We start from the raw sequence: 55782 nt of genomic DNA, 5'->3' as shown, positions 1-55782 counted from the left end.
CCGGCTGGCCCTGGCCGACGCGGGCCTCGCGCCGGCCGATGTGGACCTGATGGAGGCGCACGGCACGGGCACGCCGCTGGGCGACCGCATCGAGGCGGAGGCCCTGCTGTCCTCCTACGGCCGGGGCAGGGACGCGGAACGGCCGCTGTGGCTGGGCTCGCTCAAGTCGAACATCGGCCACACGCAGGCCGCGGCGGGGGTCGCCGGCGTCATCAAGGCCGTCCTGGCACTGCGACACGCACAGATGCCGCGGTCCCTGCACGCCGAGGAGCCGACCCCGCACGTGAACTGGGCCGCGGGCGGCGTACGGCTGCTCGACGCGCCCCGGCCGTGGCCCCGGCCCGCGGACGGCGGCCGGCGTGCGGTGGGCGTCTCGGCGTTCGGGATCAGCGGCACCAACGCGCACGTGATCGTGCAGGATCCGCCGGCCGAGGACACGGCGGCGGCCGACCCGACGGCGACCCCGGCCCCGGCACCGGATCCCGCGGCGGCCGGAGCAGCGGTGCCGTGGGTCCTCGCCGCGAAGGGCCGGCCCGCGCTGCGCGATCTGGCCACCCGCCTCGGGCAGGCGGCCCGTGGGGCCGATCCGGCGCGGCTGGGCCACGCCCTGGCCGTGCACCGCGCCCCGAACGACCCGGCTTTCCGGCGGCGTGCCGTCGTCGTGGCGGACGGGGCGGACCGGGCGGCACGGCTGCGCAACGGGCTGGCGGACCTGGCGGCCGGCCGGGAGAACCCCGACCTCGTCACCGGGGTGCCGCCGGCCGGGGAGAACGGCCGGACGGTGTTCGTCTTCCCGGGCCAGGGCTCCCAGTGGGACGCCATGGGTGCGGAACTGCTGCGCGAGTCCCCCGTCTTCGCCGAGGCCGCGGCGGCCTGCGACGAGGCCTTCGCCCCGTACCTGGACTGGTCCGTCCTGGCAGTGCTGCGCGGCGACGCCGGTGCCCCGCCGTTGGCCCGGGTCGACGTCGCGCAGACGGCCCTGTTCACGATGATGGTGTCGCTGACGGCGCTGTGGCGTTCGTACGGGGTCGAACCGGACGCGGTGCTCGGCCACTCGCAGGGCGAGATCGCCGCGGCATACGTGTCGGGCGCGCTGACGCTTCCGCAGGCCGCCCGGATCGTTGCCCTGCGCGTCCGCGCGGTGCGCGGGCTGCCCGCCGGGGCGATGGCCGCCGTGTCCCTGCCCGCGCCGGAGCTGGCGGCCCGGCTGACCGGGCGGACCGGGCCGCCGCTGTCCGTCGCCGCGGAGAACGCCCCGCGCGCGTCGGTGGTCGCCGGGGACCCCGGGGCGGTCGACGCGCTGCTGGCGGAGCTGGCCGCGGAGGGGGTGCGGGCCCGCAGGGTGGCCGTGGACTACGCCTCGCACTGCGCGGCCGTGGAGCCCCTGGAGGCCGTACTGGCCGAGGACCTGGCCGGGACCGTGCCGGATGCGGTGTCGACACCGTTCCTGTCCACCGTCGACGGGTCCTGGCTCACCGGGCAGGAGCTGACGTCGGAGTACTGGTACCGCAACCTGCGCAACCCGGTGGCCTTCGCGCCCGCCGTGGCCACGATGCTGGAGGCGGGCTTCAGGACCTTCGTGGAGGTCAGCCCGCACCCCGTCCTCACGTACGCGGTCCAGGAGACGGCGGAGCAGGTGGGCGTGCCCGCCCTGGCCACCGGCAGCCTGCGGCGCGGCGAGGGAGGCCTGCGGCGCCTGCTGCTGTCGGCCGCCGAGGCCTGGGTACAGGGAGTCGGGGTCGACTGGGCGGCCGTGTCCGCGGGGTCACGGCCGGTCCCGGCCGAGGCGCTGCCGACCACTCCCTTCCAACGACGGCGGTACTGGCTCTCCGTCCGGCCCTCGGCACGTCCGGCCGGGGCCGGCGACGGGCACGGGGATGCAACGCCGGACGCGGTGGCGGCCAAGCCGCTCGACGCGGACGAACTGCTGCTCCTGGTGAAGGAGTCCGCGGCGGCGGTGCTCGGCTACGACGACGCGGACTCCGTGGACCCGGACCGGCCCTTCCTGGAGCTCGGCGCCGGCTCGATGGCCGCGGTGGAGCTCCGGGGAAGGCTCTCCCGCGCCCTGGACCTGGCCCTGCCCTCGACCGTGGCCTTCGACCACCCGACCGCGCGCGGGCTCGCCGGCCACCTGTGGGACAGACTCGACCGGTCCGCCCCGCCGGAGGACGCCGCACCGGCGTCCGGTACGGCCGCGCTGGCGGCCGCCGGCGGGCCGCTCCCGCTCCCCGACGGGCTGTCGGAGCTGTTCCGTCAGGCCTCGGCGGACGGCCGCGGTGCGGTGGCCCTGGACCTGCTGAGGACCGCTTCCCTGCTGCGGCCGTCCTTCACCGCGGCGGACGCGCCCGCCCGGGTGCAGCGGCCCGTACGGCTCGCCGTCGGCGGTGACGGCAGCGGCCCCGGACCCGCGTTGGTGTGCCTGCCGTCACTGGTGCCGACGGGAGGGCCGTACGAATACACCCGACTGGCCGCCGAGTTCGCGGGGCGGCGCAGCGTACTGGCACTGCCGCAGCCCGGGTTCGGGCCGGGCGAGGCGCTGCCCGCCGATCTGGGGGCGCTGGTGGACGTCCATCTCGGGGCGCTCGCGCGGCGAGCGGACGACGGGCCCGTGCTGCTGTGCGGGCACTCGTCCGGCGGGTGGATCGCATGGGCGGTCGCCGCGCAACTCGCCCGGCGGGGAGGCCGGGTGGCCGGGATCGTGCTGATCGACACTCCCTGGCACGCGGGGGCCGCGCCGTCCGACGACCTGACGCTGCTCCTCGCCGAGGCCGAGCGCCGACACCGCGCCACGGACGGGAACGGCGAGATCGGGACGACCCGGCTCACCGCCACGGGCGGCTACCTGCGGATCCTGCGCGGCTGGCGGCCCGAGGCGCTCGACCGGCCCGCACCCGTCCTCCTGCTCCGTGCCCGGGAGCCGATCGGCCGTCCCGTCGCCTGGCGGCTGCCGCACACGGCGCGCGAGGTGTCAGGGGACCACTTCACGATGATGGAGAACCACGCCGGGGAGATCGCCGCGGCGATCGACGCCTGGGAGCCCGGCCGGTACGCGTACGCCGCGTCCGGCGCCGCCCCCGCGGACCAGTACCACAACCATGACCGCACCGAGGAGAAGCAGGAGACCGCACGGTGATCGACTCCGACCTCCCGAAGCTGTTCGAGGACCCGGTCTTCGACGACTGCACCCCGCGATCGGCTCAGCCGTGGGTCGGCACGTACGAGCGGCTGAGCCACCTCCACGACCGGATCGGCTCGCCGGTTCCGCTGCTCGCCGGTGGGACGGCGGAGCAGGAACGGCTGCGTGCGCTGCTGGAGTTGACGGCCATGGCCGATCCGGCGCTGTTCCACGTCCTGTTCCTGCACCAGTGCATGACGATCGGGCCCGCTCTCGACTTCGGGGCCTCGGCCGAGGACGTGGCGGAGCTGGCCTCCGGGCGGTCGGTCGGGGCGGCCATGAACACCGAGGTGGGGCTGGGCAGCAGCAGTGCCGCCATCCGCACCGAGGCCGTGTACGATCCGGCGGCGCGCGAGTTCGTGCTGACCTCGCCCGACGCCGCGGCGGCCAAGTACCCGCCCAACGTGGGCATGCCGGGGCTGCCCCGGCTCGCGGTGGTCAGCGCACGGCTGCTGGTGTCGGGCACCGACCACGGCACCCACCTGTTCCTCGTGCCCCTGCGCAGCGGTGACGGCGGTCCGGCCGCCGGCATCACGGTCACGCCCAGGCCGCGGACCTCGTTGCTCCCGCTCGACTACGCGGCGGTTCGGTTCGACGGTGTGCGCGTGCCGTACCACCGCTGGCTCGCCGACGGAGCGGCCGTGTCCGCGGCCGGGGAGTTCCACGACCCGCTGGGCGATCCCCGGCTCCGGACGGCCCGCAGCACCGGCTGGAGCCGCTTCGCGTGGGGTGCGGTCACGGCGGGGCTGGCGGCGGTGGCCCGGGCGGCCGTCGCCGTCGCGCTGCCGCACGCCGGGCGCCGGCGCACGGTGGACCGCTGGGGCGCCGTGGAGTACGCCCTGCACCGGCCCAACCAGCAGCGGCTGCTGTTCGGTGCGGCCGCGCGGGCCCTGGCGGCGACGGTGGTGGCCCGTCAGGTCACGGAGGTGAGCTGGCGGATACCCCCGGGCGGCGGCCGGGGCCGGGGGCTGCCTCCGGCGGTGATGGGGGAACTGGCGCAGGTGAAGGTGGCGGTGGACCGGCTGACCGACGAGGCGGTGGACCGCTGCCGGGCCGCCTGCGGGGCTGCCGGGTTCTTCTCGGAGAACCGGCTGATCGAGTACCAGGCGCTCACCTCCGCGTTCCGCGCGGCGGGCGGCGACAACCAGCTGATGCTGCTCGACGCCGCATGGCACATGGTGACCGGGGACGCGTACGAGCCGCCGGCCGCGCCGCGGCAGGCGCCCGGGGACGGCGACGGGACCGAGCCGGACTGGCCGCTGCTGCTGGCGGCCCGGGAGCGGGCCCTGTACGAGCGGCTGGCGGCGGCCCTGCACGGTGCGGCCGAAGCCGGGGCGGAGCCTTCGGCGGCGTGGCACGAGCACCTTGACGAGGCGCAGGCGTTCGCGGAGGCCCACATGGCGCGGGTGACGCTGCAGGCGCTGGCCGCGCGGTGGCGGCCGGAGCCCGGCCGCGGGCCGGCCGCAGCGGGGACCGATCGGGACACCGGGGCGGAGGCCGGGGCGCCGGCCGGGCTGCTGTACCGGCTGCTGGGTCTGGAGTTCGTACTGACCCACGCCGACTGGTACGCGGCCGCCGGGCTGCTCTCCCCCGCGGCCGCGGCGGGTCTGGGCCGCGAGGTGACCGCGACGTGCCGGCAGCTCGTTCCGCACGCGGCGGCCGTGGTGGAGCTGCTGGAGGTGCCGTCCGCGGTGTTGAGGGGTCCGCTCGCCGGCGTGGACTACGTACGGGACCTGACGGAATGACGTGCTGAGCAGCCCGTGACCCGGAAGTGTCACTACGCTTCGTGTTTACCGCTCGTCATTCCGGTTACATCAGCAGGTGACAGGCAATCAGTATCGGGCGGAAGGCAGGAACATGACCCTTGTCACGGTGCTCATCCTCGTCGCGGTCCTCGGCTGCATCGCCCTCCTCGCGCTGGCGCCGCCGGCTCCGGTCCGGCGCAACCCCGGTCCGGAGGGGCCGGGCGTGGAACCTGCCCGGTTGAAGACGGTCCCCGGCCAGCGGGGAGTCCACCGCCGGGCGGGCTGAGCCGATTCCGCGGGCGGGCACGGGTGTTCGGTGGGGCGTGGACGTGACGGAGCCCGGGAGTATGTCCAGCTCCCGGGCTCCTGTGTGCCACCCAATTGCGCACACCGGCGGCGTTTAAGAGTCGCGGATCATTCTGAGATCGACGTGTTCTACCTTTGAACTACCGTGCCACGGAGAGGCACAGGAGGGACTTGAACCCCCGTCCGTCGATGGTCGTCCACGCTCGGTCGATCCGGTGTTCGGCGGCGAATACTGAGACTGGAGCGAGAATCTGAGATTTACGGGGCGCGCCTCTACCACTTGGGCCACCCCGGCTCGTGTGCCGGGGGAGGGATTCGAACCCCCAACCGTTACCCCTCGGTCAGCTTCAACTTCAGTTTCAGCTTGCGCTTCACGCGCACCCTCCCCGCTCAAAAGGAGGGAGTCTGGAGGCTACCCGAACAGGTAGCCGAACACTGCATCGCCGACCCGCTGGTCGGTGACGTCGACGCCGTTGGCCTCCTCGCGGGCGAACTTGACGGCCTGCTGGAGCCTTTCCACCCGGTCCAGGAGCTCGTTCACCCGGCGGGCCGGAAGGGCGCCGGAGAACTTCACGGTCGTCCAGTAGCCGACCGCGATGTCCTCGTAGTACACCTCGACCTGGGCCGGGTGCTTGTCCGTGGCCTCCGCCTTGACGTGGTTGCGCGGCACCTTCTTGGTGCGGATCGTGCGGACCGCGTCCGTCTTCCAGGAGTCCGTCGAGGGGTCGAGGGTCCAGGACTCCGAGGCGTCCAGCACCGGGAGCTTCCGGACGAAGGTGTGCAGGTCGGTGAGCTGCTTCTCGAGGAAGAGCAGGTAGGGGACCGGGACCTGGGGCAGCAGGACCGTTCCGTCGACCACGACGTCCGCGGCCGCCGTGCGGTTCGCCCAGTCCTTGGTCGCGGTGACGTCGAAGAGCCGCGTCAGGGTCGTCGCCGTCGCGCGCAGCACGTCCTCGGCCTTGACCTGGACCCGCGTGGACTCGGGCGGCAGCTGCTCGCCCTCCTCGTCCTTGGGCTGGTACGTACGCGCGATGCCGGCGAGCAGCGCGGGCTTCTGGACGTCGTGGTGGGCCTGGGTCAGTTCCTGGAGGGACTTGGACTTGACGCCCTTTTCAACGGCGATGATCTGATTCAACTTCGGCACGGGGGAAACCTAACAGCCCACCGGAACCGGTCACATGTCTTTTTTCTCCGGATGCGGGCCCGACGCCCTCCCCCGCCGCTCCGGGAGCAGGCGGAGGGGAGCGGCGGGGACGGGGCCCGGGGCGGGGTGGGGCGGGGCGGGGCGGGTCAGGAACCGGCGGTCGTGCGGTAGGTGACGACCTGGACGCCGGCCGGGCTGGTGGTGGAGGAGACCAGTTCCAGGGTGTGCAGGCCGCCGTCCTCCGGGAAGATGGACTTGCCGCCGCCGACGAGCACCGGCATGACCATGAGCCGGAGTTCGTCGACCAGCCCCTCCGCGATCAGGGCGCGCACGAGGGTGGGGCTGCCCATCACCAGCAGGTCCCCGCCGGCGCCCTCGCGGAGTGCGCGGACCTGGCCGAGGGCCCCGCCACCTGCGATGAGAGAGGTGTTCTCCCAGGTCAGGTCGGCGTCCGTGAGGGTGTCCGACACCACGTACTTGGGGAGGGAGTTCAGCCGGTCGGCGAACGGGTCGCCGGCCCGCCCGGGCCAGGCCGCCGCCATGTTCTGCCAGGTGCGGCGGCCGTAGAGCAGCGCGTCGGCCTTGGAGACGGCGTCGGCGAAGGCGCCGCCGACGACCTCCGGGTCGAAGAAGGGGTGGGTCCACCCGCCGTGGGCGAAGCCGCCGTCCCGGTCCTCGTCGGGGCCGCCGGGGGCCTGGACGACACCGTCGAGGCTGATGAACTCGCTGACCACGATGCGCATGGGACTCGCTCCTGTTGCTGTCGGTTTCCGTGGTGACACGGATAGGGACACCCGCGGCCGCGCGGAATCATCGCTGCGGCGCGTGTGATCCCGGTCACACCGGAAGGAGTCGGGGGCGTTTGGCGGTGCGGTCGGTGCCGGAGGAACGGCCGCGTGCGCGCCGCAGCAGCCAGGGCCCGAGGAAGCCGGCGGCCCAGCGGAGTTCGACGGCGGCCCTCTGCCGGCGGGTCGCGGGCGGTGCGGGCGCCAGGGGACGGGTCCAGGCGTCGTCGCTGCCGGGGAGGGCGAGGGCCTGGGCGACGGCGGCGGCGATGCGCGCATGGCCGAGCGGGCTGGCGTGCAGCCGGTCCGGGCTCCACAGGCGGGAGTCGGTGACCACGGGGTGGTGGGCGGTCTCGGCGACGGTGACGCCGTGGCGGCGGGCGGCCTCGCGGATCCGGTGGTTGAGGGCGGTGACCCGGGGCGCGAGCGGGCGGGCGAGCGGGGTGATCCGGGAGACGTCGGGGAAGGTCAGGGTGGCGACCCGGGCGCCCTGGGCGGTGAGCGCGGAGAAGACGGCCTCCAGGTGACCGGCGACCTCGTCGGCGTCGAAGCGCGGCCGCAGGAGGTCGTTCACCCCGGCGACCACGGTGGCCAGGTCGGGGCGGAGCGCGAGGGCGGGGCCGAGCTGCCCGGCCCGCACCTGGCCCGCGAGGCGGCCGCGGACCGCGAGGTTGGCGTACTGCAGGCCGGGGTGGTGGCGGGCCAGCTCCTCGGCGAGGCGGTCGGCCCAGCCGCGCAGGCCGGTGGCGTCGTCGCCGTCGCCGAGACCTTCGGTCTGGCTGTCGCCGAGGGCGACGTACCGCGCGTACGGGTGCCCCCGGTGCGGGTGTCCGCGGTGCCGGTCAGTGCTGTCGGCGGGCACGGGCGGCTTCCCTCTCCTCCAGGACGGCGGCGGTCCGTTCGCACCACTGCTCGTTGGCCTGCTCGTAGGCGATGCCGGCCAGGCACGTCAGGTACGGGCCGACGCGCTCGCCGTGGCGCAGGAACTCCTCCTCGCTGCGGTCCCCGCGCATCTTCGCCAGCAGCTGCCCGAAGAGGGCGGTCTTGGTACGGGCGATCCCCGCGCGTTCGGCGAGCTGGTCCAGGAGCGTCCCGGCGTCGACGTGGTCGGCGGCGTGGACCTTGACCACGAGGTCGTCGCGCATGAAGGAGGGCTTGGCGGCGGCCTCCGTGAACCGCTCCAGCTCGGCGAGCCCAGCAACGGTGACCGTGAACAGACGCTTGTTCGGGCGGGCGTCCTGGACCACTTCACGCCCGGCGACCAGGCCTTCCTTCTCCAGCCGGGCCAGCTCGGCGTAGAGCTGCTGGGGCAGGGCGTGCCAGAAGTTCGCGACACCGACGCTGAAGGACTTGGCCAGCTGGTAGCCGCTCAGCTCCGCGTCGAGCAGCGCCGCCAGCACGGCGTGGCGCAAGGCCATGGGCCGCCTCCCGTCTCCTCGGTGCCGCCCTCTGGGCAGGGCCGCTCCCGCCATGGTACTAGTCATGAATCTGATTACTCATATTTTTGAGTATCCGGGACCGGGCGGGGCCGGACCCTGACCGGGACACGAGTACCGAGGAGCTGGAGGAGCCATGAACGCAGCCGATCGCTTCCGCACCGCCGTCGACGACCGCGACCTCGCCGCTGTGGAGGAGCTGTTCACCGAGGACGTCCGCCTGTTCAGCCCGGTGAAGTTCACGCCCTTCGAGGGCCGGCCGATGGTGCTGGGGCTCCTCGGGGTGCTGCTGCGGACCTTCGAGGACTTCCGTTACGTCGGCCGCTTCGACGGCGCCTCCGAGACCAGCACCGACGGCGCCGAGGCCCCGTCCGCGGTGCTGCTCTTCCGTGCGACCGTGAACGGCCGCGAGATCCACGGCATCGACCTGCTGCACTTCGCCGAGGACGGCCGGATCAAGGAGTTCACCGTCATGGTCCGGCCGCAGTCGGCCGTGCACGCCCTGGGCGAGGCGGTGCTCGCCGGGCTGGTCGCGGACGGCCTGGTCCCGGGCGCGGCGTGAGCCGACGGCGGCCGCCCGGCGCTCCGGCGGGCGGCCGCCGCCACCGGTTGAACTCCGCAACCAAGCCCGAGATGCCGCCGGTTGCCCCGCGACACGGGGGCGCGGAGACTTGGATGCGTCGGACGCGTCGGACGCGACAGCAGGTAGTACCCGCGGCGGGGGGCCGAGAAAGGGGGAGGCTGCGCCATGGCCTTCCACGCCTTCCACCATGCGCCCCACGGCGGGGCGCGGCACGACGGGAGCGGTGGGGGCGGCCGGGTCCGTCCGCGGTTCTGGGCGGAGGTCGTCCTCGGCGGGCTCGCCGCCCTGCTCTTCCTGGCCACGCTGATCCGGCGGGACTGGATCGAGCTGCTCTTCGGTGTCGAGCCGGATGCCGGGAGCGGGGCGCTGGAGTGGCTCATCGTGGGCGTCACCGCCCTCGTCACCGTGCTGTGCGCGGTCGGCGCCCGGACCGAGTGGCGGCGGGCGCACCCGGTGGGCGCGCACGCCCCCAGGTAGGGCGGCGCCGTCCGCTTGCGCGCCTCCACGAGCCGTGCGGAGGCCGCCGATCGGGCTGCGGGGCGCGGAGCCCGGCGACCGACCGGCCCGGTCGATGCACCGTCACCATCATGCGGCAGGATGGCCATCCGTTCCGGTTGCGCACACGCGTACGCCCGAACGGGCCTCCACGCACGACAAACTGACAGGTGGCAAGGTGACGACACACTCCATACGACGGCCGGCAGCACCCGTCGCCGCTCCCCCGGCCCGGCAGGCCACGGAGGGCGTCCGTTGAACCGGGACCTCGTCCTGCACGACTGGCTCGCGGCCGGCATCTCACTCGCCGCGGGCGCCCTGGCCGCCCTCCTCCTGCGCGCCGTCCTCAAGCGACTGGCCAAGCACGCCGAGCGGACGCGTTGGGCGGGCGACGACATCATCGTCGATGCCCTGCGCCCCGTCGCCCCGGGCGCGGCGCTCATCGCCGGCGCCGCGGTCGCCGGCAGCCTGCTGCCCCTCACCAGCAGGGTCTCGGGGCTGCTCAACCAGAGCCTGACGGCGCTGCTGGTGCTCATCGCCACGCTCAGCGTGGCCCGGGTCATCGCGGGCCTCGTCCAGTCCGTGGCGCAGTCGCGGACCGGGGTGGCCGGATCGGCCTCGATCTTCGTGAACATCACCCGGATCGTGGTGCTCGCGATGGGCTTCCTCGTCGCCCTCCAGACGATGGGCGTGTCCATCGCACCGCTGCTCACCGCCCTCGGCGTGGGCGGCCTCGCGGTCGCGCTGGCGCTGCAGGACACCCTCGCGAACCTGTTCGCGGGTGTGCACATCCTCGCCTCGAAGACGGTGCAGCCCGGCGAGTACATCCGCCTCAGCAGCGGGGAGGAGGGGTACGTCGTCGACATCAACTGGCGCAACACCGTGGTGCGCAACCTGTCGAAGAACCTCGTGATCATCCCGAACGCGCGGCTCGCGAAGACGAACATGATCAACTTCACCCAGCCCGAGCAGCAGCTGACCATCACGGTGCAGGTGGGCGTGGGGTACGAGAGCGACCTGGACCACGTGGAGAAGGTCACGCTGGAGGTGGTCGACGGGGTGATGGCCGAGATCAACGGCGCGGTCCCCGAGCACGAGGGCCTGGTCCGCTTCCACACCTTCGCGGACTCCCGGGTCAACTTCACGGTGATCCTCGGCGTCGGCGAGTTCAGCGACCAGTACCGGATCAAGCACGAGTTCGTGAAGCGGCTGCACCGGCGGTTCCGGGAGGAGGGGATCTCCATCCCCGCACCCACCCGCACGGTCGCCTTCCACGGCGAGGGCCCGACACCGGCGGCGTTCGGTGCGGCGGTCCCCCACCAGCGCGGCACGTCCCCGTCCGTACTGACGGACACCGGCCGCTAGCGGACGGGGGTCCGGGACGGGTGCCCGGGGCGAGGAGGGCCGTCCGGTGGTACGGGCGTGTGACGCCGTGCCACCGACGGCCCTCCCGATGCGCCCGTACCGTCACGGCCTCCGTACGATGGGCGCATGACCTCTGCCGCGCAGCCGACGAGCCGCCGCCCCGTCGGGCGCGGCTTCGTGCTGCTGGTACTGGTGCTGCTGGCCGGCGTGCTCGGCATGCACGCCCTGTCGCCCAGCCCCGCCGCCGCCCGTCCGGCCGGTGCCGCGCAGGCGTCCCACTCCGGGCACGCGATGGCCCCCGACCGTGCGACCACGGCGGCGGCCGCGGACCAGTACCGGGACGAGGACAGGGTCTGCTCGCACACCGACGGCGGATCCGGCCACTTGGGCCACGCCGACGCCACCTGCGCGGCGGCCGGCATCGGCTCCGGGTACGCGCCTCCGGCGCTGACCGCCGCCCTGATGGGCGCGGGTCCGGCGCCCGCACCTCCCGGTGCCGTGCCGGCCTCCGCGGTGACCGACCGGGCACCGCCGGATCTGGCCGAGTTGCAGCTCCTGCGGATCTAGAGAGGCCCGCGCGGCCCGCCTTCGGGCGGGGCCGTGCCGCCGGCACCTCTTCATCCGTTCCTCGCGCGGGCCCCGTACCGCGTGCCCCGCGTGCTCGTCCACGCCTGTGCACGCCGTACCGGGCCGCGCAGCACCAAGGAGTCGCACCACCATGAGCAGCAAGCGTTCCCTCGTCCGCCGTACCGCCACCGCCGTCGTCGCGTCCGCGGCGGCCGTCCTCGTCCTCACCGCCTGCGGCGGCAGCGGCGCCGACACCGGCAGCGGCAGCAGCTCCGCAGCCCACGGCGGGCACGACGGCGCCGCCGCCCCGTCCGCCGCGCCGGCCGCGCAGGGGCAGCACAACGCCGCGGACGTCGCCTTCGCCAAGGGGATGATCCCCCACCACCGGCAGGCGGTCGAGATGGCCGACCTGGCCGCCACCCGCGCCGAGAACGCCGAGGTGAAGAAGCTCGCGGCGGACATCAGGAAGGCGCAGGACCCCGAGATCAGGACCCTGTCCGGGTGGCTGTCCTCCTGGGGCGAGCAGGTGCCCGCCGAGGGCGCCGCGGACCACTCCGCGCACGGCACGGCCGGCATGATGAGCGCCCAGGAGATGGACCGGTTGGAGAACGCCTCCGGCAGCGCCTTCGACACCGCCTTCATGGACCTGATGGTCAAGCACCACGAGGGCGCCGTGGCGATGGCCAGGACGGAGCAGACCACGGGCTCCTTCCCGGCGGCCAGGACCATGGCCGAGGCGATCATCAGCTCCCAGTCCGCCGAGATCGCCCAGATGAACAAGCTCCTCGGCAGGAGCTGACCCGACGCTGAGGTCGACCCCGGCCCGCACGTCGGCGCCCCTGCGGCGCCGGCACCCCGGGCCGGGGCCCGACCTCCGTGCGGTCAGGCCGTCCGGGCGGGCCCGTCGGCGGCCCCCTCGTCGGCCGCGGCCGCAGCCCCGCCGGCGGCTGCGGCGAGGAACTCGGCGATGCGGTGTTCCGCGTCGGCGGGGAGTGCCGTGGGCATCGCGAAGTGGGTGAGACCGGGCAGGGTCTCGACCCGGGCGTGCGGTACGGTCCTCCGGGCGCGGGCGGCGACGTCCTCGGCCCGGTGGGCGCCGCTGCGGGCGGCGAACAGCACCAGCAGCGGGGCGTGCAGCCCCGCGGCGTCCGGGCGGCGGCCGACGACCGGCCGGCGGCCCGCGAAGGCCTCGGCCCCCAGCGCGTAGAGCCGCTTCCACTCCGGGTCGGTGTCGGTGCCGGCGGTCTCCCGGTCCAGGTAGGCGAGGGCGCGGGCCGCGGTCGGCCGCACCAGCACCGGCAGTGACCGCAGCAGGAAGCCCAAGCGGAATCCGGCGAAGCACTGCGTCGGGTCGAGCAGGACCAGCCGGTCGACCCGGCCTGGGCGGTGCAGTGCGTACGACAGGGCGATCCAGGCCCCGTACGAGTGCCCCAGCAGCTGGGCGCGGTCGACGCCCAGGCCGTCGAGGAGCGCGTCCAGCCAGTCCATCAGGTCGGCGGGCGTGCGCAGCGGGCGGCCTTCGGTGACGCTCAGTCCGGCGTCGCGCGGGAGGTCGACGGCCAGCACCCGGTGGCCGGCGCCGAGCGCCCGGGCGGTACGGAACCAGACGGCTCCGGTGGCGCCCCCGCCGGGCAGCAGGAGCAGCGGCGGGGCTTGGGCGGGCCCGTGGGCGTGGATCCGGGTGGTGCCGTACGGGGTGGGGACGTCGAGGTCGTCGGTGCCGGCGGGCCAGCGGGCGAGCAGGGCGTCGTAGGCGGCGGAGAACTCGGCGAAGGACTCGGCGGACGAGGGCATGGCGGCTCAACCTCCGGGCGTGGCGTGTGCCCCGTTGATGATTGTCTCGCTGAACGAGATACTAGCCGAGTGAGTGAAGACCTGACCCCCGAGATGCGGCTCGTCCATCTGCTGCGCGCCGTGACCGTCGAGTTCGACCTGCGAGGGGCGGAGTTCGCGGCCCGCAACGGCCTCCACCCCACGGACCTACGAGCGCTGATCTTCCTGCTCGACGCAGAACGGGCGGGTACGACGGCCACGCCGGGGCGGCTCGGTGAGGCCCTGCGGCTGAACTCGGCCGGCGTGACGGCGCTGGTCGACCGGCTGGAACGGCTGGGGCTGGTGCGACGCCGACGCGACGGGGAGGACCGGCGGCGGGTCCTGCTGTCGGTGGAGGAGAAGGCCGTCGAGCTGGGGTGGTCGTTCTTCGGACCGCTGATCTCCCGGCTGGTCGACGCGGCGGAGGGCTTCTCCCCGGCCGAACTGGACACGGTGCACCGCTACCTGACCGCAGCCCTGCACGCCACTGCCCCGCCCCTGCCCGCAGCCGCGGAGCAGCCCGCCCCGGACGGAGGGCCGTAGCGAAGCGGCCGCGTCCGTCCACCCTGCCGCCCGGCCGCGTGGTACCGGCCTTCGCCCCCGGGCCGCTCGCTCAGCGGACCGTGAGCCGGATGGGGTCCGCGGGCGGGAGGACTGTGGGCATCTCGTCGCCGACCCAGGCGTACTCCAGGCCCGCCGGGGTCGCTCCGTCCTCGGTCCACGCCAGCGGTTCGCCGATGTAGCCGCCCGCCGGGCCGTGGAAACGGGCCGCGACGGGGACGAGCGCCTGCGGCAGGGCCGCCGGCCCTACCAGCCCGGGCACCCGCAGGTCGACGCGGACGGAGTGGGGCCCCAGCGGGCCACGACCTCCGTCGCCCGGGGTGGGGCCCGGGGCGTGCGCCGCTGGTCAGGGGCGGTGCGTCGGGGCGCGCACCGGCCGGTCGAGGCCGGTGGTGGGGGCCGTGAGGGTGTCGGCGAGGTAGTCGTCCAGGTGCGGGGCGGGGGCGTCGAGCACGTGCCGCACCCAGGCGTCGCGTTCGTGCGCGATCGGCGGCAGCTCCCAGACGCAGCCGATGAGCGAGCGGTCCAGACGTACGAAGTGGGCCGGATCGCGGTCCGGGCAGCCGAGGACCGGCTGCCCGGCCGCACCCCCCGCGAAGTGCAGGGCGTTGTCCCAGACCCAGCTGTAGACGTTCAGGTAGGCCCCGTCGTCCCCTCCCCTGTGGAGGACGAGGAAGCCGCCCGGAGGCGTCCCGTCGGGTTCGGGAAGCGTCTGCAACAACTGCGGGAGGAACCGGTAGGCCGCCTCCTCCACCTCCGGCTCGATCCCCGCCGGGTCGGCGGTGACGTGGTAGCGCTTGATGCGGCGGCCGGCGACCTCGATCGGAGGCCGTACGGCGAGGTTCTTCTCTGCGAAAGCCATGCCTGGACGGTAGGAGCGCTCCACTGACATCTTGTGTCAGTGAAGTCGAGCCGCCTCGTCACGATCCTGCTGCTGCTCCAGACCCGGGAGCGGATGACCGCCGCCGAGCTGGCCCGGGAGCTGGAGGTGTCGGTGCGGACGGTGTACCGCGACGTGGAGTCGCTGGCCGCGGCCGGCGTGCCGCTGTACGGCGACGCGGGGCACCGGGGCGGCTACCGGCTGTTCGACGGCTACCGGACCCGGCTGACCGGGCTGAGCAGCGGGGAGGCCGAGGCGCTGTTCCTGTCCGGGGTGCCCGGTCCCGCCGCCCAACTCGGCCTCGGACGGGCGTTGTCGGCGGCCCAGCTCAAGCTGCGGGCGGCGCTCCCGCCCGAACTGCGGGCCCAGGCCGACCGGATGCGGTCCCGGTTCCACCTCGACGCGCCCGGCTGGTACGCGCGGGACACCGCGGTGCCGTTCCTGCCGCGGATCGCGGACGCGGTGTGGCGGGGGCGGGTGGTCGAGGTCCGGTACCGCCGCTGGCGGGAACCGACCGACGTGGAACGCCGGTTGCGGCCGTACGGGCTGGTGCTGAAGGCCGGCCGCTGGTACGTGGTGGCCGCGCCCGCACCGCCGGCCGGCCCGGATCCGGACCGGCCCGCGCGTACGTACCGGGTGGACCAGGTCCTCGACCTCACCGTCACCGACGAGGAGTGCGCGCCCCCGCCCGGATTCGACCTGGCCGCGCACTGGGAGCGGGCCCAGGAGGACTTCCGTGCCCGGCTGTACCGCGGGCAGGCCGAGGTGCGGCTCTCCCCGCGGGGTGTGACCCGGCTGAACACCGACGACGCCGCGGCCGTCGCCTCCGGGGGCGTCCCGGACCCGCAACGGGCGGGGTGGACCCGGGCCGTCCTGCCGATCGAGTCGCCGGAGCACGCGGTGGCGGCGTACCTCGCCCTGGGCACGGACATCGAGGTGCTGGGGCCGCCGGAACTCCGCGCCCTGATCGCGGCCACCGCGGCCGCGGTGGCGCAGCGGTACGCGGGGTGAGGCACGGGGCGGCGCGGATCCGCCGGAACACGGAGCGGACGTGAGTACGCGAGCTCGCCTCCGGGTGCTGCCGGCATGACTGCGGCTGCTGGCGGTGGCGGCGTCGGCGGGCGCGTGGGCGCTGCTCGGTACCGAGCCGTGGTTCACCGCCCGGGCACTGTGCGCGGTGGTGGCCGTCGCCCTGCTGGACCTGTACCGCGCCCTCCGGGTGGCGTACCGGCTGTTGGCGACGGCGGTGGAGAAGCTTCCCCCGAGGCTCGACCGCCCGATGGACCCTGAGGGGAAGCGACAGGACGCGGCTCCGGGACACACCCGGCTGACCTGCGCACGGGCCGGCCGGCTCCGCCGTCTCGGCGAGGCGGCGGTCGTGCTGCTCGGGGGTCAGGTGGTCGATGTAGAGGGTGCCGTTCAGGTGGTCGGTCTCGTGCTGGAGGCAGCGGACGAAGAAGCCCTGTCCCGACCCACGACCAGCGGGTTTCCGTCCTGGTCGGTGCCGCGTACGACGGTCCGGGCGGCGCGGGCCAGCTCGTGCCGGGCACGGGGCTCGGACAGGCAGCCCTCACGGCGGACGACGGCGGACGAGGGGCGGCTCGTCGGGCACCGGCGCCGGGTCGACGACCGGGTTGCACATGTGGCCGGTGTGGCGGACGCCGTCATCGCCGGGGCAGTCGTGGCCGAACAGGCTCAGGTCCACCCCGACCTGGTTGGCGGCGAGGCCGGCGCCGTGGGCGGCGTGCAGGGTGAAGAACATGTCGTCAGGCAGGAGAGCTCCTCGGTGCCGAACCCGGTGACGGGGGCGCACGGGCGGTGCAGCCCGTCCGCGCCCACCTCGTTGATCGGCCGGAACGGACCGCGCCGGGCCCGCGGCGGCAGGGCCCGGTCGGCGGCGGCCGTCGCCGGTCGGGGGCGGTCGGTACGGGGGTGGCCGGTACGGCGTTCGACATGCCGGGGCTGCTTTCGGAGGAGGTACGGCAGGTACGGCAGGTACGCCCCGGCCGACGGGGGCCGAGGCCCGCGCCCGCGGCGGGCCGGTCAGGCGCGGGCCGTGCCGGTGATCCGTTCCAGGTCGGTCATCAGCGAGTCCAGCCAGAACACGGTCGCGTAGTAGAGCCACGGGGCTCCGTCCGGCTCGGCCTCGAAGTCGTCGAACGCCGGATCGCGCAGCGGCACCGGCGCCGACGGCGTATCGCTGCCGCGGTCGAGGGAACCCGACACCAGCAGCATCCGGCCCGCCACCCGGTCCCCCAGGCGCGTCACCGCCGCGGCCGCCTCATGGCCCAGCGGCGGCAGCGCGACGGGCCCGGTCTCCAGTGGCTCCGCCGGTTCGAGCAGGCGGTCCGCACCCCACTGGGTGTGGTGCCCGGCCATCAGCGTTGCCTGCCAGTCCGGCTCCAGCGGCTCCAGCGGCTCCGGCAGCTCCGGCGCGGGCGGCTCCTGCGCCGCCGACGGCAGCGGTGGCTCCGGCGGATCGGGCCGGTCGCGCGGGTCCGCACGGGGCCCGCCCGGCGCGGCCGCCGCGTGCACCCCGGCCGCACCGGCCGCCGCCGCCCCGATCGCCCCGGTGTGCTGCCCGGGCGGGGTGGCGGGCTCGCTCTGGAACTGCGCGTACGCCGACTCCGCGAGGTACAGCGCGTGCCGCAGCGAGCGGCGCCCCGGTACGACGGGCATGGCCTCCCTCGCTCCGCCCGCCGCGATCGACGCGGTCGTGGCGACCACGACCTCGGCCGCGCCCCGCAGCAGCACCGCCCCGGAGCGCTGGAGCTCCTCGTGGGCGCCGCGGGGCCACGCCAGCAGGCCGAAGACCGCGCCGATCACGCTGCCGATCAGCACGTCGAGCAGCCTGAACTCCGCCAGCTGCCAGCTCGCGGGCGCCAGCTGCGCGAACACCAGCGCCACCGTCAGGGTGAACAGACCCTGCGCCCAGCCCACACCTTTGACCGGCCCGAGCGTGAAGGTCAGGAGCATCACGGGCACCATGGCGGCCGCGTACACGTTGGTGTGAGTGTCGACCAGGGTCAGCAGGGAGCCGGTGACGAGTGCGCCGGCCAGGGTGCCGGTTAGGGCCGCCCGGATCGTCGTACCGGTCTCGCGCACCGTCGTCCGGGTCAGCGTCAGCGCCGCGAGCGTGGCCCAGAAGCCGTGCGGGAGGGTGTCCAGGCCGGCGATGGCGCGGGCCGCCGCGAGGGCGAGGCTGATCCGCACCGCGTTCTGGAAGAACACCGAGCGGCTCCCGGTGTACCCCCACAGCCGGATCCACCACAGGTGCGGGGCGCGCATCCGCGCGTACCAGAACCGCATCGTCGGGACGCCCGCGGCGGCGGCCCGCCCGCGCAGGGCGAGGTCGGCGGCGGTGGCTGCGGCGAGCGCGGCGTCCGCCACCTCCAGCACGGCGGCGTGCCGCCGCAGCCGTGCCGGCGTTGCGGACGGCCCCCACGCCCCGGACGGCCCGGACGCCCCGAGCACATCGGACGGTACGGGCACCCCCGTCGGCCCGGCGCGGGCCGCGACCAGCGCGGCGCGGGACCGGAGGAGGCCTTCGCGGGCGTCGACCGCGTCCTTCACGGGCGGTACGCCCCGCAGCCGGGCCGCGGCCTGCGCCGCCGTGCGCCGTACCGCGCCCAGGACCTCCGCCCCGGCCCGGTCACCGTCCGCGGCCGGTCCGGCGGGCAGCCGCGCGAGCCGGCTCAGCAGGGTACGGGTGGCCAGGCCGGTGTGGGCGAGGGCCCGGTCGCGGACGCTCGGCCCGGCCGGACGGTCCGCCTCCGGCACCGTCAAGGGCCGCAGCCGGCCCGTGGCCCCCTCGGCGGCGTCGAGGTCCTCGGCGGACAGCCGGTACGGGGGCGCGGCGAGTCGGCCCGCGCAGTGCTCCGCGGCGTCCAGGGCGCGGGCGGCCAGCTCCCGGTACGGGACGGTCGGCGGCTCCGGGAAGAGGAACACCTCGGCGGCGAGGAGCAGCAGGATGCCGACCGTGGCGCCGAGGAGCCGGTGGCCGAGGGTTTCGGGCGCGTACGGCGGGAACGACGGCAGGATGTACAGCAGTTGCAGGCCCGGCGCGGCTCCGGCCGGACGCGGCCCGCCGACGGCGATGAAGGCCAGGGCGAAGCCGATGACCAGCATGCCTGCGACGGCGCTCCAGGTCCGTACGGCCAGGAACGTACCGGCGGTGATCAGCAGCCAGGAGACGGGCAGCAGCCGCACCAGGACCTCGGCGCGCTGCCGGCCCGTGCCGGGGATCCGGGAGAGACCGGCCAGGGACACTGCGCCGAACAGGGCGTACGTGGCGGCGACGGTGTCCCCGAAGCCGTAGAGGAACAGGTAGAACGCGGCTCCGGCCGCCAGGGTGACCCGCGCGGCGCGGCGGGCGGCGACCGCGAAGCCGGGTGCGGTCCGCACTGCGGTGAGGAAGGCGCCGACACGGCCCATGCCACCAGCATCACGTACCCCCGCGAGGACGGCACCTCCCGGCACACCGGCACACGCGGCACACCTGGCGCCCCCGGCGCGTGCGGCAGGCGCCGGGCGGCGACGGGGGCGGCTCCCGAGGCGATTCCCCCGGTGAGCGATCATGGGCTTGACCCTCACACCGTGTCAGGCGGTCCACTCGGAGACACCATGTTCACCATCGGAGACTTCGCCCGGCACGGCCGCGTGTCGGTCCGGATGCTGCGCCACTACGACGCCATCGGTCTGCTGCGCCCGGCCCGTGTCGACCCCGCCACCGGCTACCGCCACTACACCGCCGCACAGCTGGCCCGCCTCAACCAGGTCATCGCGCTGAAGGACCTCGGTTTCACCCTGCAACAGGTGCAGGACATCGTGGACGAGCGGATCGGCGTCGAAGAGCTGCGCGGCATGCTGCGACTGCGGCAGGCCGAGCTGGAGGCGGCCGTCACGGCCGCGGCGGCCCGGCTGGTCCGGGTCGAGGCGAGGCTCCGCTCGATCGAGAGCGAGGGGCGCATGCCCACCGAAGACGTCGTCCTCAAGAGCATCCCGGCCGTACGGGTGGCCGAGCTGACCGCCACCGCCGCCAGCTTCGCCCCGGAGGACGTCTCCCCTGTGATCGGACCCCTGTACGGGGAGCTGTTCCGCCGCCTGGAGGAGGCGGGCATCAGCCCGTCCGGGCCGGGTGTCGCCTCCTACGAGGACGCCCCGGAGGGCGGTGGGGTGATCGTCGTCCACGCCGCCGTGGAGGTGTCGGCCCCGCTCCGGGGCGGGGAGGGGCACGGGGTCCTGAGGGTGCTCGACCTGCCGCCGGTCGAGCAGGCCGCGACGATCGTGCACCGCGGTTCCATGGACGCGGTCCTGCCGTCGGTCCAGACCCTGGCGCGCTGGATCGACGCCAACGGGTACCGGGCAGGCGGCCACCCGCGCGAGGTCAACCTGGAGTGCCCGGAGAACCACGGCGACTGGGTCACCGAACTCCAGACCCCCCTGGCCGCCCCGCCGGCCGGGCCCTGAGCCCCGAGGCGGCGGGCGGGCCCCGGGGCGGCGCGGCGCGGCCGTCACCGCCACCGCACCGCCCGGCGCCCGCACCCGCACCCGCACCCGCACCCGCACCCGCACCCGCTGCCTGGGACGCCGTACCCGGGTCAGCCCGCGACCGGGTCGGGCCCGCACTCGGTCCGGCCCGCGACCGGGTCACCGGGTCACCGGGTCACCGGGTCACCGGGTCAGGACCGTCCCCGCCACCGACTCCGGGACCGGGGACAGGCCCGCCGGGCGGGTCGTGAAGGTGCCGCGGCCCTGGGTGCGGCCGCGGAGCCGCGACGCGTACCCGAACAGCTCGGCCAGCGGCACCACGGCCGTGACCGCCGTGGTGCCGAACCGGCCGGCCGAGCCGGTCACCCGGCCGCGGCGGGCGGCGAGGTCGCCGAGGACGGCGCCGACCGCGTCGTCGGGGACGGTGACCACGACCTCCGCGACCGGCTCCAGCAGGGCCATGGCGCTCGCCCGGAGGGCGGCCCGCAGCGCGGCCCTGCCCGCCGTGCGGAACGCCAGCTCCGAGGAGTCCTTGGAGTGGGTCGCACCGTCGGTGAGCGTGACGCGCAGTCCGGTCACCGGATGACCGCCGAGCGGCCCGTCGGCGAGGGCGTCCCGGCAGCCCGCCTCCACGGCGCGTACGAACTCCTGCGGGACGCGTCCGCCCACGACGGTCGACGCGAACGCGAAGGACGTCTCCTGCAGCTCGGCCGTCTCCGCCCCGTCCAGCGGCTCGACGTCGATGACGACGTGGGCGAACTGGCCGGCCCCGCCGTCCTGTTTGACGTGCCGGTGGACCAGGCCGGACACCCCGCGCACGACCGTCTCCCGGTACGACACCTGCGGTCGGCCCACGGCGAGCTCCAGCCCGTGGTCGCGGCGGATCTTCTCCACCGCGACCTCCAGGTGGAGTTCGCCCATGCCCGACAGCACGGTCTGTCCGGTCTCGGCGTCGCTGCGCACCACCAGCGAGGGGTCCTCCTCGACCAGCCGGGCCAGCGCGGTCGCGAGCCGTCCGGTGTCCGTGCTGCGGCTCGCCTCGACCGCGACCGACACCACCGGGTCCGCGACCGTGGGCGGTTCCAGCAGCAGCGGTGCCTGCGGGGTGCACAGCGTGGTGCCGGCGCGGGCCGTCTTCAGGCCCACCGCAGCGACGATGTCGCCGGCCACGGCCTCGTCCAGCTCGGAGTGCCGGTCGGCCTGCACCCGCAGGATGCGGGCGACGCGTTCGGTCCGGCCGGTGCCGGTGTCGAGCACGGTGTCCCCCTTCCTCAGGGTGCCGGAGTAGACGCGCAGGTAGGTGAGGCGGCCGGTGGTGGTCACCGCCACCTTGAAGGCGAGCGCGGCGACCGGTCCGGTGGGGTCGGGCCGCCGCTCCTGCTCGCCGCCGTCCGGCCCGAGGCCCCGTACGGGGGGCAGGTCGGCGGGCGAGGGGAGGTAGGCGACGACGGCGTCGAGGAGCGGCTCCACGCCGCGGTTGCGGTAGGCGGAGCCGCACAGCACGACCGTGCCGGAACCGTCGAGGGTGACCTCGCGCAGCGCGAGCGCGAGGGTCTCGTCGGACAGCGCACCGGTGGTGCAGAACTCCTCCAGGGCGGCGGGGTGCAGTTCGGCGGTCGTCTCCTCCAGCAGGCGGCGCCGGCGCTCCGCTTCCGCGCGCAGGTCGGCGTCGCCCACCGCGCCCGGGCCGCGGACGTCGGCGGTCTCGTACGTGTCGCAGCCCTCCGGCCAGGTCAGGGCCCGCATGCGGACCAGGTCGACGAGGCCGGTGAAGCCGTCCTCGCGGCCGATCGGCAGCTGGGCGACGAGCGGCACGGCCCCGAGCCGGTCGCGCAGCGAGGCGACGGCCGTGTCGAGGTCGGCGCCCGCCCGGTCCAGCTTGTTGACGAACGCGATCCGCGGGACGCCGTACCGGTCCGCCTGCCGCCACACCGACTCGCTCTGCGGTTCCACGCCGGCGACGGCGTCGAACACGGCGACCGCGCCGTCCAGGACGCGCAGGGACCGCTCGACCTCGTCGGCGAAGTCGACGTGGCCCGGGGTGTCGATCAGGTTGATCCGGTGGCCGTCCCAGGAGCAGTTGACGGCGGCGGCGAAGATGGTGATGCCGCGGTCGCGCTCCTGGGCGTCGGAGTCGGTGACGGTGGTGCCGTCGTGGACCTCGCCGCGCTTGTGGACGGCGCCGGCGGCGAACAGGATGCGCTCGGTCACGGTGGTCTTGCCGGCGTCGACGTGGGCGAGGATGCCGAGGTTGCGGACGGTGGTGAGGGAGTGTCGGCTGGCGCGCATGGCCCTGGCCTTTCGGGTGGTGGAGCGGGGTGGTGAACGGGCTGCGCGATTGCCGGACGCACTCGTCCCGGAACTTCTCGGGACTTCTCGGAACCTTTCGGAACTTCCCCGTGGTTCTCGGCGCCTATCGGATCATCCCGGTTCGCCCGGGTTCGTCTTGTCTCCGGGCGCGGCCGTGCACGCCACCGCGCGATGCGGTGGGGGCAGGGGCGTACAGCCCGGAAACGGCCGGGCAGGGCGGGGCGGGGCCGAGCGGGGAGCGGGCGGAGCTCGGCGGAGTCCGCCGGATCGGCTCAGTCGACCGGGCGGATCCGTGCGTGCGTCACGGTCAGACGGTGCGGTGCCGGCCGCGCAGCGGGCACCGCACGGCCCGGGACACCGGGATCACGTCGTACCGGGAACGGGGAACGACGGCGGCGACGGTGCGCTGACGGCACATGACCTGTCCCCCTTCTCCAACTCGACGGTGTGCGCGCCGCGTTGCCGTCCGTCCCGGGGGTTCGCCGTTCGCGACGGTGGCGCGCGCTGCGAGTGTAGGGAACGATGCGGGTCCGGTGCACGGCATTTACGTGCGGCCGGTCGCCAGTGGCCGGGCCCCTTCCCCGCCCCGCCTCCGACGGCCCGCCGTCCACGCCGACCGGGACCCGGGTGGAACCGCACCAGGGCGGGGGAGGCGGCCTGGTGTTCCATCGGGTGGCGTACGTGGGCCTCCTCGCCGGCCCGCATCCGGTAGCCGACCCCGAGCCGGTGCTCGGCGCGCAGCCCGTCGGGGAACTGCCGCAGCGGTGCGGACGGTCCGCGTACGCGGCGGCCAGGTTGGACCGGGGGGTGTCGCCGCCGTACGGGTGCACGGTCTCGGGGCGCAGGATGGTCGCGGCGGGCGGGTCGACGCGGGCGCCGTGGTCGCAGTGCCGGCCGCGCAGCAGCGTGTGGCGGCGCCGGTCCAGCCTTCGGCGCGGTCCCTGCCGTACCGCCCGCGGAAACGGGGGTGGTGAGGCAGCTGCCGCGCTTGCCGGGCACCACCGGGGCGCCGAACCGGCGGGCCGGGTCCACGCGGGCCGGGTGGTCCAGGTGCCCGGCCGCGGAAGAAGACCACCTCCCAGCGCGGCAGGGCCGCCCGGGCGTCCGCCACGGTCGCGTCGTCCAGCGGCTGCGCCGGGTCGACGCCGGTGAGCGCGGCTCCGGCGCGTCCGGCGACGGGGCGCACCTCCACCGTGCTTCCGGGGCGGACGTGCACCCCGCCGCCGTCGCCGGCGGCTTCCCCGGCGCTGTTTCCGTCGCCGGTACGGGCGGTGGCGCTCCGAGGCTGCCCATGCGTGCCCCCTCACCGACGCCTGGGGCCGCGGTGACGCGGACGCCTACGGCCGGCTGTTCACCGACAACGCCACCTACACGACGTACGTCGGCAGCCACTACGAGGGTCGCGCCGACATCACCGAGGGCCACCGCGCCCCGTTCCGGGACTTCGTCAAGGGCACCGAACTCGCGGCGGGCTACCTCGACATGCGCCTTCCTCGGCAAGGACGTCGTCGTCCTGACCGGCCGCGGGGACGACTACAGCGGCAGCAGGCCGGCCCTCGGCGAACTGTCCGAGGTGCAGACCTACACGCTGGTCCGCGACACCGACGGGGTCTGGCGGATCGCGGCATTCCACAACACCAGGCGGCAGAACGCGATGGAGCGCCCCTCCTTCCTCTACTCCCCCGCCACGGCCCCGAAGGCGGAGAGGTGACCGGCGGCCGCCGAGGCGCCCCGCCCGGACGCCGGAGGCGCCGCGCGGCCCCTCCGGGACGGGTCAGGGTCAGGGTCAGACGTCGACGGTCCGCATGAACTCCGGCGCGTAGCGGTCGCCGGAGGCGACACCGCGGGGGGCGACGGCCTCGATCGCGGCGACGTCCTCGTCCGTGACCGCGATGTCCGTGGCGGCGATGTTCTCCTCCAGGTAGCGCCGCCGCTTCGTGCCGGGGATGGGCACCGCGCCCTGGCGCAGCACCCAGGCCAGGGCGAGCTGGGAGGGGGTGACGGACTTGGCGTCGGCCAGGCGGCGCACGGCCTCGACGACGTCGAGGTTGCGGGCGAAGTTGTCACCCTGGAAGCGCGGGTCGGTCCGGCGGAAGTCGTCCTCCGCGAAGTCGTCCGGGCCCTTGATCGCACCTGAGAGGAAGCCGCGGCCCAGCGGGGAGTAGGCGACCAGGCCGATGCCCAGCTCGTCGAGGACGTCCCGCACGCCGTTGGTCTCCAGGCCGCGCTCGAAGAGGGAGTACTCGGTCTGGACGGCGCTGAGCGGGTGGACGGCGTGGGCGCGCCGGATCGTGGCCGCCGAGGCCTCGCTGACGCCGAGGTAGCGGACCTTGCCGGCCGTGACGAGCTCGGCCATCGCGCCGATGCTCTCCTCGATCGGCACGTTCGGGTCGACGCGGTGCAGGTAGTACAGGTCGATGTGGTCCGTGCCGAGGTGGCGCAGCGAGCGGTCGGCGGCGCGGTGGATGTACTCGCGGCTGCCGTTGTGGCCGAAGCGGTTGCCCTCGTCGTCGAACTCGAGGCCGGTCTTCGTCGCGATGACGACCCGGTCGCGGGGGTGGTCCGACAGGGCCTTCGCGATCAGCTGCTCGTTGCGGAAGGGGCCGTAGCCCTCGGCGGTGTCGAGCAGGGTGACCCCGAGCTCCAGGGCGCGGTGGATGGTGGCCAGCGATTCGGGCTCGTCCGTGGCCCCGTAGAAGGCGCTCATGCCCATGCAGCCGAGGCCTTCGGCGCCGACCTGGAGGCCCTGGGTACCGAGTGCACGCGTTTCCATGCTGCTTCTCCGCTCTCGCTCAAGTAACTAACTGGTTATCTACACCGTGCACGACCCGCTCCCGCTTGTCAATAACTGGATAGTTACTTGCTAGCCTGGGCCATATGGCACGTGATTCCAGCGCAACGAAGGCCCGTATCCTCGCGGCGGCCTTCGACGAGTTCGCCGAGTACGGTATCGCCGGGGCCCGGGTGGACCGGATCGCCGACACGGCCGACGCGAACAAGCGGATGATCTACGTCTACTACGGGAACAAGGAGCAGCTGTTCGACCAGGTCCTCCAGCAGGCCATGGAGCAGGGCGCCGAGTCCGTCCCCTTCGACGCCGAGAACCTGCCCGGCTACGCCGGCGCCATCTTCGACCACCTCACCGCGGACCCGCGCCTGATGCGGCTGGTGATGTGGAAGCGGCTGGAGCGGCCCGAGGCCACCGCTCTGGAGACCGAGGCGTACGCCCGCAAGCACGCCGCCCTCGCCGTGGCGCAGCAGGGGGGCCACGTCGACCCGACCCACGACCCGGCCGACGTCCTCACCCTGGTCCTGGCCCTGGCCCAGGCCTGGTACACCACCGCCGCCGCACCGGCGGGCCCGGGCCACCGCGCGGCGGTGGTCGACGCAGTGTCCCGCCTGACCGCCGCGAAGCCCCCCACCCAGGGCCTCCTCGCCCCCTAGTGCCGTGGCCGGAGTGGTTCACCGCGTCGCGACGCTCCCCCGGCTTCCGCTGGGAGGCGCCCCCGGGCACGGCGCCTCGCCGCGTCGTCGGACCGCGCCAGTACGTCCGGTACGCGCCGCGACCCTCCGCCTCGCGATGCACCGCACCGGACGCCGCGAGCCGGCAAACCTCTCCGGCCACAGCACTAGCCCCGGGGCGGGGCCGGGGCCGGTGGGTGGTGGGGGCCGCGCGAGGCGGCCGGGAACCGGCGCCACAGGGACCAGGACGCGGTGGCCACGAGGAGGGCGTTCAGGAGCACGGGGGCCCAGCCCCAGTGCAGGGCGGGCCAGGTGGCGGCCGCCGCGACGCAGGACACGGCGAGGTCGGCCCCGGCGAACACCAGCCACGCCACGAGCGGCCGCCTCCGGGGCTCCAGGGCCCCGTTCACGGCGGCCAGCACCGACGCCGCGGTGAGCAAGGGGCCCACCGCCCAGCGGGCGTGCCAGCCGAGGGCGGCGTACCACAGGTACGCGTTCACCCAGACCACGGCGAAGCAGGCGCCGCCGCGCAGGAGCCGGGGCCAGGCCCGGTTCGGCCGGGGGCCGGTGGCCGTCGCGGCCTCCGCGGGCGCGGGGGTCTCCACCGCCGCACCGGGCGGGCCCTCCTGGTCGCCGGTCCCCCCGCCGCCCCGGACGGGCGGCGCGTCTTCCCGCCCGGTCGGCGCGGGTCGCGCCGCCGCGGCCCCCTCACCGCGGGCCACCGCCTCCAGCGCGGCCAGGGCCTCCTCCGCCGTGCTCCGCCGGGCCGGATCCTTCGTCAGCAGGCCCGCCAGGACGGGCGCCAGCGCGCCCGCCCGCTCCGGTACGGGCGGGTCCTGCATGACGATCGCGACGCACAGCGCGGAGAAGGTGTCGGCGGAGAACGGCGGCCGGCCCTCCACCGCGCTGTACAGGGTGGCGCCCAGGGACCACAGGTCCGTGGCGGGCGTCGGGGGCTCGCCCTCCAGCTGCTCGGGGGCCATGTAGGCGGGCGTGCCGATGACGGTGCCGGTGTGGGTGAGCGTCATGGTGGCGTCGGAGACGTGGGCGATGCCGAAGTCGGTGATGACGACCCGGTCGTCCGACAACAGGACGTTGTCGGGCTTGAGATCGCGGTGGATCGTGCCGGAGGCGTGCGCCCGTACGAGGGCCTTCAGCATCAGGGCGCCGATCTCCGCGACGCGGCGCACCGGCAGCCCGCCCTCACCCGCCACCGCGGCGCCGAGGGAGGTTCCGGTCACGTACTCCATGACGATGGCGGGCGCGCCTTCGTGCTCGACCACGTCGTGGACGGTGATGATCCCCGGGTGGTTGAGTCGCGCGGCGGCCCGCGCCTCGCGCATCACGCGCTGCAGCAGCACCGCCCGTTGCTCGTCGCCGATGCCCTGCGGCAGGAGGACCTGCTTGACCGCGACCTCCCGTCCGAGCGTCTCGTCCCGCCCCCGCCAGACCCGGCCCATACCGCCCTGGCCGATGAGGTCGAGGAGTTGGTACCGGCCGCCTATCAATGCCCCGTTCGCCTCTGCCACCCGCCCACCCTAACGACCGGATGATCTCCGCGAGGCCCGTCCCCCGGATCGCGGACGCGGGCCGGTCAGGGGTGCGGCTGCGGGGGCGCGGGGCGCGGCCTCGCGGCTCGTTTCAGGGCCGTCGCCCGGTCTCCGCCGGGCTGCCCGCGCTCCCCGCCCGCGCATGATCCAGGTGGTAGACGGCGAAGGCGCGGCCTATGACCGGCATGGCGACGTTGCGGACCAGGACCCCGCCCGCCGTCATCCCGTGCTCCGTGCCGTGGTGGGCGTGGCCGTGCAGGGCCAGGTCCGCGCCCGCGGCGTCGATCGCCTCGGCCAGCAGGTAGCTGCCGAGGAACGGGTAGATCTCCAGCGGCTCCCCGGCCAGCGTGTCCGGTACGGGGGCGAAGTGGGTGAGGGCGATCCGCACGGCGCAGCCGTCTTCGGCCAGGCCGTCCAGGGCCCGGCGCAGCCCCTCGGCCGACTCGCGGGTGGTCCGGACGAGGGCCTTCATCTCGGGTTCGCCGAAGTCCCCGGCGCAGCGCCCGGCGAAGCCCCCGCAGAAGCCCTTGGTGCCGGCCACGCCGACGCCGGTGCCGGTGCGTACGGAGGTGCCCTCCAGGACCGCCACCCCGGCCTCGCGGAGGACGTCCGCGACCTCGTCCTGGCGGTCGCTCTGGTAGTCGTGGTTGCCGAGCACCGCCACCACGGGCACGGGCAGCCCCCGTACCTCCCCGGCCACCACCGCGGCCTCCTCGGGGGTGCCGTGCCGGGTGAGGTCGCCGGCGAGGAGCAGCAGGTCGGCGCAGTCGCCGAGGGTGTCGAAGGCGGGCCGCAGCAGGCCCTCGCTCCCGGGAGCCAGGTGGATGTCACCGACGGCAGCGACACGGGTCATGGCAGGTCTTCCTCCTGCGCCTGCGAGGGCGGCTGCACGCTGACGACACGTACGTCGTGCCGCCAGGGCAGCCCGGCCAGCTCCTCGGCGGCGATGCGCAGCACCGTGTCCCGGCACGCGCGGGTGGTGACGGTGCCCGACAGGACGGGGGTCCCGCCGCTCAGGTCGATCTGGACGCCGAGTTCGGCGACGTCGTCGCGGGCGAGCCGGTCGCGCAGGTGCTCGACGCGGTACGTGACGGCGCCGGCGGCCGGCGCGGACGCAGCGGGCCCGGGGCGGGGGACGGTCATGGCTGCGGCTCCTTCCGGGGCGGCTGCTGCCGGCCGTGTTCGCGCGGGCCGATGATGTCGAGCCGTTCGAGGAGGTACAGGAAGGCGTCGGGCAGCGGATCGGCCCGGTGGGCGCGGTCGAGCCGGTCCCAGTCGATGCGCTCGCGCAGGACGCGGGCGGTGGGCAGCAGGGAGCCGAAGTCGCAGTAGTGCTCGGTGAGGGCGGCGAGCAGGCTGTCCATGAGGTCCGTGGGGGCGAGGACCGGCATGTACACCGAGTCCACGGAGCGGACCTCGGCGCGGGCGAGCAGTGCGCTGCCGACCGGCCGGCGGGCGAGCTCGAAGATCAGATCGATGTCCTCGCCGTCGGACCGGCCCTTGACCAGCCAGTCCTCGGAGGATTCGCGGAGCCGGACGCCGCCCTCCGCCAGGGCTTCCATGACCTCCGGGGCGTCCTCGCGGCGCAGGCAGAAGTCCGTGTCGTGCTGGAAGCGGGCCGGGACGCCGTGGGCGAACGCGGCCACGCTGCCGGCGAGGGCGAAGGGCTTGCCGGTGGCCTTGAGCAGGGTGCCGACCCGTTTGGTCGCCTCCAGGATGGCCTGGGTGTGGTCCTGCGGCAGACCGGCATCACGACCGGTGCCGGGGCCGGTGTCCGGGTCGGTGCCCGTGGGCACACCGGCTGCGGCCTCCGGGTGGGGCGTAGGGGCGTGGCTCATGGGTGCGGCCTCCTGGTCGGCCGGTGGTCGCCAGCGCCTGCCCGACCCCGGAACGGGTAAACCGGGCCGCGCGTCATCCCGCCGCGCCCGTCACCGGCGGCGTACGGGGTGATCTACCGGCTGCGGGCCGGTACGGCTGCGGGCCGGTACGGCTGCGAGCCGGCGGGCACCGCGCGCGAGGGCGAAGGCCGCGAGGGCGGCCGCGGGCACGGCGGTCACCGCGACCAGGGCCCACTGGAGGGCGTAGTGCGCGGCCTGGGTGGGGGTGCGGTGAAAGGTGATCATCGGGCCCCAGGTGTAGTAGCCCCCGATCATCAGCAGCTGGGAGGCCACGGCGCGGAGCACGGCGTGCACGGCGGTGGGGGCGGTGGCCGCGACCAGGACGACGACGGCCGCGTACGGCAGGTAGCCGGACGCGAAGCGGCTCGCGGTCGTCACGTGGAGCCCGTCGCCGTCGCCCGCGACGGCGATCCACGCGGACAGGGATCCGGCGGCGAGCGCCACCGCCGCGGTGGCCGCCGCCCGTCGTACGCCCCTTGCCATGCCGTTCTCCTTCTCCTCGCCCGCCGCTTCCGTACCGGGGCGGGCCGGGCCGACCCCGGCTCCTCCGGTCGGGGCCCAGCCTGCGTGTCGCGCATGCGCGAGGTATGACCGCTCCATGACCGTTCCGTCACGGCGGCCGCCCCGCCGGCTGCCACGGCCGCCCCGGCCCGACCGGTGCGACAACCCCTCCGGGCGTCTCGACATACAAAACGTTTCGTCTCATATATCGGTTGACTCACTAGAGTGCGCATGTGAACACGCACCGGACTTCGCGCAGTTGGCTCATGCTCGCCCTGGGCACCGGCGGCCAGACCGCCAGTACGACGGCGCTCTACGGCCTCGCGTACCTGATCCCCGCGTTCCGGGAGGACCTCGGGGTGTCGCTGGCGGGGGCGGGGGTGCTGGTCTCGTGTCCGATCGCCGGGATCCTGCTCGGGCTGGTCGGGTGGGGCGTGGTCGCCGACCGGTACGGGGAGCGGCTGGCGCTGGGAGCCGGGCTGCTCTCCGCGGCCGCGGCGATGGCCGGTGCGGCCGTCGCGGAGGGCACGCTGGTGCTGGGCGTCCTGCTGGTCCTGGCCGGGGCCTTCGGGTCGTCCGTCAACTCGGCCTCCGGGCGGCTGGTCATCGGCTGGTTCCCGCCGGACCGCCGCGGTGTGGCGATGGGGGTGCGGCAGGCCTCGCAGCCGCTGGGCACCGCGCTGGCGGCCGCCGTCATGCCGCCGCTGGCCCAGTACGGCGGTCTCGCCGCCGCCCTCGGACTGTCCGCCGTGCTGTGCGGGGCGACCGGCGCGGCGACCGCCCTGTTCGCCGTCGACCCGCCGCGCTCCGTGCGGCCGGCGGGCGCCCGCGCCCCCGCCCCGTACCGGGAGGGCGGCCACCTGTGGAGGCTGCACGGTGTCGCGGCCGCGCTGTGCGTGCCGCAGTTCGTGGTGACGGGCTTCGCGCTGCTGTTCCTGACGGGGGCGCGCGGCTGGTCCGCTGCGGCCGCCGGGGCCGTCCTGGCCGCGGTCAACCTGGCCGGTGCCGCGGTGCGCCTGCTGGCCGGCTGGTGGTCGGACGCCGTGGGCAGCCGGATCCGGCCGATGCGGTGGCTCGCCGCGGCCACGGCCGCGGACCTGGCCCTGCTCACCGCCGGGACGGCCCTGGACTCCCCCGTCGGCACCGCCGCCCTGCTGCTGGCTTCGGCGTTGACCGTGAGCACGAACGGGCTGCACAACACCGCGGTCGCCGAGTACGCCGGCCCCGACTGGGCGGGCCGCGCCCTGGGCGTGCACGGGATGGGGCAGCACACCGCGATCGTCCTCGTCCCGCCGCTGGCCGGTGCCCTGATCGCGGACCGGGGCTATCCGCCGGCCTTCGCACTGGCGGCGGGCTGCGCGGCGCTGGCGGTGGTGCTGCTGCCCGCGGCCGACCGGGCCCCGCACACGGCGTGGACCGCCCCGGCCGACGGCGACCGGCCGCGGCCCCGGGCCGGGAAGGCGGCCGACCAGTGCGCTAGACGCGCTTCGCGCGCAGGAACCGCTGGAGGCGCGCCCACGGCCAAGCGTTGACGACGTCGTCCTTCGTCAGCCAGCCGCGCTGGGCGGTACCCACCCCGTACCGCAGGTAGGGCAGGTGCACGGTGGCGTGCGCGTCCGAGTCCACGGCGAACTTCACCCCGTGGCGCTTCGCCCGCAGGACGTCCTCGTCGCACAGGTCGAGCCGCTCCGGATGGGCGTTGATCTCCAGGGCCGTTCCGGTGCGGGCGCAGGCTTCGAAGACCGCGTCGAAGTCGGCGTCCACGCCGGGCCGCTTGCCGATCCGCCGGGTGGTGGGGTGCCCGATGACGGCCACGTACGGGTTCTCGCAGGCGCGGATGAGGCGCCGGGTCATGGCCTGCCTGCTCTGCCCGAAGTGGGAGTGGACGGAGGCCACGCACAGGTCGAAGCCGGCGAGGAACTCGTCGGGCCAGTCCAGGCCGCCGTCCGGGCCGATGTTGAGCTCCGTGCCGTGCAGCAGCCGCATCCGGCGCACGGTGCGGTCCAGTGCGCGGACCCGCTCCCGCTGTTCGAGGGCCTTCTCCTTCGTCATCCGCTGCATGGCGAGGTCCGGCGCGTGGTCGGTGACGGCGTAGTACGCGTACCCGCGCGCCGCGCCGGCGGCGACCATGTCCTCCAGGGTGGCGAGGCCGTCGGTGAGGTCGGTGTGGGTGTGCAGGTCGCCCTTGATGTCGGCCTCGGTCACCAGGTCGGGTAGTTCCCCCGCCAGCCCTGCCGCGATCTCCCCGCGGTCCTCGCGGAGCGTCGGCGGGATCCAGGGCAGGCCGAGCCGGGCGTAGATCTCCTCCTCCGTCACGGAGGCGAGGTTCTCGCCGCTCTCGGCGTCGAAGAGCCCGTACTCGGACAGCTTGAGCCCGTGCCGTACGGCCAGCTCGCGGGTGCGGATGTTGTGCGCCTTGGAGCCGGTGAAGTACTGGAGCCCCGCCCCCCAGGAGGCGGGCGGCAGGACGCGGAGGTCGACCTGGAGGCCGGCGGCCGTCCGGACGGAGGTCTTCTTCGCGCCGTGCGCGATGACCTCCGCGGTGACGGGAAGGCCCCTGAGGGCGGTCATGAACGGCTCCGAGCGGTCGGCCGCGACGAGGACGTCGAGGTCGCCGACCGTCTCCCGCATCCGCCGCAGCGAGCCCGCGTACGTGCACCGTACGCAGCCCGGGACGCGGGACAGCTCGGCGACGATCTCCTCGGCGATCTCCGTCGCCGCGTCCAGCAGGATGCGGTCGCCGGCCTGCCGGAGCAGGGAGATGCCGTGGAGGATGCTCTCCTCGGTCCGCTCCCCGAAGCCCTTCAGGTCGCGCAGCCGCTCCTCGTGCAGGGCGGCCTCCAGTTCCGCGACGGACGAGATCCCGAGCTCCTGGTGCAGCACCAGGGCCTTGCGGGGGCCGAGCCCGGGGATGCGGGTCAGTTCGCGCACTCCGGGCGGGATGGCGGCCCGGGAGGCGTCGACCTCGGGGATGTGCCCGGTGCGCAGATAGGCCTCGACCTTCTCGGCGATGGACCGGCCGACGTTCGGGATCTCCATCAGGCCCTTGGTGTCGAGGCCGGAGATGTCGGCCGGGTGGCCGCCGATGGCGCGGGCGGCCTTCTCGTACGCGCGCGCCTTGAAGGCGTCCGCCCCGCTGATCGCGATCAGGTCGGCGTACTCCCGGAGCAGTGCCTCCACCTCTTCGTTGGCCCGGCCCATACCTCCAGGGTGCCCCCGCGGCGCCGCCGGGGCACGGTCTGCCCCGGGGCGGCGCGGGGGCGCGCCCGGGACGGAACGGCCGGGGACGGTGTCAGCTCCCGGCGCCGGCCGACGCCTTGGCGCGGAAGGTCCGCCGGTGGGCCAGCGGTGCCACACCGGTCGCCAGCGCCATGCGGCGGCGCAGGGACGCGCCGGTGCCCAGCCCCGTCGAGCGGGGCGCCCTGCGCCCGCACGTCGCGGAGGTGCTGCCGCCCGCGGAGGCGGGCAGGGCGCAGGAGCTCTCCCAGTCCGGCCGCACCAGCGGCAAGTCCGTCCTTCGTTCCCGGCCTCTTCAGGAGTGGCGATGCCGACCTACGTGCTCGTCACGGGTGCCCGGCCCGGCGCGGACGTGACCGGTGCCGTCCCGGTCGGGCACAGCCACGGGGGCATGGTCGTCACCGGCGCCGTGGACCGGGTTCCGCACCTGCCGGAGCAGGGCTGAGCCGGCCACGGCCGGGTGACGGCCCGCACCGGTCGCGGCGGTGGTCCTAGCCTGGGGATGTGGGTGCCGATGCGGTCACGGTGTTCCTGTGCGGCGACGTCATGCTCGGTCGCGGCGTCGACCAGGTCCTGCCCGGCCGCGGTGATCCGGAGCTGCGGGAGGGGTACGTCAAGGACGCCCGCGACTACGTGGGGCTGGCGGAGGCGGTGAACGGGCCGCTGCCGCCGCTGCCGGTCGGCTTCGACTGGCCGTGGGGGGACGCCCTCGGGGTGCTCGACGCGGCCGCGCCGGCCGCCCGGGTGATCAACCTGGAGACCTCCGTCACCCGGAGCGACGACTTCGCGCCCGGCAAGGCGGTCCACTACCGGATGCACCCCGACAACCTGCCCTGCCTGGCGGCCGCCCGCCCCGACGTGTGCGTGCTGGCCAACAACCACGTCCTCGACTTCGGCCGCCGCGGGCTGCGCGAGACGCTCCGCACGCTGTCCCGCGCCGGGCTGCGGACGGCCGGCGCGGGCCACGACGCCGCGGAGGCCGCCGCGCCGGCCGCCGTCCCGCTCGGCGGCGGCCGCCGCCTGCTGGTCTTCTCGTTCGGGATGCCCTCCAGCGGCATCCCGGCCGACTGGGCCGCGAGCCGGAGCCGGTCCGGGGTCGCGTACGTGGCCGGGCCCGGCGCGGCGGCGGCGCGCGAACTGACCGAGCGGGTACGGCAGGAGAAGCGTCCCGGGGACCTCGTCGTGGCCTCGGTCCACTGGGGTTCCAACTGGGGCTACGCGCTGCCCCGCGACCACACCGCCTTCGCCCGCGCCCTCGTCGACGGCGGCGTCGACCTCGTGCACGGCCACTCCTCGCACCACCCCCGCCCGCTGGAGCTGTACCGCGGCCGGCTGGTCCTGTACGGCTGCGGCGACTTCATCGACGACTACGAGGGCATCAGCGGCCACGAGCAGTACCGCGACGACCTGCGCCTGGCCTACCTAACCTCCCTGGACCCGGACACCGGCCGGCTCACCAGCCTCGGGATCACGGCGTTCCAGGCCCGGCTGCTGCGCCTGGGCCCCGCCTCGCCCGAGGACTCCCGCTGGCTGCGGGAGCTCCTGGCCCGGATCGGCACGGGCCTGCGCGTCCGGGAGGGCACCGAAGGCCCGCCGCACGTCTGGACGCTCGTACCGTCCTGAGGCGGCGCCCCGGTGCGCCACCCGCGCCGCCCGCACCACCCGTGCCGCCCGCGGCAGCAGCAGGAGACGAAGTGCCCGACGGGGTGGCCGGTTTGATGCGGCGGCAGGCCGCGGCATCCCCCGGGCCTGCTGGCCCCCTCCGCACCGCAGGGGCACACTGATCACGCCGGGATCAGCGATCCGAGGAGACTCGATGCCCCAACCGTCCGCGTCCGCCGCACCGCCCGTACCGATCATCATCGACTGCGACCCCGGGCACGACGACGCCCTCGCGATCATGCTGGCGGCGGGCGACCCGGCCGTGGAACTGCTCGCCATCACCACCGTGGCGGGCAACCAGACGCTCGCCAAGACCACCCTGAACGCGCGGCGGGTCTGCACGGTCGCCGGCATCACCGGCGTGCCCGTCGCGGCGGGCTGCGACCGGCCGCTGGTCCAGCCGCTGGCGGTGGCGGACGACGTGCACGGCGTGTCCGGCATGGACGGCCCCGCCTTCCCCGAACCGGCGGTGGACGTGGTGCCCGAGCACGCCGTGGACCTGATGCACCGGATCCTCAACGAGCATCCGGAGCCGGTGACCCTGGTCCCGACCGCCCCGCTCACCAACATCGCGCTGCTGCTGACCCGTTACCCGCAGGACGCCGCCCGGATCCGCGAGATCGTCCTCATGGGCGGCTCCACGGAACGCGGCAACCGGACCCCGGCCGCCGAGTTCAACGTCCGGACCGACCCGGAGGCCGCCGACATCGTCCTGCGCAGCGGCGTCCCGCTGACCATGTGCGGGCTCAACGTCACCCACCAGGCGCTCGCCACGCCCGAGGTGGTGGCCCGCTTCGAAGACCTGGGGACCGAGCTGGGCCGGGTCTGTGCCGGACTGCTGACCTTCTTCGCTTCCACCTACCGCGAGCTGTACGGGTTCACGGACCCGCCGCTGCACGATCCGGTGGCCGTGGCCCGGGTGATCGAGCCGGGGATCGTGCACTGCGTGGGCGCCAACGTCGTGGTGGAACTGGCCGGCCGGTTCACGCGCGGTGCGACCGTCGTCGACCTGCACGCCCGTACGGGCCGGCCGGTGAACGCGCAGGTGGCGACCGCCCTGGACGCGGACCGGTTCTGGGACCGGGTGGTCGCCGCGGTGTCCGCCCTCGGCAACCGCGCCTCCTGACACGCCTGGTGGGTGGCGGCGGTACGGCCCGGGCCGCCGCCACCCCGCGACCGTCGCCCCCGCGCCCGGCCGCGGCATCCGCCTCCGTCAGGCGAGGGTGATGCTGTCGCCGGCCACGGTGATCTTGGCGGGCGCCAGCGGGCGGGTCGCGGGGCCGCCCGCGGGCGAGCCGTCGGACACCTTGAACAGGCTCTGGTGGCAGGGGCAGACGATGTTCCCGTCCGTCACCGACGCCACCGAGCAGCCCGCGTGCGTGCAGGTCGCCGAGAAGGCCTTGAACTGGCCCGCGGTCGGCTGGGTCACCACGACCTTCTGGTCCTTGAACACCTTGCCGCCGCCGACCGGTATGTCGGCGGTGCGCGCCAGGGCCTTGCCACCGCCCGCGGGCGCCGGGGCCGCGGCCGAACCGGCCGGTGCGGGGGCACCCGCCTGCGAGCCGGCCGGGGCCGGGGCGTCCTGCGCGCCGGAGGCCTCGGAACCGCCGTCGGCGCCGCAGCCGCTCAGCGCTGCGCCCGCCAGGCCGGCGGCACCCGCCGCGAGGACCGTGCGCCGGCGTGTGGTGTTGCCCATACCGTGTCTCCTTCTCGTCCCGGAAGCGGACCGGGGCATCGTATGTCTCCCCGACCTCAACAGGAACACGCCCGTCCGCCGTGGCCGGTTCATGCTTCTTCGCATCGGATGTGATCGAACCGTGGCGGCACCCGGGCCGTGTGGTGCGTATGGACACCTCGACGAGCACCCCGGCGAACGACCCGTCGCGCCCGCTCATTTCCGTCGTGCGCGCGCACGCCGCCCGGCACGCCCTGCTGCCGCTGCGGCTCTTCCTCGGCTTCACCTTCGTCTACGCCGGCCTGGACAAGCTGACCGACCCGGCCTTCCTGTCGGCCGCCGGCGACGGCTCGATAGGTCAGCAGATGCAGTCCGTGCGGGATGCCGCGGCCGTACCCGGCCTGGTCGACCTGGCGCTGGGCGACCCCGTCGGCTTCGGCTTCGCCATGGCCGTCGGGGAACTGGTCGTCGGGCTGGGGGTGCTCGCCGGTCTGCTGACCCGGATCGCGGCCCTCGGCGGGGGGCTGATCTCGCTGAGCCTGTGGCTGACCGTCAGCTGGGCGGCGACCCCGTACTACTACGGCAACGACCTGGCCTACCTGATGGCGTGGACCCCGCTGGTGCTCGCCGGGGCCCCTTCCCTGTCCCTGGACTCGGTCCTGCTGCGACGCCGCCGGCGGCTCGAACCGGCGGCCGGGGCGGATGCGCAGGGCGGGCCCCGTGTCTGGCGGCTCCCGGAGGACTCCGGGACGCGTGACCTGGCCGCCGCGGTGCGCAGCGCGTCCCCCGCGGTCCGGGGCGCCCGGGGTGCGTCCGCCCCGGCCCGGGGCGCGTCCGCCCGGGCGTGAGGCGGACGGGTCCCCGGCGGCCGGGTCTGCGGCGGCCGGTGTGCGGTGGGGCGCCGTCGCCGAGCGCGCTCGCCCGTACGCGGCCCCGCACCCGGCCCCCACGCGCGCCGCGTTGCGCGGGTGTGCCCCACGGGGCAGGGTCGAGGAGGCGGTCGCCGGCCGACACGGAGGGCCGGGGCCGAGGGCGACACGGACGAGGAGCCAGGATGCCGATTGCCACGGTGAACCCCGCGACGGGCGAGACGGTACGCACCTTCGACACGCTGGGGCCCGACGGCATCGAGCGGTGCCTCGCCGATGCCGCGCGCGCCTTCGAGTCGTACCGCAGGACCGGCTTCGCCGAGCGGGCGGCGCTGCTGCTGCGCGCCGCCGACCTGTTGGAGGGGGACAACGAGGACATCGCGCGGACGATGACCACCGAGATGGGCAAGCCGCTGGCGGCGGCCCGCGCCGAGGCCGCGAAGTGCGTGAAGGCCATGCGCTGGTACGCCGAGCGCGCCGAGGGCCTGCTCGCCGACGAGGTGCCGGTGGACGCCGACGTCCGCGACAGCGGCGCCTCGACGGTGCGCACCCACTACCGGCCGCTCGGGGTGGTCCTCGCCGTCATGCCGTGGAACTTCCCCCTCTGGCAGGTGGTGCGGTTCGCCGCGCCCGCGCTGATGGCGGGCAACGTCGGCCTGCTCAAGCACGCCTCGAACGTCCCCCAGACGGCCATCTACCTCGGCGACCTCTTCGAGCGGGCCGGCTACCCGCACGGCTGCTTCCAGACCCTGCTGATCGGCTCCGACGCCGTCGAGGGGGTGCTGCGCGACCGCCGGGTCGCCGCGGCCACCCTGACCGGCAGCGAGCCGGCCGGGCGCGCGGTCGCCGCCACGGCGGGCGACGAGGTCAAGAAGACGGTCATGGAGCTGGGCGGCAGCGACCCGTACGTGGTGATGCCGTCGGCCGACATCGCGCGGGCCGTACGGACGGCGATCACCGCGAGGGTGCAGAACAACGGCCAGTCCTGCATCGCCGCCAAACGGTTCATCGTGCACGCCGACGTGTACGACGAGTTCGCGGAGCGCTTCACCGCCGGCATGGCGGCCCTGGCCGTCGGCGACCCGATGCTGGAGACCACCGACGTCGGCCCGCTCGCCACCGAGAAGGGCCGGGCCGACCTGGAGGAGCTCGTCGACGACGCGGTACGCGGCGGCGCGGAGGTCCTGTGCGGCGGGCGCCGGCCGCCGGCGCTGGAACAGGGCTGGTACTACGAGCCCACCGTGCTCGCCGGCATCACCCCGGACATGCGCATCGACCTGGAGGAGACCTTCGGGCCCGTCGCCACGCTCTACCGGGTCGCGGACCTCGACGAGGCGGTGGCTCGCGCCAACCACACCCCGTTCGGGCTCAGCTCGAACGTGTGGACCCGCAGCGACGAGGACGTCGCACGGTTCGTCCGCGACCTCCAGGCGGGCGGCATCTACGTCAACGGCATGACCGCCTCGCACCCCGCCCTGCCGTTCGGCGGCGTCAAGCGCTCGGGCTACGGCCGGGAGCTGTCCGGGCACGGCATCCGCGAGTTCTGCAACATCACCACGGTCTGGCAGTCGGCCGGCTGACCCGCCCGGCCCCGCCCCCTCCCGGTCACCCGCCTGTCCGCCGCCGTTCTGCTGAACCGTGTCCCGCGCAGGCGTCGGGCGGGCGCCGAGGGGGCACGCAGCACGGGTGAGCCCTCTCGAACTGCGTCCGGCCATCGCCGACGCCCGTACCGCCCGGTCACGGCGGGCCCTGCTCGCCGGCTGTGTCGGCAACCTCGTCGAGTGGTACGAGTTCGGCGTCTACGGCTGCCTGGTCACGGTCATCGCGGACAACTTCTTCGCCGCCCGCGGCCCGGCCGGCGGAGCCGGGGCGCTCCTCGCGACGTACGCCTCCTTCGCGCTCGCGTTCTTCTTCCGGCCCGTCGGAGCCCTGCTGTTCGGGCGACTCGGCGACCGGGCCGGCCGCCGGCCCGCCCTCGTCGCGTCCGTCACCGTCATGACCCTCGCCACCACCGCGATCGGGCTGCTGCCCACCCGGGACGCGATCGGCGTGGCCGCCCCCGTACTGCTGACGGTCCTGCGCGTGCTGCAAGGGCTCTCCGCGGGCGGCGAGTTCGGCGGCGCCGTCTCCCTGATGACGGAACACGCGCCGCCCGGCCGGCGCGGCCTGCACGGCGCCTTCCAGTCCTTCACCGTCGCGCTCGGCCTGCTGGCCGGGGCCGCCACGGCCGCCCTCCTCGCGACCGTGCTGCCGACGGCGGCCCTGTACGCGTGGGGGTGGCGGATCCCGTTCCTGCTGGCCCTGCCGCTGGGCGCGGTGGCGCTGTGGCTGCGCACCGGGGTGGAGGAGCCGCCGGTCCCCGCCCCGGTCGCCCCGGTGGCCGGCGCCGGACCGGACCGGGCCGGCTGGCTCCCGTCCGCCGGGGCGCCCGGCCCGGCCCCGGTGGTGTACGCCGTCGTCCTCGGCATCGGCCGGGTCATGGGCTGGTCGGCGGCCGGCTACACCTTCCTCGTCGTCCTGCCGTCCCATCTGCAGACCGTCCTCGGCGCCTCCGTACGGGACGCCCTTCTCGCCACCGCCCTCGCCAACCTCGGTTTCGCGGCGGCCATCCTCCCCGCCGGAGCCCTCAGCGACCGGATCGGCCGCCGCCCGGTGATGGTGTTCGGGGCCCTGTCGGTGGTCCTGCTCGCCTTCCCGCTGCTGCGCCTGCTCCACTCCCCCGCGGCCGCGACGGGCGCCAAGGCGGGCGCGGTGCTGCTCGCCGGGGTACTGGTCGGCCTGCTCGCCGGGCCGGGACCGGCCATGCTCGCCGAGATGTTCCCGCGCCGGATCCGCTGCACCGGCCTGGGCGTGGCCTACGCCCTGTCCAACGCCGTGTTCTCGGGGTGCGCGGGCCTCGTCATCACCGCGCTGACCGCCCGGACCGGCAGTCCGGACGTGCCCGCCTTCTACGCGGCCGGGGCCTGCGCCGTGAGCACCGTAGCCCTGCTGACCCTGGGCGGCGACGACCACCTGGAGCCGCTGCGATGAGGGTGATCGGACTGATGTCGGGGACCTCGTACGACGCGATCGACGCCGCGGCCGCCGACCTGGCCCTGACCGACGGCGACGGCGACGGCGACGGCGACGGCGACGGCAGCACGTTGTACCTGACCCCGCTGGGCATGGTCAGCGACCCGTACCCGGACGAGGTGCGCGGCGCCCTCGCCGCCGCCCTGCCGCCCGCCCCCACCACCCTGGCCGACGTCTGCCGCCTGGACACGTGGATCGGGCAGGCCTTCGCCGCCGCGGCGGCCCGCGCCGACCGCGGACTGTGCGCGGGACGGGCCGAGCTGGTCGCCTCGCACGGGCAGACGGTGTTCCACTGGGCCGAGGCCGGCCGGGTGCACGGCACCCTCCAGCTGGGCGAGCCGGCCTGGATCGCCGAGGCCAGCGGCTGCCCGGTCGTCTCCGGGTTCCGGCCGCGGGACGTGGCGGCGGGCGGGCAGGGCGCGCCGCTGGTGAGCCTGGTCGACCTGATGCTGCTGCGGGGCCGGCCGGGTGTGCCCGCCGCCCTGAACATCGGGGGCATCGCCAACGTGACGGCGCTGCCGGCCGGCGGCGAACCCGTGGCGTTCGACACCGGGCCCGGGAACGCACTGGTCGACGCCGCGGTCCGGGACCTGACCGGCGGGCGGCTCGCGTACGACGAGGACGGTGCGCTCGCCGCCGCGGGACGGGTCGACGGGCCGCTGCTGGAGCGGCTGCTCGCGGAGCCGTACTACCGGCTGCCGCCGCCCCGGACCACCGGGAAGGAACTGTTCCACGCGGACTACCTGCGGACCGTGCTGGCCGGGTCCCCGGGGCCGGCGCCCTCGCCGCCGGACCTCGTGGCGACGCTGACGCGGCTGACCGCCCGCACGGTGGCGGGTGCGCTGCGCCCGCTGCGGACCACCGAGGTCTTCGTGTCGGGGGGCGGGGTCCGCAACCCGGTGCTGATGGGGATGCTCCGTGAGGAGCTGGCGGGCGGCACGGCCGTGCGGGGCTCGGAGGACCTGGGCCTGCCCGCGGCGGCGAAGGAGGCGTACGCGTTCGCCGTCCTCGGCTACCTCACGCTGCACGGGCTGCCGGGCAACGCCCCCCGCTGCACCGGGGCCGGCGGGCCGCGGGTGCTGGGCTCCCTGACGCCGGGCCGGCGCCCGCTCCGGCTGCCCGCTCCCCCGGCCCGGGCGCCGCGGGCGCTGGTGGTACGGGCACCGTGAGGCGGCGGGTCAGGGTGCGGGGGCCGGGGCCGGTCGGAGGAGGTCGGGTCCGTCGTTGCGGACGCTGTTGACCGCGGTGGAGACCGGGCGGACCTCCAGCCGGCCGTCCGCCGGGGTGTGGAGCAGGGCGCGCAGTGCGTCGACGTCCTGGTGGGCGGGGTCCAGCCAGGCCCCGTAGTCGCCGGGGTCCAGCGCGAGCGGCATGCGGGGGTGGATCCGGCCGGCGGCGTCGACGGCCTCGGTGGTGATGATCGTGGCGGTGACGAGCCAGGCGTCCGGGTCGTCCCCGTCGGCGACGGCCGGGTCCCGCCAGAACTCGTACAGTCCGGCCATGGCCATCACCGAGGCGTCCTCGGGGGCGATGAAGTACGGCTGCTTGTACGCCTTCGCGGTGGCCGTGGCGGGCACGGCCTGCCATTCGTAGAAGCCGTCGGCGGGCAGCAGGCAGCGGCGGCGGGTGAAGGCGCGGCGGTAGGCCGGCTTCTCGTGGACCGTCTCCATCCGGGCGTTGATCATCCGGGCGCCGCCGGAGGCGTCCTTCGCCCAGGAGGGGACCAGACCCCAGCGCAGGGGGCGCAGCCGGCGCACCGGAGTGTCGCTGCCGCGGGCGGCGTCGCGGTCGGGGTCGCGGTTGGGGTCGCGGTCGCGGTCGGGGCGTTCGAGGACGGCCCAGACCGGGTCGGTGGGGGCGACGTTCCAGCTGGGCGCGAGCGTCTCCCGGGGGTCCCAGGCGGCCCCGAAGAGGCCGGCGAGGTCCTCGGGGGCGCGGGATGAGGCGTAGCGTCCGCACATGGCATCCACTGTGCCACCTCGGCCCCCAGGTCCGCCGCGCCCCTCGCCGGGGCGCCGCGGCCGGTGGCGTCCGGCGCCGCGGGCGCGGGGAACAAGGAGGGGTACGTGCCCGCAGCCGCCGGGGCGACCGCCCGGGCCGCTCACCGCAGGCGGCCGCCGACTCCAGCGTAGGCCGAGGTGTGGCGTCGTGAACAGCGGAGCCGTCCTCCCGGTCCTGCGGGCGGCTCTCCTCCCCGCCCCGCCCCTTCCCGAACCGGGGCTCCGCCCCGGACCCCGTTCCCGGCGCTCGAACGGCCGCGCGGGCCGGATCGTGCCGCTGCCCGGCGATTTTGGCGCCGCGAATCCAGCCCCGCCGGCGCTCGGGGCGCGGGGTCCGGGGCGGAGCCCCGGAACTCCGGCGCCGCCGTCAGGGGGTCATGGCGCGGCCGCCGATGTCCGGGGCGCCCGCCAGCTGGGCCTGCCACCAGGTGTCGGCGGCGGGCCCGTCCATCTGCGCCCAGGCGGGGGTCCGCTCCACCTGGGCGCGCCCCAGCCGGCGGGCGAGCGCCACCAGCTCCCGGCCCGCCGCCCCGCGGGAAGCCCCGTACGCGGCCACCAGCCCGGCCCAGGACCCGGCGGCACGCCAGGCCGCCTCGAACGCGGAGGCGTCCTGGAGGGCCTTGGCGGCACCGCTGGTGGTGTGGGGCCGCACCACGCTCGCCGCGTCCCCCGCGAGCAGCAGCCGCCCTGCGGTGATGCGGTCGGCGGCGAGGTCGTAGAGGGGCTGGACGTGGACGTCCCCGGGCTCGGTCAGCCCCAGGACCCGGGCCCAGTACGGCGGGAAGTGCCGGTCCAGGACCTCGTGGAGGTGCGCGGTGAGCTGCTCCGTGACCCGGCCGGGCGGGAAGCTGGTGGGGTCGTCGTACGGGAGGCAGCCGACTTGCGGGGGCGTGGCGTACAGGACCCAGTTGACGCGGAGCCCGTCCGGGCCGGGGATGCGGTAGACGACGCAGCTGCCGCCGGGGAAGCACACGGTGGCGACCGCGTCGGAAGGCCAGGTGCCGGGGTCGGTGCCGGTCACCGCGGGGAGGCGGGCCGCGTCCAGGTTGCCGCGCCAGCAGACGTACCCGGCGTACTGCGGCAGGTGGTCCGGGCAGACGGCCTCGCGCACCACCGACCGGTAGCCGTCGGCCCCGACCACCAGGTCGTACGGCTCGACGGAGCCGTCCGCCAGCCGGACCTCGGCCTGCCCGCCGGCCGCACCGGGCGCGTCGGCGACACCGGCGACGGCCGCGCCCTGCCGGTAGCGCACCGACGGCGGGGTGGCCTCGCGCAGCCCGCGCCACAGCAGGCCCCAGTGGTAGGAGTGGAACGGGAACGGCTGCTCCCAGAACACCCGCCCGGCCGGGCCGGCCGCGTCGTCGCGGACCAGCCACCGGCGGCGGGCCAGCGGGTGCGCGGCGATCCCGGCGGGCAGTGCGCCGGTCGCGGCCAGTTCCGCGGCCCGGTCGTCGTGGACGCACAGCCCGACGCCGCGGTCCGCGAGGCGGCCCCGGGTGCGTTCGAGGACGACGACCTCCTCGGCGCCGGCGCGCACCGCCGCCGAGGCGAACGCGCAGCCCGTGATGCTCCCGCCGACCACCGCGACCCTGCCACCCCGCATGGCTGCTCCCTCCGCGCCCGGCTCGGATACCGACCGGTCCGCCACCCTAGGCGAGGGCGCCGGGGTGGCGGTCGGTTCTCGGCCGTTCGGGCGGCCGCGGAGCCGCCCCTGCCGCCGCCTCAGCCGGTCAGGGCGGCGGAGACGACCGCCTTGGCCTCCTGCTGGACGCGGGCGAGGTGGTCGGCGCCGAGGAAGGACTCGGCGTAGATCTTGTAGACGTCCTCGGTGCCCGAGGGGCGGGCCGCGAACCAGGCGTGCTCGGTCGCCACCTTGATGCCGCCGATGGCCGCGCCGTTGCCGGGCGCGTGCGTGAGGACGGCGGTGACCGGCTCCCCCGCCAGCGTGTCGGCCGTGACCTGCTCGGGCGACAGGCGGCCGAGGACGGCCTTCTGCTCCCGGTCGGCGGGGGCGTCGATACGTGCGTACGCGGGCTCGCCGAAGCGCTCGGTGAGGTGGGCGTACCGCTGGCTGGGGGTCTGTCCGGTGACGGCCAGCATCTCCGAGGCGAGGAGGGCGAGGATGACGCCGTCCTTGTCGGTGGTCCACACGGACCCGTCGCGGCGCAGGAAGGACGCCCCGGCGGATTCCTCGCCGCCGAAGCCGAGGGTGCCCTCGGACAGTCCGTCGACGAACCACTTGAAGCCGACGGGTACCTCCACGAGTTCGCGGCCCAGGTCGGCGGCGACCCGGTCGATCATTCCGGAGGAGACGAGCGTCTTGCCGACGGCGGCGCGCTGCGGCCACTGCTCGCGGTGCCGGTAGAGGTAGTCGATGGCGGTGGCCAGGTAGTGGTTGGGGTTCATCAGGCCGCCGTCGGGGGTGACGATGCCGTGCCGGTCGGCGTCGGCGTCGTTGCCGGTGGCGATCTGGAACCGGTCCCGGCCCTCGATCAGGGAGGCCATGGCGTACGGGGAGGAGCAGTCCATGCGGATCTTGCCGTCCCAGTCCAGCGTCATGAACCGCCAGGTGGGGTCGGTGTGCGGGTTGACGACGGTGAGGTCCAGGCGGTGTTCCTCGGCGATGCGCTGCCAGTACGCGACCGATGCGCCGCCGAGCGGGTCCGCGCCGATGCGGACGCCCGCGGCGCGTACGGCGTCCAGGTCGAGGACGGAGGGCAGGTCGCGCACGTACGCGCCGAGGAAGTCGTACGTGCCGGTGGTCGCCGCTGCGCGGGCGCGGGTGTACGGCAGCCGGCGGACCTCCTTGAGGCCGCCGGTGATGATCTCGTTGGCGCGGTCCTGGATCCAGCCGGTGGCGTCGGAGCCGGCGGGTCCGCCGGACGGCGGGTTGTACTTGAACCCGCCGTCCGCGGGCGGGTTGTGCGAGGGCGTGACGACGACGCCGTCGGCCAGGCCGGAGATGCGGCCCCGGTTGTGGGTGAGGATCGCGTGCGAGACGGCCGGGGTGGGGGTGTAGCCGTCGGCGCTGTCGACGAGGACGGTGACCCCGTTGGCGGCGAACACCTCCAGGGCGGTCACCCGGGCGGGTTCGGACAGGGCGTGGGTGTCCGCGCCGAGGAACAGCGGCCCGTCGATGCCCTGCTGCGCCCGGTACTCGCAGATGGCCTGGCTGGTCGCGGCGATGTGGTCCTCGTTGAACGCGGTGGCGAGGGAGGAGCCGCGGTGGCCGGACGTGCCGAAGGCGACGCGCTGGGCGGGGTCCGCCGGGTCGGGGTGCAGGGCGTAGTACGCGGTGACGAGCCGGGCGACGTCGATCAGGTCGTCCGGGCCCGCCTGCTGCCCTGCTCGTTCGTTCGGCATGTGCCGGCTCCTCCGTACTGGTCCAACGAGAACAACACCGGCCATTGTGTCGTCCCCGGAAGGCGCCCGCACAGGCGGCCCCCGGCCGTGTTCCCGCCCCGCGGCGCTCCACCGGCGCACCGCCTCCCCGTCCCTCGCGCGGTCCGGGCCCGGTGACCGCGGGTCAGCGGCCGGGGCTCAGCGCCGCGAGCGCGCCGTGCAGGACGGCCAGGCGGGCCTCGACGGCGGCCGCGGCGGCGTGCTCGTGCTCCGTCAGTTCCCGCAGGGCGTCGCGGACTTCGCCGACCGGTGCGGCGTCCAGCCAGGGGGCGACGGTGCGCCGGCAGACGGTGCTGTCCTGGTGCTCGCCGAGGGCGTCGTGGAGCGCGCCGAGGACGCGCAGCGGGCCACGGAGCAGCCCCGGGTACGCGCGGGCCACGCTGCGGCCGGTGTCGAGCACGGGTTTAGCGGCCTTGCGCACCTCGTGCAGTTCGTCCGCCCGGACCTCGGGGTCCGCGAGGGCCGCGGCGGTGGCGAAGTCCTCGACCACCGACGGCCAGGCCGCGCAGAACCACTCGCCGAGGCCCCCGGCGGCGACCTGCGGGACCGGGGCGTCGGCCCGGGCGTCGAGTGCGGCGACGAGGGACCGGTAGCGGGGCCCGTCGAGCACGGCGAGCAGGTCGCGGCGGGCCGGGCCGCGCGCCTCCTCCAGGCGCAGCAGCGTCCAGCGGGCGGGGCGGCCGGCCATGGGGGCGTGGGCCGCGATCCGGTGGGCCGTCTCGTCGAGGTGTCGGACGCGGCCGAGCTGTTCGCCCAGCCAGGTGAACTCGTCGGCCATGCCGCCGGGCGGCATCTCGGGGGCTGTGCCGGCGGGCGTGCCGGCGGGCGTGCCGGTGGCCGGCGCCGCGGGTGTTTCGGGTTGTTCGACGGTGTGCCAGACGCTGCGCAGCCGGCGGGAGGCGGTCCGCATCACCTTCACCGCCCCCGGCCGGTCCCGGCGCACGAGCGGTTCGCGCGAGACGAGCCTGTCCCGTTCCCGCTGTACGTACGCGCCGACGGCCGCCGCGGCCTCCACCCTCATCGGTGTTCCCTCCCCCAGGTGGCGTGCGCGCCGGCCGGCCGGTCCGGGCCGGAGCCGCCCATGGTGGGCACGGTCTACCCGAGGCGCGCCGTGGCCAAAACCGGGCGGGGCCGGTGCCCCCGATCGGGTCACGGCGGTGATGTCCGGGTGACGGTGACGGCGGCCGCGGTGACGGCGGGCGTCCCGCGGGGGCATGGGGGCCGGAGCCGACCGGTGGGGCAACGGGTGACGGCCGGTCCGGAGCCCCGGCGCGGGGGTCCGGACCGGCCGTCACCGGTCACGTCCGTTACTCGATGACGAGCTCGACCGGGATGTTGCCGCGGGTCGCCTTGGAGTAGGGGCAGACCTCGTGGGCCTGCTTGACCAGCATGGCGCCGGTCTCGCCGGCGAGGGCCTCGGGGAGCTCGACGCGGAGGGTGACGGCGAGGCCGAATCCGTTGCCGTCCTTGCCGATGGAGGTCTCGGCGGTGACGGACACCTCGCCGGTGTCGACCTTCGCCTGGCGGCCGACCAGGCCGAGGGCGCTGGCGAAGCAGGCCGCGTAGCCGGCGGCGAAGAGCTGCTCGGGGTTGGTGCCCTGGCCGTTGCCGCCGAGCGCCGGGGGCATGGCGAGCGCGAGGTCGATCTGGCCGTCGGAGCTGACCGTGCGGCCCTCGCGGCCGTTGGCGGTGGCGACAGCGGTGTACAGCGCGTCCATCGGGGTTCCTCTCGCGGTGGTGGTTCCGGTGTGCCGGGCGGTGACCGCCGCGACACCCATCACTAGAGCACACAATTCAGTTGTGCACAACTCAATGACTCGCACGTGCTGCCCGGGTACACTGGCCGGCATGAGCGAGCTGCCCACCGAAACCCTCCGCGACGAGGACTTCCTCCGCCTGGACGGGCAGATCTGCTTCGCCCTGAACGCGGCGAGCCGGGCCTTCGGCGGCGTCTACCGGGTGATCCTCAAGGACCTCGGCCTGACCTACCCCCAGTACCTGGTGATGCTGGTGCTCTGGGAGCAGGGCACCACGCCCGTCAAGGAGCTCGGCAACCGCCTGCGGCTGGACTCGGGGACCCTCTCCCCCCTGCTCAAGCGCCTGGAGGCCGCCGGCCTCATAAGCCGCGAGCGCAGCACGGAGGACGAGCGCTCCGTCCGCGCCGTCCTGACCGAGGCCGGTACGCAGCTGCGCGCCCGCGCGGTGGAGGTGCCGCGCCGCATCGCCGCCGCCACCGGGTTCGACCTCGCCGAAATGCGGGACCTCCAGATCCGCCTGCACCGCCTCACCAAGGCGCTGGACGCGGCCGCCCTGGAGTTGTGACCGCAGCCGCGGCGCCGCCGGCGCGGGCGGGAGCGGGGAACCCGGGCGAACCCGCTTCCCGGTGCACCCGGCGGCTCCTACCTCGTGAGCGGAGCGGGGCCGCCGTGCCGCGGCCGGGCGCGCCTCCACAACGCGACGACCCCCGCGCGGGACTGCCGGTGACGCGGCGGCCGAGGAGGCCCTGGCCGCCGACCGGCGCGAGCGGTTCCGCGAGCTGCAGCTGCGCCACCCCGAACTGGTCGGACCATCGACGGCCGAGGACCGCGGAGGACGACTGACCCCCCGCCGTCACCCGCAGTCGCCTGCGCCGCCCGGGCCGGACGGCGGGCGCCCCGTCCTGCACACCGGGCTCCGCGACAGCGGCACCGCGTACGCCGCGGGACGCGACGCCGTCCTCGGCGTCGAGGACGGCCCGCACGCCCACCGGGCCGCCCTGCCCCTCCGGCCGCGCGGGGCCGGCGCCGGCGTCGGCGCCGGGCCCCGTGCCCGTACCCCGGGCTGCGCTCCCTCACCCTCCGCGCTCCAGCTGCTCGCCGCGCGGCTGGACACGGAGGCCGCGGGGCGGCCAAGTTCTCGCTGCTGCGCGCGGGTGTGCTGCCGCTGGTCGCGCAAGGCGAGCTGTCCGGCTCGGCCCGCCGGCCGCAGGCCGTGCCCACCCCCACGGCACGACCCCTCGTTGCCCTCGCCGAGGCCTCGGCCCAGGCCCTGGCCGAGCGGCTCGGCGACGGCGCGGTGGGCGTTCCGGGGGTCCTCGCCCACCCGGCGGCGGGCACCGCCCGGACTCCCGCGGCCGCCCTCGTCGTCCTCAACCTCCGGGCCGACTTCGTCGCGGTCGGCGCCGCCCGTCGCCTTCACCTCCGACGGCCGCTTCCTGGCCGGCGCCACCTCCGGCAGCGGGAACGCCGCCGTCGAGCGCAGCGTCCTGGTGTGGGACCTGGCGAAGCCGGACCGGCCGCAGCCGCTCGCCGGTGCCGGATCAGTGAGCGCGGCAGCGTGACGGGCCTCGCCTTCAGGCCCGACGGCCGGCTGATGGCCACCGGCGCCACCGACGGGGCCCTGAGGTTGTGGAACACCGCCGATCCGGCGCGCGGCAGCACGCGCGCCGGCGAGCTGCGCGCCCATCAGGACGACGTGAAGGCGATCGCGTACGGCCGGGACGGCCGCAGCCTTGTCAGCGGCGGCGCCGACAACACGGTCCGCCCGCGGGACGTGGGGGCCCCGCCCGCGCACGACCGCGGCCGGCCCGCACGACCGCGACCTGTGGCGGCGACACCTGGCCAACGCGCCCTGCGCGCCGGGCCGCCGGGCGTAGATTCGCGTCATGGTGCACGTACTGGGCAGCAGGGTCCTGCTGCGTCCCACCGATCCCGAGCGCTCGCGCGCCTTCTACGGCGACGTCCTGGGGCTGGCCGTCTACCGCGAGTTCGGCACCGGCCCGGAGCGCGGCACGGTCTACTTCCTCGGCGGCGGCTTCCTGGAGCTGTCCGGCCGCTCCGACACCCCTCCCGGGCCCGAGATCCGGCTGTGGTTCCAGGTCGCCGACGCGCAGGCGGCGTACGAGGAGCTGCGGGAGCGGGGGGCCGAGGTGCTGCGGCCGCCGCTGCGGGAGCCGTGGGGGCTGATCGAGATGTGGCTCGCGGATCCGGACGGGGTGCGCATCGCCGTGGTGGAGGTGCCGGCGGACCATCCGCTGCGGTTCCGCCCCTGAGCGCAGCCGGGGGGTGCCGGAGTACCCGGTGTTGCCGGAGTGGCGGGAAGCGGCGGGGAGTTGCCGGCGCGGTCGAGCGCGCGGGCGCGCACGGTCCGCGCCGGAACCGGCGCCCGGCCGTGCCGGTGCGCTCCGCCGATGGGGTGAACGGGCCCGCCACCTACAGGAGGGACATCCGGCCGATCCCGTAGACGGGGCGTCAACCGCCCCGGGCGACGGGGGCCCGCCAGGACTGCGGTCGGTGCGGGCGCATAACAGGTCCGGGGTGGCCGTGGAGGCCTTTTGTAAAGATCCACGCAGTGTGCTGGATTGATCACCGACAGTGCTCCCCCGGCTGCGCGGAAGGATCCCCATGCGCACGGTTCGCGAATCAGTCCTGGACGTCCTACGGGCCCGTGGCATCACCACGGTCTTCGGCAACCCCGGTTCGACGGAGCTGCCGATGCTCAAGCAGTTCCCGGACGACTTCCGGTACGTGCTCGGCCTCCAGGAGGCCGTCGTCGTCGGGATGGCCGACGGATTCGCGCTCGCCTCGGGCACCACAGCCCTGGCCAACCTGCACACCGGGCCCGGCACCGGCAACGCGATGGGCGCCGTCCTCAACGCCCGTGCGAACCGCACCCCGATGGTCGTCACCGCCGGCCAGCAGCACCGGGCGATGCTCACCGCGGAGGCCCTGCTCACCAACGCGCAGCCGACCCTGCTCCCGCAGCCGGCCGTCAAGTGGGCGTACGAGCCGCCGCGCCCCGCGGACGTCGCCCCCGCCCTCGCCCGCGCCGTGCAGATCGCCGAAACCCCGCCGCACGGGCCGGTGTTCCTGTCCCTGCCGATGGACGACTTCGACGCGGAGCTCACCGAGCAGGAGGACCGGGCCGCCCGCGCGGCCGCCGCCCGCCGGATCACGCACGCCGCCGCCCCCGACCCGGCCGCGGTCGCCGCCCTCGCGGAGCGGATCTCCCGCGCCCGCTCCGCGGTCCTCGTCGTCGGCGACGACGTCGACGCCTCCGGCGCCTGGGACGCCGTGGTCGCGCTCGCCGAGCGCACCGCGCTGCCCGTCTGGTCGGCCCCGATCTCCGCACGGGTCTCCTTCCCCCGCAACCACCCGCAATACCGAGGGGAGTTGACCGCGGCGATCGGCCCGCTGGGCCGGCAGCTGGCGGGGCACGACCTGGTCGTCGTCATCGGCGCGCAGGTGTTCCGCTACTACCCGTACGTCCCCGGCGACCACCTGCCGGAGGGCACCGAGCTGGTCCTGCTGACCCGCGACGCCGAGGAGGCCGCCAAGGCCCCGGTCGGGGACGCGGTCGTCGCGGACCTCGCGCTCGCCGCGCGGTCGCTCGCGGACCGGCTCCCGGCCGCCGGGTCCGCGTCCCCGGCGACGACCGACGAGCAGGCGCCCTCCCCGGGGGCGGAGACCGAGGCCGGCGACGGGGTCCTGACCCCGCTCGCCGCCCTGCGGGCGATCGCCCAGGGCGCCCCGGAGAACACCCTCTGGGTCAACGAATCGCCCTCCAACGTCCCCCAGTTCCACGAGACGACCCGGATCTCGAACCCCGGCTCCTACCTGTTCTCCGCCGGCGGTGGGCTCGGCTTCGGTGCCGCCGCGGCCGTCGGAGCCCAACTCGGCGCCCCCGGGCGGCCCGTGGTGTGCGTCATCGGCGACGGCTCGGTCCACTACGCCGTCCAGGCCCTGTGGACCGCCGCCGCCTACCGGGTGCCCGTCACCTTCGTCGTCCTCAGCAACGGCCGCTACGCGATCCTCCAGTGGTTCGCGCAGCTCGAACACGCCCAGGGCGCGCCCGGCCTCGACATCCCCGGCATCGACATCACAGCCGTCGCCACCGGCTACGGGGTGCGCGCCCACCGGGCCCAGGGCGCGGGCGAACTCACCAAGCTCGTACGGGACTCGGCGGCCCAGCAGGACGGGCCGGTCCTCATCGACGTGCCCGTCAACACCGAGTTCCCCTCCCTCTGAGCCCGTCGACGGCCACCCGCCCCGACCAACGGAAGGCCCGCATGTCACCCGAGACCCCCCTCCTGTCCCGTCTGCGCACGCTCCTGCCCGATCATGCGGACGTCCTGCACACCGATCCCGAGACCCTCTCGGCGCACGCCCGCGACGCGGCCCCCTTCTCCGAGGCGGGCCTGCCCGCCACGGTCGCGTTCCCGCGGACCGCCGAGCAGGTCCAGCACATCCTGCGGACCGCGTACGAGCTGGGCGTCCCCGTCGTCCCGCAGGGTGCCCGGACGGGCCTCGCGGGCGCCGCGAACGCGGTGGACGGCTGCGTCGTGCTGAACACGGGCCGGATGGACCGCATCCTGCAGATCGACCCGGCCAACCGGCTGGTGCGCTGCGAGCCGGGCGTCGTCACCAAGCGGCTGAACGACGCCGTCGCCGAGCACGGGCTCAGCTACCCGCCCGACCCGGCGTCCTGGGAGCACTGCACCATCGGCGGGAACATCGCCACCGGGGCCGGGGGCATCTGCTGCGTGAAGTACGGGGTCACCGCGGACTACGTGCTCGGCCTGGACCTGGTCCTGCCCGACGGGCGGCGGATGCGCACCGGCCGGGACACGGTCAAAGGGGTCGCCGGCTACGACCTGACCCGCCTCCTCGTCGGCTCCGAGGGCACCCTCGCCGTCATCGTCGGCGCCACCCTGGCGCTGCGGCCCGTACGGCCGCCGGCGCTGTCCCTGCTCGCCCAGTTCCCGAGCCTGGTGCAGGCCGGGGAGGCGGTCTCCGCGATCACCGCCGCCGGCCACGTGCCGTCGGCCCTCGAACTCCTCGACCGGGCCACCTCACAGGCGGTGGCCGACCACGGGCACCCGCTGCTGGAGGCCGGCGCCGCCGCCACGCTGATCGTCGAGAGCGACAGCGCGGACCCGGTCCGCGAGCTGACCGCGATGACGCTGCTGTGCAAGGGGGCGGGGGCGCAGAACGTGGTCACCTCGGCCACCGCCGAGGAGTCCCGGCGGATCATCGAGGCCCGGCGGCTGGTCAGTCCGGCACTGGGGGCGTTCGCCGCGACGCTGGGCGGCAGGCCGACCGCGTTCATCGAGGACGTGGCCGTGCCGCGCTCCGAACTGGCCAAGTTCATGGGCACCATCGAGGAGGTCGCAGCCCTCCACCGGCTGCGTGTCTTCACGCTCGGGCACGCCGGCGACGGCAACCTGCACCCCACGGTCGTGTTCGACGAGTCGGACGCCGACGAGTTCCGCCGCGCCCAGCGCGCGTACGACGACATCATGGCCGCCGGTCTGGCGCTCGGCGGCACCAGCACCGGCGAGCACGGCATCGGCACCCTCAAGCGGGAGTGGCTCACCCGCGAGCTCGACCCGGTCAGCCTGGAGCTGCAGCGCGGCCTCAAGCGCCTCTTCGACCCGAAGAACCTGCTCAACCCCGGCAAGGTCGTGGAGGCATGAGCGAGGACTCCCCCGCGGCCGGCGCCGCCACCGCCGGCACCACCACCGGCATCACGACCGCCGCCACCGCGTCCACCGCGCCCGCCGCGTCCACCGCGCCCGCCGCCCGCACCGCCTCCACGCCCGCGCGCGCCGTGCCGCGGCCCGCCCGGGCCGGGCGGGCCGAGACCGTCCGGTTCGCGGCGACGCACACCCTGCCCGCCTTCATCCGGGGGGCCTTCCACGTCCGACCCAAGGTGGTCTCGGCGTACGCGGCCCTCGGCCAGCAGGGCTGGTCGGCGGCGACGCTGCGGGCCATGCGCGCCCGGCACGGCGGGGCCCCGGTCGAGGTGCGCGGACTGTCCGGGACGCTGCTGGTCCTCCTCGACCAGGCCGACGTCCGGCAGTTCTACGACATGCCGGTGCGCACCCTGGCCATGGACGCCCCCGACAAGTACCGGGGGCTGTCGCTGCTGGAGCCCACCGGGGTGATCTGCTCCCACGGCGACACCCGCGAGGACCGCCGCCGCATCAACGACGAGGTGCTCGCCGCGGACCGGCCCGTGCACCCGTCCTGCCGGGAGTTCCAGGCCCTGGTCGACGAGGAGGCCACCGCCCTGACCTGCGGCGTGGAGCTGGACTTCGCACGGCTTCGCCGCACGACGGCCCGGCTCGGCCGCCGCATGGTCCTCGGCGACGCGGCGGCCGGCGACGAGGAGCTCGCCCGCTGGCTGCTGGCCATCCGCGAGGAGGCCAACTGGATGCGGATGCGCAAGGGCCGGGCCGCGGCCGCCGAGGCGCTGTACGCGAAGGCCGCCGCCCGCGTCGAGGAGTACGCCGCCCGGGCCGAGCCGTACACCCTCGCCGCGCTCGCCCGCCGGCACCCGTCGGCCGCCGGCCCCGACGCCGCCGCGCTGGACCCCGTGGGGCAGGCCCACCACTGGCTGCTCGCCCTCGACACCGTCGGCCCGACCGTGGCCCGGACCCTGCTGCTGCTCTCCGCGCACCCGGCCGAACAGGACGCCGTCCGGGCCGAGGTCGACGCCGGGGACCCGGAACTGCCCCGGTTGCGGGCCTGCGTACGGGAGACGCTGCGGCTGTACCCGCTCGTGCCGGACCTGGTACGGGTCACCCGCGCCGAGACCGAGTGGCGCGGGCAGCGCTATCCGGCGGGAACGGCCGTTCTGGTGCCCGCCCTGTTCCACCAGCGGGACCCCGAACACGTCGCGGCCGCCCACCAGTTCGCGCCCGCCCGGTGGCTGCGCGCCGGCGCGGCGGACGAGACCGGGATGGCGCCGTTCAGCCACGGCGGCGGGCGCTGCCCGGGCGAGCACCTGGGGCTGCTGACGTCGACGGCACTGATCGCGGCGGTGCTGCGGGGCCACCGGGTCAGCGGCGGCCGCCCCGTGCTGGACCCCTCCCTGGCACTGCCGGGCCTGCTCGGCGCGGCCGGCATCCGGCTCGCCCTCGCCGCCCGCTGAGCCCGCGCGGCCCGCCTCCCCCCTTCCACACCCCCATGCCCCGGAGGGCACCCGCATGACCGATGCCACGACCGCCGTCACCGGGCACGAACCGGACGTCGACTCCCTGCACCACATGTGCCGTCTGCTCGCCGAAGCCGCCGAAGGCGTGGGGGAGGCGTCCCGGTACGCGTCCGAACTCGCCCTCGGCACCCGGCTGCCGCGGGCCCGCGACGGCGCCGCCCGGCGCACCCTGCTGCGGACGATCACCGACCCGAAGGGCCTGGGCTGGGCCCCGCGCGGCCGCGGCCTGGCCGGGCTGGGGCGGCTCGTCGGCGTGTTCACCAGCCGGGAGAGCCTCGCGGTGACCCTGGCCGTGACGGGTCTGAAGGCCCGCATCCGGGCCGCCGCCGTCCACCACCCCGAGCTGCTGGGGGACCCCGACACCGCCCGCGTCCTCAGAGCCGTCGCGGAGGACCGTCAGCGCGAGGCGGTCCGGGTGTTCCGTGCCATCCTCGGCCGCAAGGGCGCCGAGCGGACCTTCGCACTGCTCGCCCCGGCCTTCGCCGACATCCTCGCGTGGAACGCCCTCACCGACGAGAACCCGCTGAACGACGCGGCCGGGTGGGAGGTCGCCACCGGCCGCACCCTCACCGGCGCCGAGCCTGTCCTCGGTATCGGCGCCCGGATCTGGGCGTTCCTCGACCGCGGCCCCGGCCGCGCCGAACCCTTCGTCCCTCCGGCCGGGTTCACCGAGCGGCTGGACACCGGCGGCACCATCGCCGGGTACGTGCGGAACATCGACGCGGTGGGCACCGACGGCACCCTGCTGGTCCAGCGGGCCGTGGGACCCGACGGCGTCCAGCGGTACGTCGTCCAGCTCGCCGGCATGTCGGGGCTGAGCGGGG

At 75.5% G+C, this 55782-nt stretch carries 49 protein-coding genes and 5 pseudogenes (2 of these 54 cut by a window edge); 29 read left to right on the top strand and 25 right to left on the bottom strand.

What is annotated here, in order from left to right:
* The 3 genes from ACSHWO_RS31620 to ACSHWO_RS31610 form a co-directional block, all read left to right on the top strand.
* A protein-coding gene (locus ACSHWO_RS31620; protein ID WP_438317396.1) for an alpha/beta fold hydrolase crosses the window boundary here: on the top strand, window positions 1-3133 show its 3' portion. The gene continues 2843 nt to the left of window position 1, outside the view; the window shows 3133 of its 5976 coding nt (coding positions 2844-5976); its start codon lies off the left edge, out of view; the stop codon is at window positions 3131-3133.
* Window positions 3130-4920, top strand: coding sequence for an acyl-CoA dehydrogenase family protein (locus ACSHWO_RS31615; RefSeq protein WP_438317393.1), 1791 nt, complete (start codon window positions 3130-3132; stop codon window positions 4918-4920). The genes ACSHWO_RS31620 and ACSHWO_RS31615 overlap by 4 nt, the downstream gene beginning before the upstream one ends.
* 112 nt (window positions 4921-5032) lie before the next feature.
* The gene (locus ACSHWO_RS31610) at window positions 5033-5206 is read left to right on the top strand and encodes a hypothetical protein (protein WP_385805812.1); all 174 of its coding nucleotides are present in this window, start codon (window positions 5033-5035) and stop codon (window positions 5204-5206) included.
* A gap of 432 nt (window positions 5207-5638) precedes the next feature.
* Here ACSHWO_RS31610 and ACSHWO_RS31605 read toward each other — a convergent pair whose 3' ends face one another.
* The 4 genes from ACSHWO_RS31605 to ACSHWO_RS31590 form a co-directional block, all read right to left on the bottom strand.
* Window positions 5639-6370: a DUF7873 family protein gene (locus tag ACSHWO_RS31605; RefSeq protein WP_361086708.1), complete on the bottom strand. Its 732-nt coding sequence runs from the start codon at window positions 6368-6370 to the stop codon at window positions 5639-5641.
* Between the two features lie 146 nt (window positions 6371-6516).
* On the bottom strand, window positions 6517-7113 hold the full coding sequence (locus tag ACSHWO_RS31600) for a dihydrofolate reductase family protein (protein WP_438317388.1): 597 nt from the start codon (window positions 7111-7113) through the stop codon (window positions 6517-6519).
* A 94-nt stretch (window positions 7114-7207) separates the two neighbouring features.
* On the bottom strand, window positions 7208-8017 hold the full coding sequence (locus ACSHWO_RS31595) for an SGNH/GDSL hydrolase family protein (protein WP_438317385.1): 810 nt from the start codon (window positions 8015-8017) through the stop codon (window positions 7208-7210).
* Window positions 7998-8573: a PadR family transcriptional regulator gene (locus tag ACSHWO_RS31590; RefSeq protein ID WP_438317382.1), complete on the bottom strand. Its 576-nt coding sequence runs from the start codon at window positions 8571-8573 to the stop codon at window positions 7998-8000. The genes ACSHWO_RS31595 and ACSHWO_RS31590 overlap by 20 nt, the downstream gene beginning before the upstream one ends.
* A 154-nt stretch (window positions 8574-8727) precedes the next feature.
* Here ACSHWO_RS31590 and ACSHWO_RS31585 point away from each other — a divergent pair, with 154 nt between their 5' ends.
* The 5 genes from ACSHWO_RS31585 (at window position 8728) to ACSHWO_RS31565 (ending at window position 12400) form a co-directional block, all read left to right on the top strand.
* A complete protein-coding gene (locus ACSHWO_RS31585) occupies window positions 8728-9153 on the top strand; it encodes a nuclear transport factor 2 family protein (RefSeq protein WP_361086695.1) in 426 nt (141 codons plus the stop codon).
* A 186-nt stretch (window positions 9154-9339) separates the two neighbouring features.
* Window positions 9340-9651 (top strand): ABC transporter permease, encoded by a 312-nt coding sequence (locus ACSHWO_RS31580; protein ID WP_385805820.1) that lies wholly within the window; start codon window positions 9340-9342, stop codon window positions 9649-9651.
* Window positions 9652-9924: 273 nt separating this feature from the next.
* Window positions 9925-11034 (top strand): mechanosensitive ion channel family protein, encoded by a 1110-nt coding sequence (locus tag ACSHWO_RS31575; protein ID WP_385805822.1) that lies wholly within the window; start codon window positions 9925-9927, stop codon window positions 11032-11034.
* Between the two features lie 126 nt (window positions 11035-11160).
* Window positions 11161-11601, top strand: coding sequence for a DUF6153 family protein (locus tag ACSHWO_RS31570; protein WP_385805824.1), 441 nt, complete (start codon window positions 11161-11163; stop codon window positions 11599-11601).
* Between the two features lie 151 nt (window positions 11602-11752).
* A complete protein-coding gene (locus ACSHWO_RS31565; RefSeq protein WP_438317377.1) occupies window positions 11753-12400 on the top strand; it encodes a DUF305 domain-containing protein in 648 nt (215 codons plus the stop codon).
* A gap of 83 nt (window positions 12401-12483) precedes the next feature.
* On the opposite strand, the gene ACSHWO_RS31560 is transcribed toward ACSHWO_RS31565, so the two are convergent.
* Window positions 12484-13395, bottom strand: a complete 912-nt coding sequence (locus ACSHWO_RS31560) for an alpha/beta fold hydrolase (protein ID WP_438317374.1) — start codon at window positions 13393-13395, stop codon at window positions 12484-12486.
* A gap of 93 nt (window positions 13396-13488) precedes the next feature.
* Here ACSHWO_RS31560 and ACSHWO_RS31555 point away from each other — a divergent pair, with 93 nt between their 5' ends.
* Window positions 13489-13956, top strand: coding sequence for a MarR family winged helix-turn-helix transcriptional regulator (locus ACSHWO_RS31555; RefSeq protein WP_438319318.1), 468 nt, complete (start codon window positions 13489-13491; stop codon window positions 13954-13956).
* A gap of 70 nt (window positions 13957-14026) precedes the next feature.
* Here ACSHWO_RS31555 and ACSHWO_RS31550 read toward each other — a convergent pair whose 3' ends face one another.
* Window positions 14027-14236 (bottom strand): hypothetical protein, encoded by a 210-nt coding sequence (locus tag ACSHWO_RS31550; RefSeq protein WP_438317371.1) that lies wholly within the window; start codon window positions 14234-14236, stop codon window positions 14027-14029.
* Window positions 14237-14320: 84 nt separating this feature from the next.
* Entirely contained in the window at window positions 14321-14836 is a 516-nt protein-coding gene (locus tag ACSHWO_RS31545) for a hypothetical protein (protein WP_438317368.1), read from the bottom strand.
* A gap of 39 nt (window positions 14837-14875) precedes the next feature.
* Between ACSHWO_RS31545 and ACSHWO_RS31540 the strand changes: the two genes are divergently transcribed.
* Complete coding sequence (locus tag ACSHWO_RS31540; protein WP_438317365.1) at window positions 14876-15865, top strand: helix-turn-helix transcriptional regulator; 990 nt, start codon at window positions 14876-14878, stop codon at window positions 15863-15865.
* Between the two features lie 340 nt (window positions 15866-16205).
* Here the strand turns inward: ACSHWO_RS31540 and ACSHWO_RS31535 are convergent.
* Both ACSHWO_RS31535 and ACSHWO_RS31530 read right to left on the bottom strand, forming a co-directional pair.
* Window positions 16206-16738: pseudogene (locus ACSHWO_RS31535) on the bottom strand (peptide deformylase); the annotation flags it as partial.
* Window positions 16739-16897: 159 nt separating this feature from the next.
* A complete protein-coding gene (locus ACSHWO_RS31530; protein WP_438317363.1) occupies window positions 16898-19288 on the bottom strand; it encodes an FUSC family protein in 2391 nt (796 codons plus the stop codon).
* Window positions 19289-19477: 189 nt separating this feature from the next.
* On the opposite strand from ACSHWO_RS31530, the gene ACSHWO_RS31525 reads away from it, so the two are divergent.
* Window positions 19478-20323, top strand: coding sequence for a MerR family transcriptional regulator (locus ACSHWO_RS31525; protein ID WP_438317360.1), 846 nt, complete (start codon window positions 19478-19480; stop codon window positions 20321-20323).
* A 204-nt stretch (window positions 20324-20527) separates the two neighbouring features.
* On the opposite strand, the gene fusA is transcribed toward ACSHWO_RS31525, so the two are convergent.
* Window positions 20528-22633 (bottom strand): elongation factor G, encoded by a 2106-nt coding sequence (gene fusA, locus ACSHWO_RS31520; protein WP_438317357.1) that lies wholly within the window; start codon window positions 22631-22633, stop codon window positions 20528-20530.
* Window positions 22634-23263: 630 nt separating this feature from the next.
* Window positions 23264-23870: pseudogene (locus ACSHWO_RS31515) on the bottom strand (TauD/TfdA dioxygenase family protein); the annotation flags it as partial.
* A gap of 131 nt (window positions 23871-24001) precedes the next feature.
* Here ACSHWO_RS31515 and ACSHWO_RS31510 point away from each other — a divergent pair.
* Window positions 24002-24085 (top strand): annotated as a pseudogene (locus ACSHWO_RS31510) (SgcJ/EcaC family oxidoreductase); the annotation flags it as partial.
* A gap of 142 nt (window positions 24086-24227) precedes the next feature.
* Window positions 24228-24365 carry a hypothetical protein gene (locus ACSHWO_RS31505; protein WP_438317354.1) on the top strand — a complete coding sequence of 46 codons (138 nt, stop codon included), beginning with the start codon at window positions 24228-24230 and terminating at the stop codon, window positions 24363-24365.
* 75 nt (window positions 24366-24440) lie between these two features.
* Here the strand turns inward: ACSHWO_RS31505 and ACSHWO_RS31500 are convergent, their stop codons facing one another.
* A complete protein-coding gene (locus ACSHWO_RS31500; protein WP_438317351.1) occupies window positions 24441-25427 on the bottom strand; it encodes an aldo/keto reductase in 987 nt (328 codons plus the stop codon).
* Between the two features lie 104 nt (window positions 25428-25531).
* Here ACSHWO_RS31500 and ACSHWO_RS31495 point away from each other — a divergent pair, with 104 nt between their 5' ends.
* Window positions 25532-26098 (top strand): TetR family transcriptional regulator, encoded by a 567-nt coding sequence (locus ACSHWO_RS31495; RefSeq protein WP_438317348.1) that lies wholly within the window; start codon window positions 25532-25534, stop codon window positions 26096-26098.
* Between the two features lie 185 nt (window positions 26099-26283).
* On the opposite strand, the gene ACSHWO_RS31490 is transcribed toward ACSHWO_RS31495, so the two are convergent.
* The 5 genes from ACSHWO_RS31490 to ACSHWO_RS31470 all read right to left on the bottom strand — a co-directional run bounded on the left by ACSHWO_RS31490 (window position 26284) and on the right by ACSHWO_RS31470 (window position 30047).
* On the bottom strand, window positions 26284-27645 hold the full coding sequence (locus ACSHWO_RS31490; RefSeq protein ID WP_438317345.1) for a serine/threonine-protein kinase: 1362 nt from the start codon (window positions 27643-27645) through the stop codon (window positions 26284-26286).
* A 112-nt stretch (window positions 27646-27757) separates the two neighbouring features.
* Window positions 27758-28519: a metallophosphoesterase family protein gene (locus ACSHWO_RS31485; protein ID WP_438317342.1), complete on the bottom strand. Its 762-nt coding sequence runs from the start codon at window positions 28517-28519 to the stop codon at window positions 27758-27760.
* Window positions 28516-28809, bottom strand: a complete 294-nt coding sequence (locus ACSHWO_RS31480) for a hypothetical protein (RefSeq protein ID WP_361086632.1) — start codon at window positions 28807-28809, stop codon at window positions 28516-28518. Before ACSHWO_RS31480 ends, ACSHWO_RS31485 begins: the two co-directional genes overlap by 4 nt.
* Entirely contained in the window at window positions 28806-29504 is a 699-nt protein-coding gene (locus ACSHWO_RS31475; protein WP_361086629.1) for a nucleotidyltransferase family protein, read from the bottom strand. Before ACSHWO_RS31475 ends, ACSHWO_RS31480 begins: the two co-directional genes overlap by 4 nt.
* 90 nt (window positions 29505-29594) lie before the next feature.
* On the bottom strand, window positions 29595-30047 hold the full coding sequence (locus ACSHWO_RS31470; protein ID WP_438317338.1) for a hypothetical protein: 453 nt from the start codon (window positions 30045-30047) through the stop codon (window positions 29595-29597).
* A 251-nt stretch (window positions 30048-30298) separates the two neighbouring features.
* Here ACSHWO_RS31470 and ACSHWO_RS31465 point away from each other — a divergent pair, with 251 nt between their 5' ends.
* A complete protein-coding gene (locus ACSHWO_RS31465) occupies window positions 30299-31597 on the top strand; it encodes an MFS transporter (RefSeq protein WP_438317335.1) in 1299 nt (432 codons plus the stop codon).
* Here the strand turns inward: ACSHWO_RS31465 and polX are convergent.
* Complete coding sequence (gene polX, locus ACSHWO_RS31460) at window positions 31542-33266, bottom strand: DNA polymerase/3'-5' exonuclease PolX (protein ID WP_385805859.1); 1725 nt, start codon at window positions 33264-33266, stop codon at window positions 31542-31544. The two genes, ACSHWO_RS31465 and polX, sit on opposite strands and share 56 nt — an antisense overlap.
* 91 nt (window positions 33267-33357) lie before the next feature.
* On the bottom strand, window positions 33358-33573 hold the full coding sequence (locus ACSHWO_RS31455) for a hypothetical protein (RefSeq protein ID WP_438317331.1): 216 nt from the start codon (window positions 33571-33573) through the stop codon (window positions 33358-33360).
* 36 nt (window positions 33574-33609) lie between these two features.
* On the opposite strand from ACSHWO_RS31455, the gene ACSHWO_RS31450 reads away from it, so the two are divergent.
* The 3 genes from ACSHWO_RS31450 to ACSHWO_RS31440 all read left to right on the top strand — a co-directional run bounded on the left by ACSHWO_RS31450 (window position 33610) and on the right by ACSHWO_RS31440 (window position 36090).
* On the top strand, window positions 33610-33747 hold the full coding sequence (locus ACSHWO_RS31450) for a hypothetical protein (RefSeq protein ID WP_438317328.1): 138 nt from the start codon (window positions 33610-33612) through the stop codon (window positions 33745-33747).
* A 59-nt stretch (window positions 33748-33806) separates the two neighbouring features.
* Window positions 33807-34925, top strand: a complete 1119-nt coding sequence (locus tag ACSHWO_RS31445) for a CapA family protein (protein WP_438317325.1) — start codon at window positions 33807-33809, stop codon at window positions 34923-34925.
* Between the two features lie 193 nt (window positions 34926-35118).
* Complete coding sequence (locus ACSHWO_RS31440; RefSeq protein ID WP_438317322.1) at window positions 35119-36090, top strand: nucleoside hydrolase; 972 nt, start codon at window positions 35119-35121, stop codon at window positions 36088-36090.
* Between the two features lie 87 nt (window positions 36091-36177).
* Here the strand turns inward: ACSHWO_RS31440 and ACSHWO_RS31435 are convergent, their stop codons facing one another.
* Window positions 36178-36660: a Rieske (2Fe-2S) protein gene (locus tag ACSHWO_RS31435; protein ID WP_361086605.1), complete on the bottom strand. Its 483-nt coding sequence runs from the start codon at window positions 36658-36660 to the stop codon at window positions 36178-36180.
* Between the two features lie 149 nt (window positions 36661-36809).
* On the opposite strand from ACSHWO_RS31435, the pseudogene ACSHWO_RS31430 reads away from it, so the two are divergent.
* The 4 genes and pseudogenes from ACSHWO_RS31430 to ACSHWO_RS31415 all read left to right on the top strand — a co-directional run.
* Window positions 36810-37319: pseudogene (locus ACSHWO_RS31430) on the top strand (DoxX family protein); the annotation flags it as partial.
* 374 nt (window positions 37320-37693) lie between these two features.
* The gene (locus tag ACSHWO_RS31425; protein ID WP_385805872.1) at window positions 37694-39088 is read left to right on the top strand and encodes an NADP-dependent succinic semialdehyde dehydrogenase; all 1395 of its coding nucleotides are present in this window, start codon (window positions 37694-37696) and stop codon (window positions 39086-39088) included.
* 106 nt (window positions 39089-39194) lie between these two features.
* Window positions 39195-40538, top strand: a complete 1344-nt coding sequence (locus tag ACSHWO_RS31420) for an MFS transporter (RefSeq protein ID WP_385805874.1) — start codon at window positions 39195-39197, stop codon at window positions 40536-40538.
* The gene (locus ACSHWO_RS31415) at window positions 40535-41749 is read left to right on the top strand and encodes an anhydro-N-acetylmuramic acid kinase (protein WP_438317317.1); all 1215 of its coding nucleotides are present in this window, start codon (window positions 40535-40537) and stop codon (window positions 41747-41749) included. Before ACSHWO_RS31420 ends, ACSHWO_RS31415 begins: the two co-directional genes overlap by 4 nt.
* A 9-nt stretch (window positions 41750-41758) precedes the next feature.
* Here the strand turns inward: ACSHWO_RS31415 and ACSHWO_RS31410 are convergent, their stop codons facing one another.
* From ACSHWO_RS31410 to ACSHWO_RS31390, 5 genes are all read right to left on the bottom strand, one after another.
* On the bottom strand, window positions 41759-42541 hold the full coding sequence (locus ACSHWO_RS31410) for an SOS response-associated peptidase (protein ID WP_438317314.1): 783 nt from the start codon (window positions 42539-42541) through the stop codon (window positions 41759-41761).
* 406 nt (window positions 42542-42947) lie between these two features.
* On the bottom strand, window positions 42948-44183 hold the full coding sequence (locus tag ACSHWO_RS31405) for an FAD-dependent monooxygenase (RefSeq protein ID WP_438317311.1): 1236 nt from the start codon (window positions 44181-44183) through the stop codon (window positions 42948-42950).
* Window positions 44184-44302: 119 nt separating this feature from the next.
* Window positions 44303-45943: a phosphoglucomutase (alpha-D-glucose-1,6-bisphosphate-dependent) gene (gene pgm, locus ACSHWO_RS31400; RefSeq protein WP_438317308.1), complete on the bottom strand. Its 1641-nt coding sequence runs from the start codon at window positions 45941-45943 to the stop codon at window positions 44303-44305.
* Window positions 45944-46106: 163 nt separating this feature from the next.
* A complete protein-coding gene (locus ACSHWO_RS31395; RefSeq protein WP_438317305.1) occupies window positions 46107-47003 on the bottom strand; it encodes a CHAD domain-containing protein in 897 nt (298 codons plus the stop codon).
* A gap of 286 nt (window positions 47004-47289) precedes the next feature.
* Window positions 47290-47700, bottom strand: a complete 411-nt coding sequence (locus tag ACSHWO_RS31390; RefSeq protein ID WP_361087464.1) for an organic hydroperoxide resistance protein — start codon at window positions 47698-47700, stop codon at window positions 47290-47292.
* A 130-nt stretch (window positions 47701-47830) separates the two neighbouring features.
* Between ACSHWO_RS31390 and ACSHWO_RS31385 the strand changes: the two genes are divergently transcribed.
* The 7 genes and pseudogenes from ACSHWO_RS31385 to ACSHWO_RS31355 form a co-directional block, all read left to right on the top strand.
* Window positions 47831-48304, top strand: coding sequence for a MarR family winged helix-turn-helix transcriptional regulator (locus tag ACSHWO_RS31385; RefSeq protein WP_361086581.1), 474 nt, complete (start codon window positions 47831-47833; stop codon window positions 48302-48304).
* A 591-nt stretch (window positions 48305-48895) separates the two neighbouring features.
* Window positions 48896-49492: pseudogene (locus tag ACSHWO_RS31380) on the top strand (WD40 repeat domain-containing protein); the annotation flags it as partial.
* Between the two features lie 133 nt (window positions 49493-49625).
* Window positions 49626-50012 carry a VOC family protein gene (locus ACSHWO_RS31375; protein ID WP_361086574.1) on the top strand — a complete coding sequence of 129 codons (387 nt, stop codon included), beginning with the start codon at window positions 49626-49628 and terminating at the stop codon, window positions 50010-50012.
* Between the two features lie 352 nt (window positions 50013-50364).
* The gene (gene mdlC, locus ACSHWO_RS31370; RefSeq protein ID WP_438317300.1) at window positions 50365-51987 is read left to right on the top strand and encodes a benzoylformate decarboxylase; all 1623 of its coding nucleotides are present in this window, start codon (window positions 50365-50367) and stop codon (window positions 51985-51987) included.
* A gap of 41 nt (window positions 51988-52028) precedes the next feature.
* The gene (locus tag ACSHWO_RS31365) at window positions 52029-53435 is read left to right on the top strand and encodes an FAD-binding oxidoreductase (protein WP_438317297.1); all 1407 of its coding nucleotides are present in this window, start codon (window positions 52029-52031) and stop codon (window positions 53433-53435) included.
* Complete coding sequence (locus ACSHWO_RS31360) at window positions 53432-54895, top strand: cytochrome P450 (protein WP_438317294.1); 1464 nt, start codon at window positions 53432-53434, stop codon at window positions 54893-54895. Before ACSHWO_RS31365 ends, ACSHWO_RS31360 begins: the two co-directional genes overlap by 4 nt.
* Window positions 54896-54950: 55 nt before the next feature.
* On the top strand, window positions 54951-55782 hold the 5' portion of the coding sequence (locus ACSHWO_RS31355; RefSeq protein ID WP_438317291.1) for a lipase family protein. Its footprint extends 521 nt past the window's final position; the window shows 832 of its 1353 coding nt (coding positions 1-832); its start codon is at window positions 54951-54953; its stop codon lies beyond the right edge, outside the window.

This window comes from Streptomyces pallidus (ex Mingjun et al. 2026) (assembly GCF_051550185.1).
Taxonomy (GTDB): domain Bacteria; phylum Actinomycetota; class Actinomycetes; order Streptomycetales; family Streptomycetaceae; genus Streptomyces.
The sequence above is the reverse complement of the archived record's forward strand: the minus strand, read 5'-3'. Positions and strand labels throughout refer to the sequence as shown.

Bases quoted from the DNA above. Each gene is read 5' to 3' on its own strand.
- ACSHWO_RS31610 (WP_385805812.1), top strand. From the start codon at position 5,033: ATGACCCTTGTCACGGTGCTCATCCTCGTCGCGGTCCTCGGCTGCATC.
- ACSHWO_RS31600 (WP_438317388.1), bottom strand. From the start codon at position 7,113: ATGCGCATCGTGGTCAGCGAGTTCATCAGCCTCGACGGTGTCGTCCAG.
- ACSHWO_RS31590 (WP_438317382.1), bottom strand. From the start codon at position 8,573: ATGGCCTTGCGCCACGCCGTGCTGGCGGCGCTGCTCGACGCGGAGCTG.
- ACSHWO_RS31585 (WP_361086695.1), top strand. From the start codon at position 8,728: ATGAACGCAGCCGATCGCTTCCGCACCGCCGTCGACGACCGCGACCTC.
- ACSHWO_RS31580 (WP_385805820.1), top strand. From the start codon at position 9,340: ATGGCCTTCCACGCCTTCCACCATGCGCCCCACGGCGGGGCGCGGCAC.
- ACSHWO_RS31570 (WP_385805824.1), top strand. From the start codon at position 11,161: ATGACCTCTGCCGCGCAGCCGACGAGCCGCCGCCCCGTCGGGCGCGGC.
- ACSHWO_RS31565 (WP_438317377.1), top strand. From the start codon at position 11,753: ATGAGCAGCAAGCGTTCCCTCGTCCGCCGTACCGCCACCGCCGTCGTC.
- ACSHWO_RS31560 (WP_438317374.1), bottom strand. From the start codon at position 13,395: ATGCCCTCGTCCGCCGAGTCCTTCGCCGAGTTCTCCGCCGCCTACGAC.
- ACSHWO_RS31555 (WP_438319318.1), top strand. From the start codon at position 13,489: ATGCGGCTCGTCCATCTGCTGCGCGCCGTGACCGTCGAGTTCGACCTG.
- ACSHWO_RS31545 (WP_438317368.1), bottom strand. From the start codon at position 14,836: ATGGCTTTCGCAGAGAAGAACCTCGCCGTACGGCCTCCGATCGAGGTC.
- ACSHWO_RS31530 (WP_438317363.1), bottom strand. From the start codon at position 19,288: ATGGGCCGTGTCGGCGCCTTCCTCACCGCAGTGCGGACCGCACCCGGC.
- ACSHWO_RS31525 (WP_438317360.1), top strand. From the start codon at position 19,478: ATGTTCACCATCGGAGACTTCGCCCGGCACGGCCGCGTGTCGGTCCGG.
- fusA (WP_438317357.1), bottom strand. From the start codon at position 22,633: ATGCGCGCCAGCCGACACTCCCTCACCACCGTCCGCAACCTCGGCATC.
- ACSHWO_RS31500 (WP_438317351.1), bottom strand. From the start codon at position 25,427: ATGGAAACGCGTGCACTCGGTACCCAGGGCCTCCAGGTCGGCGCCGAA.
- ACSHWO_RS31495 (WP_438317348.1), top strand. From the start codon at position 25,532: ATGGCACGTGATTCCAGCGCAACGAAGGCCCGTATCCTCGCGGCGGCC.
- ACSHWO_RS31485 (WP_438317342.1), bottom strand. From the start codon at position 28,519: ATGACCCGTGTCGCTGCCGTCGGTGACATCCACCTGGCTCCCGGGAGC.
- ACSHWO_RS31480 (WP_361086632.1), bottom strand. From the start codon at position 28,809: ATGACCGTCCCCCGCCCCGGGCCCGCTGCGTCCGCGCCGGCCGCCGGC.
- ACSHWO_RS31475 (WP_361086629.1), bottom strand. From the start codon at position 29,504: ATGAGCCACGCCCCTACGCCCCACCCGGAGGCCGCAGCCGGTGTGCCC.
- ACSHWO_RS31470 (WP_438317338.1), bottom strand. From the start codon at position 30,047: ATGGCAAGGGGCGTACGACGGGCGGCGGCCACCGCGGCGGTGGCGCTC.
- polX (WP_385805859.1), bottom strand. From the start codon at position 33,266: ATGGGCCGGGCCAACGAAGAGGTGGAGGCACTGCTCCGGGAGTACGCC.
- ACSHWO_RS31450 (WP_438317328.1), top strand. From the start codon at position 33,610: ATGCCGACCTACGTGCTCGTCACGGGTGCCCGGCCCGGCGCGGACGTG.
- ACSHWO_RS31440 (WP_438317322.1), top strand. From the start codon at position 35,119: ATGCCCCAACCGTCCGCGTCCGCCGCACCGCCCGTACCGATCATCATC.
- ACSHWO_RS31435 (WP_361086605.1), bottom strand. From the start codon at position 36,660: ATGGGCAACACCACACGCCGGCGCACGGTCCTCGCGGCGGGTGCCGCC.
- ACSHWO_RS31425 (WP_385805872.1), top strand. From the start codon at position 37,694: ATGCCGATTGCCACGGTGAACCCCGCGACGGGCGAGACGGTACGCACC.
- ACSHWO_RS31415 (WP_438317317.1), top strand. From the start codon at position 40,535: ATGAGGGTGATCGGACTGATGTCGGGGACCTCGTACGACGCGATCGAC.
- ACSHWO_RS31410 (WP_438317314.1), bottom strand. From the start codon at position 42,541: ATGTGCGGACGCTACGCCTCATCCCGCGCCCCCGAGGACCTCGCCGGC.
- ACSHWO_RS31405 (WP_438317311.1), bottom strand. From the start codon at position 44,183: ATGCGGGGTGGCAGGGTCGCGGTGGTCGGCGGGAGCATCACGGGCTGC.
- pgm (WP_438317308.1), bottom strand. From the start codon at position 45,943: ATGCCGAACGAACGAGCAGGGCAGCAGGCGGGCCCGGACGACCTGATC.
- ACSHWO_RS31395 (WP_438317305.1), bottom strand. From the start codon at position 47,003: ATGAGGGTGGAGGCCGCGGCGGCCGTCGGCGCGTACGTACAGCGGGAA.
- ACSHWO_RS31390 (WP_361087464.1), bottom strand. From the start codon at position 47,700: ATGGACGCGCTGTACACCGCTGTCGCCACCGCCAACGGCCGCGAGGGC.
- ACSHWO_RS31385 (WP_361086581.1), top strand. From the start codon at position 47,831: ATGAGCGAGCTGCCCACCGAAACCCTCCGCGACGAGGACTTCCTCCGC.
- ACSHWO_RS31375 (WP_361086574.1), top strand. From the start codon at position 49,626: ATGGTGCACGTACTGGGCAGCAGGGTCCTGCTGCGTCCCACCGATCCC.
- mdlC (WP_438317300.1), top strand. From the start codon at position 50,365: ATGCGCACGGTTCGCGAATCAGTCCTGGACGTCCTACGGGCCCGTGGC.
- ACSHWO_RS31365 (WP_438317297.1), top strand. From the start codon at position 52,029: ATGTCACCCGAGACCCCCCTCCTGTCCCGTCTGCGCACGCTCCTGCCC.
- ACSHWO_RS31360 (WP_438317294.1), top strand. From the start codon at position 53,432: ATGAGCGAGGACTCCCCCGCGGCCGGCGCCGCCACCGCCGGCACCACC.